Below are 53,876 nucleotides of genomic sequence, written 5' to 3'. Positions count from 1 at the left end.
GCCGGCATTATTCGCATGTCCCTTCGACCGCTCAGGAACTTTTGACCGTAATGGGCCGTTGTTGTGGCGAGAGGACATGTCGCCATGGAACACATCGCCGCATTGTTGCTTGTCATCGGCTGCAGCAACTCGATGACCGATTGTCGCGAGTTGCAGGTACCGGTGAGCATTTTCGAAACCGCCGACGAATGCACCGCCGAACGCCCCTTTGCCATGGGCGACGTGCAGGGACAGGCGCAGCATATCGTCGCCAGATGCCTTGCTGTCGATCCCGCGCTTGAGGATGACTACGATCAGGTCGTCTGGAATGTGCGTCCCGACGGCAGCCTCGACGCCTCTCTTGCCATTTCCAGCCTCGTCATGGCATCGAATGCAACACGCCCAGAAAAAGACTACCTTAGCCAACAATAAATTGGAGCAGCAAAGGCCGTTATTTCGTGCTAAATGGCTGCTGGAGCATACCAAAGTGTGGACACAAAGTGAGGAGTGACTCTATGCGGAAGATGATTATTGCCATGGTTGCGGTCGCCGCTCTCAGCGGCTGCACCTCGACCGAACAGGACGTGGTTGGCGGCGGCTTGATTGGCGCCGGTATCGGCGGTCTGGTCGGCGGCGGCAAGGGCGCGCTGATCGGTGCGGCCGTCGGTGCCGGTTCCGGCCTGCTGGTGCGCAACCTGCGCAATGGCTATTGCCAGTATCGCGATCATCGCGGCCGGATCTACACGGCACGCTGCAACTGATTCGGCGATAGTCGAAACTTCGATCCGGAGGCCGGTCCGCCGGCCTCCGGATTTTGCACGTATGGGCGTGCCATTGCTGTCAGCCTGACTGTTCGCCGTCAGCCTGTCAGCGGAATTCTGATTTCCACCTTCAGACCATCGGCCTGAAAATCGCGCTTGATCGTGCCGCGCAGTTCGCGCGTGACGTTGAGGTCGATCAGCTTGGTGCCGAATCCGGTCTCGGCCGGCGCCTCGACTTTTTTCTTCCCGGCCTCCAGCCAGTGCAGCGCCAGCGTCCGTTCCCGCCCGCGCCCTTCCACCAACCATTCGACCTTGAGCGCCCAGTCGCTCCTGAGCGAATTGGCGGAATTGCCGGCTTCGCCATATTTCAGCGCATTGGTCGCCAGCTCGTGGAAGGTCAGGCCGAGCGCCTGCGTCGTGGTCTCGTCGAGCAGCACCTCCGGTCCCGACAGCAATCCCTCGGGCAGATCCTTGCCGAACACCTGGCCAAGCTCGATGCGCAGCAGGTCGGCGAGATCGGCTTTCTGCCAGCGCGAGCGCGTCAGCATGTCCTGGGACGCCGCCATCGCCTGCAGCCTGGCCGAAAAAGACGCCGAAAACTCGTTGACGTCCGTCGCCCGCGACGCCGTCTGCCGCGCTATCGCCAGCACTCTTGTGATCGAATTCTTGATGCGATGCTTCATCTCCTGCAGCATCAGGTCTTTTTCGAGCAGGCTTTTTTCGGTCGTCTCGTGCAGGCGTGACGCCGCCTCATAGGCTCGCTCCTGGTAACGCGCCACCAGTGCGATGGCGCCCGCCGCGAGCAGGCCAAACAGCCCCAGCATCATCGGGATGGCGCGCGACGACGGCTGCGAGAAGGCGCTGGTCGGCCGGAACAGCACCGTCCATGGGCGGCCGGCCACCGTGATCTTGCGGGTGACGAGCAGCCGATCGCCAAAGGCCGAGGCAGGCGGCGTCTCCGACCGGAACAAGAGATTGCCGCTGTCCGCCGCGCCGTCATAGATCTCGGTGTTGACCGGCAGCAACGGCGCGCGGCTGAGTGCGATCTGGAACAGGTCGCGGGCCCGGAAGGCGGCGTAGAGAAAGCCCGCGGTCGAGGATCGCGATGCGTTGATGACCTCCGGCGCAGTCTCGACGTTGAGCCGCACGAAGACGAGGAAGCCGGGGAAGGTCTGCGTGGCACCTGTGCCCTGGCCCAGCTGCACCAGCCCGCTCGCGTGCTGCTGGTCATCGGCCATCGCCTGCTCGATCGCCGCGCGCCGCGCCGGTTCGCTGAACATGTCATAACCGATGCTGGCCTGGTTGGACGGATCCAGCGGCTCGAAGAGCACGATGGGCGCGCGCCAGGGCTGCGTGGTTCCAGGATAGATCGGATGGCTGACGCCAAAATCGTGGAGGATGTCGCGTTCGAGCGCCGCCTCGTCACCCGTCTTGACCAGCCCGAGGAACCCGATGCCGCGCAGGCCGGCGAAATTGTTGTCGACATCCAGCGCGTTGAAGAACGCCTTGAACTCTGTCTGCGAGATATCGCCATTGCGGGCGTCGAACAGGGCCTGAGTCGACCGCAGCAGCGACAGATGCAGGTCGATGCGGCTCTCGATCCGGTTGAGGGCATCGTCGGCGGCCGCTTCGAACTTGATGCGGGAGGCCTCCTGCGTCGCGAAATAGGCGAATCCCGCCATGGTCATGCTGATCAGCGCAACAGCGATGAACGCGACGATTGGAAAAAGCTTCTTCAACGGATGATGCGGCCCATGAGCAATACCGGACCTTTATGGGCAAGTCGTCAGGCCAATACAATGGCAAGGCCAAGCCATCGCGATCACTGGCATATCACGTGGGCGGCAACCGGCCATGCCGGTCAAGCCGATACCGGGCCGCCGGCGCGGGGCCTCAGGCGGCGATTTTCAGCGCGCCAGGCCCCGGAATGGCGCCCGGAGGACATTTGCCCAGGATGATCATGCCGAGCACCTCGTCCTGGGTGACATCGGTGGTGCGCGCAGTGCCGACGACCTGGCCGTTCTTCATCACGCAGACCCGATCGGCCAGTTCGAACACATCGTGGATGTCGTGGCTGATCAGGAAGATGCCGATGCCATCGGATTTGAGCTGCTTGACCAGTTCTCCCACCTGCGCCGTCTCCTGCGGACCAAGGGCAGCCGTCGGCTCGTCCATGATCAGGATGCGGGCGTTGAACAGGATCGCGCGCGCGATCGCCACCGACTGCCGCTGGCCGCCCGACAGCTTGATCACCGGCTCCTTGAAGCGCTGGAAGCGCGGATTGAGCCGCCCCATTACCTTGCGCGCCTCGGCCTCCATGGCAACGTCGTCGAGCGTGCCCCAGCCGGTCATCAACTCGCGGCCGAGGAACAGATTGGCGGCGGCGTCGACATTGTCGGCCAAAGCGAGCGTCTGGTAGATAGTCTCGATGCCGTATTTCTTGGCGTCGCGCGGGTTGGAGATCGAAGCCTCCTCGCCATTGACGAAGATCTGGCCGGCATCGCGCTTGTAGGCGCCGGACAGGATCTTGATCAGCGTCGATTTGCCGGCGCCGTTGTGGCCGAGCAGCGCCACGACCTCACCGGGGAAAAGATCGATCGAGGCATCGTCAACGGCGCGGATGCCGCCGAAGGCGATCGAGATGTTGCGCATGTCGATCAGCGGCGTGCCCGCGGCGGCATTTGTTGGGGCAGTTGCGGGAGCGATTTTGTCGGTCATGATCGTTTCTCCCCCTAAACCCGCTTGCGATAGACGGTGTCGAGCCACACGGCGATGACCAGCACGGCGCCGACGACGATGCTCTGCAGCGGCGAGTCGATGCCGAGCAGCACCATGCCCGACTGCAATGACTGCATCAGAAGCGCGCCCAGCATGGCGCCCATCACCGTGCCGGCGCCGCCGGCGAGCGACGTGCCGCCGATGACGGYGGCGGCGATGACCAGGAGCTCGTCCAGCGTGCCCAGCGCATTGGTCGACGCGTTAAGGCGTGCCGACGAGATCGCGGCGCTGATCGCGGCCAGCACGCCCATGATCATGAACACCTTCATGGTCACCCAGCGCGTGTTGATGCCGGCAAGTTCAGCCGCCTCCGGATTGCCGCCAATGGCAAAGACATAGCGGCCGAAACGCGTGCGCTTGGTGATGAAGGTCATGATGATGCCCACGGCCACCGCCATCAGCACCGGTATGGCAATGCCATGCGCGATGTACAGCCCGCCTTCGGGAACGGTGATGCCGTTCTGCTGGGCGTACTGGCGCACGATGCCGATCGGCCATGGATAGGAATTTGCGATCCAGACCGCGCCAAGGATAGCGGCGCAGGCAACCACGCCAAGCAAGGTCTCGGCCCAGACGGGGCGCAGCGGAAAGTGGAACCGCTTGCGCTGCGACCTGCCGTTGAGCAGCATGAAGGCGACCGCCACGCAGGCGACGACACCGACGATCCAGCTGGCGGTGGCGCCGATCGAGCCGCGTGGTCCGCCGCCCATCAGCTGGAAGGTTGTGTCGAGCGGCGCGACCGTGCGCCCGCTGGTGATCAGCCATGCCATGCCGCGCCAGACGAGCAGGCCGCCCAGCGTCACGATGAAGGCCGGAACCTCCATATAGGCGATGATGAAGCCCTGGAATGCGCCGATCAGGAGACCGAGCGCCACGCCGGCGGCCAGCGCGATGATCCAGAGCCAGGGATTTCCAAGCTGGAAACCGACGACGCGGATGAGGAATTCGGCCTGCGCCACGCCCATGATCATGCCGATCACGCCTTCGACGGATCCGACCGAGAGGTCGATGTTGCGCATGACGATGACCAGCACCATACCGGTCGCCATGATCGCGACCGACGAGGTCTGCACCGACAGGTTCCACAGATTGCGCGGCGTCAGGAAAAGCCCGCCCGACAGGATATGGATGCCGACCCAGATGATCAGCAGCGCGCCGACCATGCCGAGCATGCGCGTGTCGAGTTCGGTCGCCTTGAGGAACCGCCCAACGGCGCTGAGTTCGGATGCACGCGCCCTGTCCGCTGCAGTGCTGCCGACCGGTTGATTAGAGGTCGTGTCGGTCATGCTATCCTCCCACCGGTTTACCGTCTGGCGCGGGTGCCGGAACATGGATGCTATTTGCTTTCCGCGGTCATTTGAAGCGGGAAGCCCTTGGGAAAACGCCGCGGCTTTTGGGCCGCGGCGTCGATGTCGAACAATCTTGCGCCGTTTAGTTGCAGGCGGCGACGCTGCCGGCGGCGACGCCCGCGCAGACTTCGTCCTTCTTGATCCAGCCGGCGTCGATGACGACGTTGAGATTGTCCTTGGTGATGGCGACCGGGGTCAGGAACAGCGACTTGACGGTGTTGCCGCCAGGCGTCGTGAAGTCCTTCACACCGGCGATGTCGGTCATCTTCTTGCCGTCGGCCAGCTGCGAGGCGATCTCGGCGGCATTCTTGCCGAGTTCGCGCGCGTCCTTCCACACCGACACGGTCTGGGTGCCGAGCGCGATGCGGTTCAGCGCGGCATGGTCGCCGTCCTGGCCCGAAACCGGCACGGTGCCGGCAAGACCCTGCGCCGTCAGCGCCGCGACGACGCCGCCGGCGGTGCCGTCATTGGCCGCGACCACCGCGTCGACCTTGTTGTCGTTGGCGGTCAGGAACTGCTCCATGTTCTTCTGGGCGTTGGCGGGCAGCCAGCCGTCGGTATAGGCCTCGCCGACATTCTTGATCTTGCCGCTGTCGATGGCAGCCTTCAGCACTTCCATCGAGCCCGCGAACAGGAAGTCGGCATTCGGATCGGCGCCCGAGCCCTTGATGAAGACATAGTTGCCTTCCGGCTTGGCCTTGAACACCGCGCTCGCCTGCATGCGACCGACTTCCTTGTTGTCGAAGGTCAGGTAGAAGACGTCCTTGTTCTCGATCAGGCGGTCATAGCCGACGACCGGAATGCCTTCGTCCAGCGCCTTCTGCACGGCCGGGCCGATGGCCGAGGCATCCTGCGCCAGGATGATCAGCGAATTGGCGCCCTGCGAGATCAGGCTTTCGACATCGGTGAGCTGCTTTCCGGGATTGGACTGCGCGTCAGCGGAAATGTACTTGTCGCCGGCGGCCTCGATGGCCTTCTTCATGGCGGCCTCGTCGGTCTTCCAGCGCTCTTCCTGGAAGTTGGACCACGAAACGCCGATGACCTTGTCCTTCGCCTGCGCGACCGACGCAAGCGTCAGCGACATGGCGACACCCGCCAGGATGGCGGTTGTGAATCTCTTCATAATATTCCTCCCTGCGCCGCGTATGGCGCGACCAAACTGGCCCTAAGGCCGGCACAGAGGCTCTATTTTTTCGAGCCTCGAAAAAACACTGGTCTAACACCGGAACGCTGTCAACAACGATTCTGATGGATTTTGATGCCCTTCCGAATTTTTTTCGAGCCTCGGAATAAATAAATGACAGGACGGGCCGCTTCTGCCAGTATTTGACCGTGTCGCGCGGCATTCGAGGGACCGGAGGAGCCGCGGCGACCGGGAGGATATGGAAAAACATGTCGGTCGGAATCCGTCACGACGATCTGCGCCGGCGCAACCGCGCCATGGTGATCGCGGCCGTGCGCCGGGCCGGCCGGCCTTCGCGCACCGAGATCGCGGCGACCACCGGCCTCAGCCATTCGACCATATCGGCGATTTCCTCCGACCTGATCGGTGAAGGCATCCTGGCCGAGGGCAAGCCGAGCGAGGCCGGCGCGCTCAAACGCGGCAGGCCGCAGGTCGGCCTTGGCCTCAACCCGGAGGCCGCGGCTGTCATGACCGTGGTGCTGTCGCTGAATTTCCTCTCCGTCGCCGTCATCGACTATGCCGGCCAGGTGATATCGGAGGAACAGCGCCGGCTGGACACGCTGACCATGTCGCGCGAAGCGCTGATCGGCGAATGCACGGCAATCGTGCGACGGCGGCTCGAGGATCCCGACATCGATGTGCGCAGCGTCGCCCGCATCGCGCTGGCGATCCAGGGCATCACCGACACCGAAGCCCGGGCGATGCTCTGGTCGCCGATCACGCCGCAGACCGACATCGCCTTCGCCGACATACTCGAAGCCGAGTTCGGCATCCCCGCCACCATGGAAAACGACTGCAACATGATGGCCGTGGCGCTGCGCTGGCGCGATCCCGAGCGCTACCGCGACGACTTCATTGCCATCCTTTTGTCGCACGGCATCGGCATGGGCCTGGTGCTGAAGGGCGAGCTCTTCACCGGCACCCATTCCTCGGGCGGCGAATTCGGCCACATGATCCATCGGCCGGGCGGCGCGCTCTGCCGCTGCGGCCGCCGTGGCTGCGTCGAGGCTTATGCCGGCAACTATGCCATCTGGCGCAACGCCAGGCAGCTCAGCGAGGACACCGAGCCGGTGGCCGATGTCAGCGACGCGCAGATGCGGGCATTGGCCGCCACGGCACGCGAACGGGACGGGCCCGAGCGCGAAGCCTACCGCAAGGCCGGCGAGGCACTTGGCTACGGCCTCGGCAGCCTGTTCGCGCTGATCGATCCCGCGCCCGTCGCCATGGTCGGCGTCAGCGCCGCCGCCTTCGACCTGATCGAGCCGGCACTGCGCGAGGCGATCGCCCAGACCGCTGGCGGCCAGCACTCGAAATCGATCTCCTTCGACACCGAGCCGAACGAGCTGCCGCTGATCCGCGAAGGCTGTGCCATGCGCGCGCTGACCTTCGTCGACCAGGAGATTTTCGCGCCGGGCGTGCAAACGAAAGCGGGCCTTGCCGCCAAGAAAAACGTCGCCTGAATCAGGTCGCTTTCAATCTTCCCTGATCGCGTAGCCAGCGCCGCGAATGGTGCGGATGACATCCGGCATGCGGCCATTGTTGACCGCCTTGCGCAGCCGGCCGACATGCACGTCGACAGTGCGTTCGTCGATGTAGATCGTCTCGCCCCAGACATTGTCGAGCAGTTGGCTGCGCGAGAACACGCGGCCGGGGTGGCGCATCATGAATTCGAGCAGGCGGAATTCGGTCGGTCCGAGCCGGATCTCGCTCTTCTTGCGATAGACCCGGTGCGATTCGCGGTCGAGCACGATGTCGCCGACCTTGAGCACGCTGGACAGCACTTCCGGCTTGGCGCGGCGCAGCAGCGCCTTGACGCGAGCCATGAATTCCGGCGTCGAGAACGGCTTGACCAGATAGTCGTCGGCGCCGGTGGACAGCCCACGCACACGGTCGCTTTCTTCGCCCCGTGCGGTCAGCATGATGATCGGCAGCCGCTCGGTCTCGGGCCGCATCCGCAGGCGCCGGCAGAGTTCGATGCCGGACACCGCCGGCACCATCCAGTCGAGCACCAGGAGGTCGGGCACGTTCTCCTGCAGGCGGATTTCGGCTTCATCGCCGCGTGTCACCACCTCGACCTGATAACCCTCCGATTCCAGATTGTAGCGGAGGAGCACGCCGAGCGGCTCCTCGTCCTCCACCACCATGATGCGTGGTGCGATCATCGCTTGGTTACCCCTGCGCTCAGGCCGCCGGCGCCGACATCGCCGTCTCGTCCTGCTTTGGACGGTTGGCGGGCAGTTGCGTGCCGGTCAGGACATAGTACGCGTTCTCGGCGATGTTGGTCACATGGTCGCCGATGCGTTCGAGATTCTTGGCGCAGAACAACAGATGCGTGCAGGCCGTGATGTTGCGCGGATCCTCCATCATGTAGGTCAGCAGTTCGCGGAAGACGGAGGTGTATTTGACGTCGATGCGTTCGTCGTCGGCGCGCAGCTTCGCCAGTGCGGCGGCATCGCGCGCCGCATATTCCTCGATCACGCCCTGCACCTGGATCAGCACCAGCTGCGCCATGGCGTCGATGGAATGCGACAGGTCGCGCGGCGTGGAGCTGAGGCCGACGGTGCCGACGCGCTTGGCAATGTTCTTGGCAAGGTCGCCGATGCGTTCGAGATCACCGGCCATGCGGATCGAGCCGACGACATGACGCAGATCGTCGGCCATAGGCTGGCGCTTGGCGATCAGCGTGATGGCGCGGTCGTCGAGCTCGCGCTGGCGCGCATCCATGATGGCGTCGTCGGAGACCACGCGCTGGGCGAGCGCATTGTCGGAATTCAGCAGCGCCTTGGTGGCGCCGCCGACCATCGAGCCGGCGAGGTCGCCCATGTCGCTGATCAGCCTGCTGATCTGTCCGAGATCCTCGTCGAAGGCTGCGACTGTGTGTTCGGCCATGATCCTGGTCCTCGTATGCGTGCGATCAGCCGAAGCGGCCGGTGATGTAGTCTTGCGTGCGCTTCTCGCGAGGCGACGTGAAGATCTTCTCGGTTTTGTCGAATTCGACCAGTTCGCCCAGATACATGAAGGCCGTCTGCTTCGACACGCGCGCGGCCTGCTGCATGTTGTGGGTGACGATGACGATCGTGTAGTCGGCCTGCAGCTCGTCGATCAGTTCCTCGATCTTGGCGGTCGACAGCGGGTCGAGCGCCGAGGCCGGCTCGTCGAGCAGGATGACTTCCGGCTTCACCGCCACGGTGCGAGCGATGCACAGCCGCTGCTGCTGGCCGCCCGACAGGCTGAGGCCGCTGGCGTTGAGCTTGTCCTTGACCTCGGTCCACAGCGCCGCGCGCTTCAGCGCCTGCTCGACACGGCCGTCCATTTCGGCCTTGCTGATCTTCTCATAGAGCCTGACGCCGAAAGCGATGTTCTCGTAGATCGACATCGGGAACGGTGTCGGCTTCTGGAACACCATGCCGATCTTGGTGCGCAGCAGGTTGAGATCCTGCGAGCGGTCGAGAATGTTCTGGCCGTCGAGCAGCACCTGGCCCTCGGCGGTCTGCTTGGGATAGAGCTCGTAGATGCGGTTGAAGACGCGCAGCAGCGTCGACTTTCCGCAACCCGAAGGGCCGATGAAGGCGGTGACGCTGCGCTCGGGCAGCGACAGCGTGATGTCCTTCAGCGCCTTCGACTGGCCGTAGTAGAAGTTGAGGTTCTTGACCTCGATCTTGGCCTTGGTCACCGCCTCGGCGGCGATCGTCATGTCTGGAGACAACATCTGGCTCATTTGTCCTCTCTGCGTCCGGTCAGGCTGCGCGCAAAGATGCTGAGCGCGAGAACCGTCAATGTGATGATGAGTGCGCCGGTCCAGGCCAGCTGCTGCCATTCCTCATAGGGACTGAGAGCGAACTGGAAGATGGTGACAGGCAGGCTGGCCATCGGCGCGTTTAGATTGCTCGACCAGAACTGGTTGTTCAGCGCCGTGAAAAGAAGCGGTGCGGTCTCGCCGGAGATGCGCGCGATCGCCAGCAATATGCCGGTGACGATGCCCGAAAGCGCGGCGCGATAGGCAACCGAGCGGATGACCACCCAGCGCGGCGCGCCGATCGCGGTGCCGGCTTCGCGCAAGGCGTTCGGCACCAGGTTGAGCATGTCCTCGGTGGTGCGCACGACGACGGGGATGACCAGGATGGCAAGTGCCACGGCACCGGCGATCGCCGAGAAATGCCCCATCGGCCGCACCATCAGCTCATAGACGAACAGTCCGATGATGATCGACGGCGCCGACAGAAGAATGTCGTTGATGAAGCGCACCACCGTGGTGAGCTTCGAGAAGCGGCCGTATTCGGCCATGTAGGTGCCGGCCAGCACGCCGATCGGCGTGCCGACGATGATGCCGATGATGGTCATCACGATGCTGCCGTAGATCGCGTTGAGCAGGCCGCCGGCATCGCCGGGCGGCGGCGTCATTTCCGTGAAGACCGAGAGCGAGACGCCGGCCAGGCCCTTGTAGAGCAAGGCGCCAAGGATCAGCGCCAGCCAGGCAAGGCCGATGCCGGCCGCGACGACGCACAGCGTCATCATCACGCCATTCTTGCGCTTGCGGCTTTGGTGAAGCGATGCGGCTGTCGACATCGGTCAGGCTCCCGTGCGGGCATCGATGCGCATCAGCATGTAGCGTGCGATGGCAAGGATCAGGAAGGTGATAACGAACAGGATCAGGCCGAGCGCGACCAGCGAGGAGGTGTAGAGATCGCCGACGGCTTCGGTGAATTCGTTGGCGATCGTCGCCGAGATGGTCGTTGCCGGCGCGAACAGCGACGTCGAGATGCGGTGCGCGTTGCCGATGACGAAGGTCACCGCCATGGTCTCGCCGAGCGCGCGGCCCAGAGCCAGCATGACGCCGCCCATGATGCCGATGCGGGTATAGGGAATGACGACCCGGCGCGTGACCTCCCAGGTCGTGCAGCCGATGCCATAGGCCGATTCCTTCAGCACCGACGGCACCGTATCGAAGACGTCCTTGGTGATCGAGGTGATGAACGGCAGGATCATGATGGCCAGAATCATCGCCGAGGTCAGCAGGCCGATACCATAGGGGGGACCGGCGAACAGGCCGTTGAGGCCCGGAACGCCGTGGAACACGCTGATGATGAAGGGCTGCACCGTCGTCTGCAGGAACGGCGCCAGCACGAACAGGCCCCAGATGCCGTAGATGATCGACGGGATGCCGGCCAGCAATTCCACCGCCATGCCGATCGGGCGCCGCAGCGGGCGCGGGCAAAGCTCGGTGAGAAAGATGGCGATGCCGATGCCGAGCGGCACGGCGATCAGGATGGCGATGGCCGAGGTGATGATGGTGCCGTAGATCGGCGCCAGCGCACCGAACTTCTCCGTCACCGGGTTCCAGCTTTCGCTGGTCAGGAAGGAGAAGCCGAAGGTCGACAGGGCTTGCCAGGAACCGGCTACCAGCGAGATCGCTACGCCGCCGAGCAGGACCAGCACCAATATGGCAGCGGCGCGGGTCATTCCGTGGAAGATCGAATCGGTCAGCGCGAACCGTCGAACGGTGGCGTCGCGCGAACTTCTAACGGCTGGCAAGGCTTCCTGGACAGCGCTCATGTCAAGCTCGGCTCTTTCAGTTGAAGGAAAAGGAGCGCCGCGGGCGCGGCGCTCCTTTGGAGGATATCACTCGCCGGCGTAGACGGGCTTGCCGCCGGCCTGGATGTCGGCCTTCCAAGAAGCCTTGATCAGGTCGACGACGCTGTCGGGGATCGAGACATAGTCGAGCGCCTTGGCGGTTTCCTTGCCGTCCTTGTAGGCCCAGGCAAAGAACTTCAGGGCTTCGCCGGTGGCAGCGGCATCATCCGGAGCTTTGTGGATCAGGACCCAGGTCGAGGCAGCGATCGGCCAGGTGGTGTCGCCGGGCTCGTTGGTGATGATGACGTTGAAGTTCTTGGCAGTCTTGAAGTCGGCATTCGAAGCGGCAGCGCCGAAGGACTCCAGCGACGGCTCGACGACCTTGCCGGCTGCATTCAGCATCTTGGAGTAGGACAGGTTGTTCTGCTTGGCATAGGCGTATTCGACGTAGCCGATGCCGCCATCCGTCTGCTTGACGGTGTTGGCAACGCCTTCGCTGCCCTTGGCGCCGACGCCCGTCGGCCATTCGACGGCGGTGTCCGAACCAACCTTGTCCTTCCAGTCGGGCGAGAGCTTCACCAGATAGTTGGTGAAGTTGAAGGTGGTGCCCGAGCCGTCCGAACGATGCACGACGGCGATCGCGGTCGACGGCAGGGTGAGGCTGGGGTTCAGCGCCTTGATAGCGGCATCGTCCCAGGTGGTGATGGCGCCGAGGTAGATCTGGGCGAGCGTCTTGCCGTCGAGGACCAGTTCGCCCGGCTTCACGCCCTGGAGGTTGACGATCGGCACGATGCCGCCCATCACCATCGGGAACTGCACGAGGCCGTTCTTTTCCAGATCGGCATCGGACATCGGCTTGTCGGTGGCGCCGAAGGTCACGGTCTTGGCGATGACCTGCTTGATGCCGCCGCCGGAGCCGATCGACTGGTAGTTGAGGCCGATGCCGGTGTCCTTCTTGTAGGTGTCGGCCCACTTGGCGAACACCGGATAGATGAAGGTCGAGCCCGCGCCGGAAAGGTCAGCTGCGATGGCTGCGGAAAGGGTGAAGGTAGACGCTGTAGCCATTGCGATCGCAACGGCCGCCGAGCGGATGAAATGTCTCATGTGGCCTGCTCCTGTTCGGAAGATGGTCTCTCGGCGCCATTCCTAAGCAGCGCCCGCTGAGGCCAATAGCGATGGATTATAACAGTCGCATGACAGTTTCGTGTCAGCCCGGTAACGCGTCGCCGGCACTGGAAAAGGTGGTGGCGTCGGATGGCCGTGACCTGATCCGAGTTTGCGCCCGAAATCAGGGGCTTGAGCCATCCACCGGCCGGAGCCGCCGCCGGATTCGACGGGGCTTTCTCGGATGAAGAAAATCCGGGCGGGAGCGCGTTGCTCAAGGCCAGAGCGTGTCATGGCCGGGCCATCGCCAAAAACAGGTCCGTTGGGGTAGGTTGACGCTGTTTGTTGCCGGCGGTCGCTGCTCCCGCCCGTAACTGCAAGGGCGGAATTCGATTTAGCTATTGTCCCGGCTCGGCGCCGCCTTTGGTATGGTGCGATCGCACCATAGGCATTGCACGCAGGGGTAGCAGCATTATTCGCGATTGATTCTCCCGGTCTGGTCCCTTCGGGCCTTGGAGCCGGACGACGCCCTGCTATCCCGCGTTACGCTGGACCTGGCGGCCGGAGCCGATCCAGCGCTCGACCTTCTCCAGGAGGGCCCTGGGACTGATCGGCTTGGGCAGATAATCGTCCATGCCCGCCTCCAGGCAGCGTTCGCGATCGCCCTTGAGCGCATGCGCGGTCACGCCGACGATCGGCACATGCGTGCCGGTTTCATGCTCCAGCTGGCGGATCGCGGCGGTCGCCTCGAGCCCGCTCATTTCCGGCATCGAGACATCCATGAGGATCATGCCCGGATTGAGCTTGCTGAAAGCCTCGAGCGCCTTGCGGCCATTGCCGACGATCTCGAAACCGTAGCCGGTCTCGCCAAGGATCTGGGTGAAGACCATCTGGTTCACCTCATTGTCCTCGGCCACCAGGATGTCCAGCTTGTGTCCGTCGCCGCCAGTGGCGGGCAACCTGGGCCGAATCGGCGGCGGCTGCAGTTGAGCGCGCTGTTCGGCCGGCGCCAGCGGCGGCTGGGGAGCATCGGGCCTTCCGGTTGCAAGCGGCTGCACGGCGTCGCTGTCCGTGGCGTGGCGATGGCGCTGGATGGTCGCCACCAGCGTCTCCAGGAGCACCGAGGAGCGCGCCGGCTTGATCAGCTGGGCGTCGATGCCGAGATCGCGGTAGCTGGTGTTGGCGAGCGACTGGTCGACCGAGGTCAGCATGATGATAGGCGTGTCGGCGAGGCCTTCGGTGGTGCGCACGATGCGCGCCATTTCGGCACCGCTCATCTCGGGCATCTGGTAGTCGAGCACGACGCAATCCACGGGCACGCCGTAGGCGGCGGCCGCGATCAGCACCTTGAGGCCCTCCGCGCCGCTTTCGGCCGCGCAGGAATCGAACGTCCACGAGGTCATCTGCTCGGTCAGGATGGCACGGTTGACGGCATTGTCGTCGACGATCAGCACGCGCGCGCCCGTCACGTCCACCGGCATGATGCGCTGCCCGTTCTGCTGTCCGGCCCTGGGCAGCGTCACGGTGAACCAGAAGGTCGAGCCCTTGCCCTCGGCGCTCTCGACACCGATGGTGCCGCCCATCAGCTCCACCAGCCGTGAGGTGATGGCGAGGCCAAGCCCGGTGCCCTCGTGCCGCCGTGTCGAGGAGGTGTCGACCTGGCTGAACTTTTCGAACACCAGTTTCAGTTTTTCCTCGGGGATGCCGATCCCGGTGTCGGTGACCGAGATCGTCAGCCTGGTTCCGGTCGGCACCCTCTCGCCGGTCACGTCGACCAGCACATGGCCTTCGTCGGTGAACTTGACCGCATTGCCGACGAGGTTGGTGACGATCTGCCGGATGCGGCCGACATCGCCGATGAACAGGCTTTCGAGCCTCGGCTCGACGCGCACGATGAGCTCGAGGTCCTTTTCCTTGGCGCGGGTCGACACCAGCGTCGCCACGTCCTCGATCGCCTCGGCAAGGTTGAAGGGCGCCGGGTCGAGCACCATCTGGCCGGCATCGATCTTGGAGAAATCCAGGATGTCGTTGATGATGGTCAGCAGCGCATTGCCCGACTTGACGATGATGTCGGTGAACGTCTTCTGCTTGGGATCGAGATTGGATTTGGCCAGCAGTTCCSCCATGCCCAGCACACCGTTCATCGGCGTGCGGATCTCATGGCTCATATTGGCGAGGAATTCGGACTTGGCGCGGTCGGCGAGCACGGCGCGCTGGCGCGCCTCGCTGAGCTCCGCCTCGCGCAGCTTCAGCTCCGTTATGTCAGTGGTCGATCCGATCAGGTAGAGCGAACCGTCCGACGCGATCATCGCGCCCTTGCGCGCGAACTGATGCCTGACGCTGCCGTCGGCAAGCCRCACCGTCTCCTCGACCTCCTGGGTGTCGCCGGTGCGCAGCACGGCCAGATCGCCGGCCACGAACGCCTCGCCGTCCTCCCCGAAAATCTCTATGTCAGTCTTGCCGATCGCGTCTTCCCTGCTGAGGCCGGTCAGATCGCACCAGCCCTTGTTGACATAGAACTGCCTGAGATCGGAGCGCTTGGCATAGATCGACACCGGTACATTGTCGATCAGGCTGCGGAACACTTCGTTCTCGCGCATGCTCTCTTCCAGAGCCTTCTCGCGCGCCTTTACGTCGGTGATGTCGGTGCTGGAACCGACCAGATGCACCGAACCGTCTATCGCCACCAGCCGGCTCTTGCGCGTCATCAACTGCCGCACCGTGCCGTCGCGATGGGTGACGGGCTCCTCGACCTCAAGGCCCTTGCCGGTTACGACGACCTGGGTGTCGTCATTGCTGTAGCTTTCCGCGTCCTGCGTGCCAAACAGCTCACGGTCGGTCCGGCCGATGACGTCTTCCTTGGCGATGCCGGTCAGCGCGCACCAGGCCTTGTTGACGAATTCGATGCTGAGGTCCTGCGCCTTGATGAAGGCGGCTACCGGCAACTCGTCCATGACGTGACGGAAGAGATCGATCTGTCGCATCGAGTCGCGCAGCGCCGCCTCGCGGCTCTTGATGTCGGAGATGTCGACGCGCACACCGATGAACGTCCCGTCATCGGTGCGCATGTCGTAGACCTGGTACCAGCGTCCATCGGCATTGAGGCGCTCATAGGAGGAATTCGGCAAGCGATAACGCGCCAGCATGGAGTCGAGCCAGCGTTCGGGTTCGACCTCGTACAGCCTGTCGATCCCGGCATCGCCGCTCGAGCGGAAATAGCCGACCGACCGACCGAATTCCAACGCCTCGCGGAAGCTGCACCCGGGCTGCCAGAAGGGCTTCAGCGCCGGCAGCGTGTCCTGCAGCTTGCGGTTGGCGAAGACGAACTTGTCGTCGCGGTCGTAGATGATGACCCCGGCCGGCAGCGATTCCAGCACGCTGGCGAGATGCTTGCGCGCGTCCTGGGCCTCGGTCTCACGCCCCTTCATGTCGGTGACGTCGACATAGGAGATGAGCCGCTTGCCACCGGGCAGCGGCGCCAGCGATGCGACAAGCGTGCGCCCGTCATTGTGCGGCAATTGTCTGGAGCCGGCGACGCCCGCCCGGATTTCGGCTTCGCGCTCGGCGGTATGACGTTGCCAGGCGACGTCATCGGCGCCGTAAGGGTCAATGGCGCGGCTCGCTTCCATCAGCTCGCGAAAGGCCGAGCCGATCCCGGCGCGGCCTGGATCGATCCTCCAGAAATCATAGAAGGCGCGATTGATGACTTCGGCGCGCATATCGGCATCGAGGACGAGAACCCCGATCGGCATCTCGTCGACCATGGTGCGCAGATTGACGAAGGTCTCGGCGATCTTGGCGTTGGCGTTTTCGATCTCGGCATCACGATGCTTGAGTTCGGTGACCTCATAATAGGTCAAGAGCCGCTTGCCGCCGGACAGCGCCGTCACGGAGAACATCATCGTCCTGCCGCTGGCATGGACAAATTCGCGAGGCGCGACCGAGCCGGCGCGAATCTCATCGATACGGCTGGCGAAGTAGCGCTGCCACTGTTGTTCGTCGATGTCGCCATAGATGCCGTTGCGGCGGTTGAGTTCCATCAACCGGCTGAACGGGGCGCCGACGGTCACGGCCCCGTCTGGAATGCTGGACAGCTCGCGATAGGCCTTGTTGACGATCAGCGTGTCGAGCTTGGCATCGAGAAGCACGACGCCCATGTGCATGGCGTCCATCGTCCGTTCGAGATCGGCAAGATGCCGGTCGGGTTCGTTGACCGACAACGGGTTTTGCTCGATGGTTTCGAAGGCGCTGGCCATTGCGGTGACGTTGCGGCCTATGCCGCGGTAGCCGGCGAATTTTCCTTCATTGTCGAACCGTGGGAAGCCTGAGGTCAGCACCCAGCGGCAGTCGGGGCGGCCTCCCTTCAGTTCGTAGACGAAGTCGCGGAACGGCCGTCGCGCCTGCAAATCTTCAAGATGCGCCGCCGCGCTGTGATTGCCCTTCAAGACCTGGTTGAGGAAATCGAAGCGGAACCGGCCCAGCACATCGGCCGGATCGCTACCGGTGGCCGCCTGGTAGGAGGATGAAAGCCAGGAGAACCGCAGTTCGGCGTCGGTCTCCCAGACCCAGTCCGAGCCTGCCTCGAGCAGTTGGCGAAGCGCGTCGGGCGAGCCCATGTCCGCGCTTGGCGGCGCGTCGCCGCGATACACCGGCTCTCCGGGCCCGCGCTTGCCGCGCGCGCCGATTGCTTCGTCCGCTTCCGCCATCCTGTCCCCACCCCGAAAATCAAGGCCGAACCCTCCCTCCGCGGTTCGTCGGCGGAATGTGCCCGAGAAGCATTAACGATCCGCTAACCTTAACGGCGCAACCAGCACGCTCCTCCTGCGTTATTCAGTCCGGTTGTCGGGCGGGCCAAGGCCGCGCTATAAGCCCGCGCAGGGGTGTTGCTAATGTATCGACGGATAGGGCCTTTCTTGCTGGGCGTGGCGCTGCTTTTCGGCAGCGGCTGTTCGCGCAGCTATGACGGCACGGTGATCATCCCGCGGCCGCTCGACGCCAGGCGCTTCTGGGACCGGCCGCCACCCAATGTCGACTACGCACCGCAGGCCGATAATGGCGCCTTTCCGGTGTCGCCGCAGCCGCCTACAAGATTTTCCGAAAGCAGGGTTTCGAAGCCTGCCAGGCACAGACGCCATCAGACTCGGTTTTCAGCGCCGCCTCCCTCGCCCTCGGAGCCGGAAAAGCAATTGGCATGCAAGAACGTGAGCGCGCCAGGCCAACGCGTTCGCATGGTTTGCGAATAGGCGCGATCCAGGGAAAGTCCCGCGATCGCCTTACAGCGATGCCGCGCCCTTCTTCGGTTCCTTCGCGCCGAGCTTGTCGAGCGCAAGGCGAACCTGGCGCAGATCGTCCTGCCAGCCGTCATCGTCGCCCATGGAACTCTCCGATGCGGCCCGCTGCAGGCCGCGCGCCTCGGATTCGATCTTGCGCAGTTCGGCGACCTTCTCGTCATTGGTCAGGGAGCCGTCTTCGACGATCTCCAGAACCCGCATTTCCCTGAACGTGGCCATGGCGTTTCTCCCGGCTGTGTCGGTCACAACGCCGTCAGCGCCCCTCCGTTCCAGACGGGTCCTATAGCCGGCCGCACCATGACGGCTCGCCGCAGCCTGTTATCCCGGGAATGCGCAAAGAGGAGAGGTCATTCCGCCGGGAAGAAGGCTGGGCCGACCACAACCACCGGCCGCGTACCGGCTTCGATCGACCGCAGCTGAGCGGCCCCCGAGGCCCCGGTGCCGGATTGCGGGATCGCCGCGACACTGCCGAAATCCGGCTTTGGCTGCGGCAGGGGAATGATGGCGTTGGTCATGTTCGTGGGCGTGACTGTCCTTGCCCTCAATTCGGCGACCCGCTGGTAGTAGCGCTTGGCATCGCAGGCCTTGAAATTGGCATCGTCACGGTAGCGGAAAGCCGACGGCAGTTCGGTGTAGGGCTTGCGGGTATCGAGCGCGACCATCTTCTCGGTCTCCAGACTGGCGTCGCTCAGCGTGTAGAGATCGACGGCCGGATCATCGCAGATGTAACGGCACTGATCGGCCATATCCTTGACGTCGTCGCTGCCGGCGAATTGCGATTTTGGCGCGGGGAAGAAATAGCCGTCCGACAGGCGCACGCAGAACAGCATCGTATTGCCGGCATAAATTGTTCCGCTCTGGCTCTTCGGCGCCGGGCGCTGCTCGTTTGTCCCGGACGTGCAGCCGAGCGCCGCGAACCGTGCCTGCAAGCCTGAAATATCCCGACCGGAATTGGATGCAGCCGCCATCCGGCGCTGCACTTCCGTCCGGTTTCTGGCAAGATCGGCGCAAGCGTTGAAGAAGCCGCCCGCGGCACTTTGGGCCGTGCACCTGCGCTGCCTCTCCAGGCCCTGGATCGCCGCAAGCTGGCGGCGTAGCTGCGCCAGTTCGGGGCTCACGCCGCCACTGCGGCCGCCAAAAAGCAACTGACTTCTGATCGCGCCGCAGCTATCCGCGTAGGAAGACGTCGTGCCGAGCGCAGAGGCGGCCACCGTCACCAGTGCGATCATCATGAGAAACCAGAAACGGATCATCATGACGACATGGTCCTTGTTGCTTATGGCCTGGAATCACATTCTTTCGGCCTGGATAATCTTCAACTAAATGAGCTATACCTAATAATTGAAGCTTTCCGAACCGAACAGACTTTCGTTTAGTGTAATAGAATGACCGCTGTAAATTCGATATTACATTTTTATTTCAAGATTGAGACGAACCCCAAAACAAAGTGACGAGGCAGCCGGCTATCGAAGGTGCCGGGCCGTGCTCCGAGGGGCGAACGATCAATCCGGCGTTACCGAAGCTTGACGCTGAAACCTTTGCCTGACTGCCGCGTTTAAGGCACAGGGAGAACGCAGATGTCGATCCACTTCACGGTATCGGAACTGACAAGGAATCTTTTTCATTCTCTCGGGCTGGATCACGAGCGCGCGCCACGACCGCTCAATCCCGAGGAAAACCTGTTGCTTGAGTGCTATCTGGCCGGACAGATCCCGGAATCGGCCTGGAGTGACTATGTTTTCGAGACACCGGACCTGGCACGGCATGCCGCGGTCCGGCGCCTGAGCCATTGAGCGATTGGGTCTGAGGGGCCGGCGGGGACAGCTATTGCTTCGGGGAAGCCAGTTGCAGCGTGAAAACGTTGCCGCCAATGCCTTGCGCCAAAGCCGGCGAGAAACTCAGAGGCGTGCAATTCTGGACGGCGGCGATGGCCGCGGCGATGAACGCCTTTCGCGCCTTGTCATCGCCGGCCACGTTCGCGGCGGTCGGCCGTGGAGGACCGATCAGCGAGCCGTCGCGCGTGAGACTGAAACCCAGGGTTACGGTCGAATTCCCGGCGTCCGTCGGCGGCGTCCAGCAAACCTGGATCGCGTCCCCGACTTCGTCATTGTCTTGAGCACTGCCGCCTGAGACGGGACAAGCGTCCCGACGAGCATTCCACCGGCGATCATCAGCTTTGCCGCCATGCATTTCATCGCAAGCCCTCATCTCACTCCAGGCCGGCATTCCGTGCCGAACCCGCTCAAGACGTTAGAGGCGACGTCCGTGATGACAATATCCGGACGCGAAAGGTTGATGCTCCGGCACTGCCTTGTCACCGTCGCGCGATGTCGCGGCGTGGGGTCTGAAAAGCAAAAAGGCCGGCACGGAGCCGACCTTTCCTTCCACCGATAATGCGCCAGTACATCCGTGGTCGCGCGGTGAATTCCCGCCAGTAGACAGGGCTTTGGTTAACGAACCCTTAAGCTGGAGCCTTCGCCTGCGACCGCACATAGGCGATGTAGCCACGCACGTCGCCGGCCGGCTCGGCATAGGCCTTGCCGAGCTTCTTCTCGATCGCCGCCATGTACTCCTGCGCCCATTTGGGCAGCGTGTAGTCGACGACAGCCAGGAACTCGAGCGTCGCCGCCAGCCTTATGTCGGCGATCGACGGGTTCTTGCCGCCGATGAACGGCTTGCCGTCCCTGAAGAAACTGTGGAAGACCTCCAGCGGCTCGGCGATCGCCGCCATGGCGGCCTTCTGCGCCTCCGACTTCTTGTCGGGATTGGCATCGCTGTGCCCGACCTCGCCGGCATATTGCGGGAAGCCCAGCGCCGGATAGGTCGCGCGCGCCACATAGGGGTAGAGCGTACCGATCAGGTAGAACATCGCGCTGTCGATCATCGCCCGCTTGGCCGGCGCCTTGGGATAGAATTTCTCCAGCCCATGCTTGTTGGCGAGATACTGCATGATGGCGCAGCTTTCCCAAAGCACGCCCCTGGGAAGCCCCTTGTCCTCGATCATCGGTGTCAGATGCGCCGGATTGCGCGCCAGATATTCGGGCGAACGCGTGTGGCCCCAGGCGTCGGTCTCGGCGGCGTCGAACCCGGCCGCGCGGGCAAACACCCGCACAGTCATGTTGTTGACGCTCGGCTTCAGCATGCTGAGCTTCAACCCCGGCTTCTTCGCCTTGGCGGTCTTCGGCGGCGACTTCTTGTCCGCCGATTTTGCCGCGGCTTTCGCGGCTGCCTTGGGCGCAGCCTTCGCGGCTGCCTTTGCCGCCGGCTTGGCGGCCACCTTTGCCTTGGCAGCTGATTTCCCGGTGTTCTTGGTCACTGTCTTTGCCATTGTTGTCCTCCCTCTGTTTTGTTGGCCGTCAGTATGGATTCTTCGGCGCCCGGTCGTCCGACAGGGTCGCACGGGAGCTCTCGACGAGCGCCTGGATCGCATCCGCAAGATGCACCTCGGCGATGTTGTAGTCGCCGCGCCCGACGCGCAGCTTGTGCGCCTGCATCAGCACGTCGGCATGAGTGAAGCCCGCCGGCGGCTCGAAACGGTACGAGGCGAGTTCGATCAGCAAGCCGAGCGGATCCTCGAAATAGATCGAATCCATGAAGCCGCGATCCTTGACGCCGCTGTGCTTGATGCCGCGCTCGTCGAGCCGGGCGACCGCCTGCAGGAAGGTGACACGCGACACCGCGAAGGCGATGTGGTGGACGCAGCCCGGATCGGTCGGCGTGCGGCGCTTCTGCGGCGTGCGGCTCTCATCGGTGAAGATGGTGATCAGCCGGCCGTCACCCGGATCGAAATAGAGATGGCTCTCGCTGGCCTTGTCGAGGTTGGGCTGCTCGAAGATGAAAGGCATGCCGAGCACGCCTTCCCAGAAATCGATCGAGGTCTGGCGGCCGGCGCCGACCAGCGTGATGTGGTGGACGCCTTGTGCTTGCAGCTTCTGCATTGGCCTTCTCCCCGCGGCATCGATTGCTCGTCAGGATCTGCCTGGCACCGCATCCTCTGTGCCGCCTGAGCCGTGCCTCGAAATCCATGAGGTGATGCTAAAGCAATCGGCCTCGCCGCGCCAGAAGCGGCAAGCCCCATCTTTGCGCGACGGTGAAACCGCTTCTGCCGCAAAGCTGCGGGATCTTTCAGGAAATGGCGGCACCAGCCAAAACCGCCCGCACCGCGCCCCGGTCGAAGCCGCGACTAAGCGACGGCCCTGAGTTCGGCTTCCGCAATCATCCCCGCACCGCCACATTCGGTGCAAATGAGGCTCTTCCCCGGGCAACTGATCTGATGCGTCCCTTGCGGGCAGCAATGCCCTTTCGACGCACTCCATCTCGAGCAGTCAAACACCTTGCCGCCGCCATGGCAGCGCGCGCAAATCTTTCCGGACGCCATTCCAACTCTACCCCACAACCGCGCTGCGGCGGATGCCAACCCAACACACCGCAAGTAACAGAGATCGTTACGCTTTCAAGCGTTGCGGCCTGACTTAAATTGGGGAGATCGGGCACGCGGGCCGCCGGGTTATCGCGGGCTTCGCCAACTCTCCCGGCCAAGCGAGATGGCCTTGAAAGGTGGATAAGGCCGTTTCCTTCATCCATTCGGCCGATGCGGCACCTCATCCCGAGGATGCACATTGAAGATGATCCTACGGATCAATGAGTAGTCCGAAGCCAGTCCCCTTTGCGGCTACTCCAACGGCCCCGCCTGACTCCCGGTCGGCGGGGCTTTCCGTGCGGCCCACAGGTACGGCGTAGAGGCCGATGGTCGAGCGGCCCCGACTAAAGGTTGAAGACGTGCGAAGCGGTCAGTCCGGCCAGCAGCACCCCCGCAACCAAAGAGATGATCGAAGCGAGGAACCAGCGCAGCGTGACCTGATAGACCGGCTCGTCGTCGTCGCGCGGCAGCAGCGAACGCCACAGTGCGACGAGTTGGAGGACGATGGCCAGCGCGAGCAGGAGCGTCGCCAGGATCGAGGCGGCCGTCCATCCGCCATCAGCTTCGAAATTCCAGTATCGCAGGAAAAGAAGCGAAAACCCCAGCAATACGGTGATCGCCGAGATCACACCCTGTCGGTAGCCGACGGGCAAGGGAACTCTGCGCGCCTCGATCGCCTGAAAAACCGGCTCGATGGCCTCATCGGGATCCTGACGCTTGGGGGAGTCGATCATGAAGGCAACATTTGGTTTGGGAGACCCTTGGAGGTCGAGGCGAGTCTTGTTCAATCGATACCATCGAGGAAGTCATGTCGCGCCGTCATCATCATCCCTGAGCCTTCCCCGCGCAAGGTGAACGACTTGAAATGATGGACAGCAGGGAGTTCGACCAGACCACTCGGTTGACGCGCCTGTTCAAACTGATTTTCTCGGGGATCGGCCTTTACAGGCCTGTCGTCCGCACCCAACTGTGCGCCGGCTTCATCACAACGAAGGACGACATTCCCACGCAGCCATGGAATCGATTCAGGGATATTCGCGGGGAATTTCTAGGATGGACGCAGTAGGCCTTTACCGTTGCCCAGGAAATCCGCCCTTTGCCTGCATCCTGGAGAAGGCCAAATGCAATTACATCGCCCAGGAAGCCTACCGCGCTGGCGGGTTCAAGCCGGACTTTGACGCACTGCCGTGGGAAGCTGACTATAGGGCAGCAAAACAAAAGGCCTAGGAGCGAAGGCCTGCCCCAACGTGCTCATTTTCCCAAAAATCGCTCCGGCCAGCAAATCGCAATGAATTAGCGCGCACTTAATTAGACGCAAGGAATTTTAACTAATCGTTGACCGCGCTGTCCTATTTTGGAACAGCGCGGTCAAACCCCAACCGGACCGCGCGGGCGGCTCCGGCAATCCAGCCCCCGCCGCACTGTCGGAGCCGCTACCACCCTTATGTAAAATACCAGCAATGGTTGAATCAACAGTTACCGCACGTACTTTCCAGTGCGCTGTCCCGATTGTTAGACTTTGATGGAAAAAGGGGGGCATGTGCTGGCCGGTTAGCCTGCCCCATGCCTGGCCCAGATCAGGATCCTTGCCGACAGTTTAGGGCTGTCTTCTTAGACGCAGCCATTTTCGGCATCCTGTCTCAATAGATCTGCACACCAAGCCGCTCGTTTTTCCTCCACCGCACGACCGCACGGTATCTGGCGTCATCCGCAGGGATGTGAAGAACGAACCGCTCAGGAATAACCACGCCCGGATCCACTCGCAGCTCGGCACCGTGAGCGTGCTGATTTCTGACGGAGCACCGGATGGCCGCATCCTCAGTGATGATGGTCCCGTCCTTCAGGACAGCGCTCCGAAGATGCGAGCGTCGCTCAATAGGCGGATCGTCGGAGCCGCTGCTCATGGTCTCATTCCTCGAAACACCGCGATTCATTTAGCTTGCGCTGAAATGGTTCCCAAATCGAAAAGCCCGCCGAGCAGAGCCAGCGGGCGAATGGGGCGTATGCGGGCTCAACGGGAGGCGAGAATGGCCTCCACGGAAGGGCATGCTTGATGACTATTCGACGGTTTTTGCAGGTCCAAGGCTAAGTGCTTGAATTCCTGGTACGCCCAAGGGGAATCGAACCCCTGTTCCCGCCGTGAGAGGGCGGTGTCCTGACCGCTAGACGATGGGCGCGCTCAAGAACCGGCGATATAGGCTGACGGCCGGGAAAAAGCAACTGGGGTTCGGCGGCTTTGCCGTATCGAATGAAAAGCTGGCTGCAAGCCTAGCGTTTCGGCTCTATCAGATCCCAGAGATTGCCGTGCAGATCGGCGAAAACCGCGACCGTGCCATAGGGTTCGAAACGCGGCGCCTCGCGGAATTCGACGCCCTTCTCCAGCATCGCCGCATGGTCGCGGGCAAAGTCGTCGGTTTCGAGGAAAAGGAAGACCCGGCCGCCTGTCTGGTTACCGATGCTTTGCCTTTGCGCCTCGTCGGACGCCTCGGCCAGCAGCAGCCGGGCGCCCTCCCCGTTGGCCGGCCCGACCGTGACCCAGCGCTTGCCGCCGCCGAGATCGACATCCTCGAGGAGCAGGAAACCCAGCCGCCCGACATACCAGGCGATCGCCTCGTCATAATTGGCGACGACCAGCGCCACGGTCGCGACACGACGATGTCCGGCGAAGCCTGTCATGCCTGAGGCCTGCTCATTTCTACGACAAACGTGTTTGTTGCATTGCCGCCGACCTATTTGTTGCGAATTGCGAACTGCCCGACCAAGCGGCGCTCGGCGATATCATAGACGAAGATCGCACGGCCGCCGTCGGCAAGCTCGGCATCGATCGAGATGCGATTGCCGGACAGCGATTGGCTGACCACCTTGGCGCCGACCGGCAGCACGATGTCGCCGATCAGCGGCTCGCCGGCCGGCGCCTGGATGTCGCCGGCCAGCGGCGGGGACACCGATGGCGCCTTGCGGGCTTTGTAGACAATCGCCGCAATCACCACCATAAGGGCCAGCAACAGCAGGCCGAGATTGATGGCCATGAAGCGGACGAGCTTGCCACGCATCTTTTCGACCTCGGGGTCGAGCGGCTTTTCCTGATCTTCGTCGGCATCGGGCCGGGCCATGGCAAACATTCCGGAACGGTTTTCGATGAGCGCTCATAACGAAGAGGCCCCCGAATTGATAGAGGACCGATTCATGGCAGCCGGGCCGACCGTGCTGGTGGTGGGCGCGGATGCGGCGGGCCAGCGCCTCGACCAATGGCTGGCAGCCAGCCTCGGCCCTGATATGTCGCGCAGCCGCGTGCAGATGCTGATCAGGCAAGGCGCCGTGAGCATCAATGGCAAGCCGGTCGACGAAACCAAGCGCAAGATGACCGCGGGCGAAAGCGTGTCGGTCGCCATGCCGGAACCCGAGCCGGCCGCTCCGCATGGCGAGGCCATCGCGCTCGATGTGCTCTATGAGGACGACGCGCTGATCGTTATCAACAAGCCGGCGGGGCTTGTCGTGCATCCCGGCGCCGGCAACTGGACCGGCACGCTGGTCAACGCGTTGATCCACCACTGCGGCGACAGCCTGTCGGGCATTGGCGGGGTGCGCCGGCCGGGCATTGTCCACCGCCTCGACAAGGAAACCAGCGGCGTCATGGTGGTGGCCAAGACCGACCGCGCCCACAAGGCGCTGTCGGAGGCCTTCGCCGACCATGGCCGGACCGGCGATCTCGAACGCGCCTATCTGGCGTTGGTCTGGGGCATACCACAGAGGCCGACAGGAACGGTCGATGCACCGCTTGGCCGCGCCGCCGACCGGGTGCGCCGCGCCGTGGTGCCGGAAGGCCGCGACGATGCCCGCCACGCCGTAACCCACTTTGCCGTCCAGGAGCGTTTTGGCGAAAGACAGCAGGAATTCGCCACGGCGAGCCTCGTCGAATGCCGGCTGGAAACCGGCCGTACCCATCAGATCCGTGTCCATATGGCCCATATCGGCCACCCGGTCATCGGCGACCCCGACTACGGCCAGGCGTTCCGCACCAAGGCCAACCGGCTGCCGGAGCCCCTGAAAAGTCAGGTCAAGGCATTTTCCCGGCAAGCTTTGCACGCCTGGCTCCTTGCATTTCGCCATCCCCATACCCATCTAACGATGAGGTTCGAGGCGCCGATACCGAGGGACATGGAGGAACTCGTCGGCGGTTTTCGCAATCTCTGAACCTGCCATCAACAAGCTCGAAACCGACCATCAAAAAACCTGACTGGCGTTGTTCACTTCAGCGTGATTCGTGTTGAACAAATGCCTGTCTTTTCTGGTTTTGTTCCTGTATAAGACCTTATGTCGCGAGCGAGCCTTTTGGTGTTCGCGTCACGTGCCCGCCGCGTTTCGGGGGCATCACTCCAATAGAGAGGGGGCGCTATCATGGCCCAGTCACTACCCAGTATTGTTTCCGGCGAAGGCGGCCTCAGCCGCTACCTGGAAGAAATCCGCCGCTTTCCGATGCTTCAGCCGCAGGAAGAGTACATGCTCGCCAAGCGTTATGCCGAGCATGAAGACACGTCCGCCGCGCACAAGCTCGTCACCAGCCATTTGCGGCTCGTCGCCAAGATCGCCATGGGCTATCGCGGCTACGGCCTGCCGATCGGCGAGGTGATCTCGGAAGGCAATGTCGGCCTGATGCAGGCCGTCAAGAAATTCGAACCCGAGCGCGGCTTCCGCCTCGCGACTTACGCCATGTGGTGGATCAAGGCCTCGATCCAGGAATACATCCTGCGCTCGTGGAGCCTGGTCAAGATGGGAACGACCGCCAACCAGAAGCGTCTGTTCTTCAATCTGCGCAAGGTGAAGGGCAAGATCCAGGCGCTGGACGATGGCGATCTCAAGCCCGACCAGATCGCCGAGATCGCCACGCGGCTGAACGTTTCCGAGGCCGAGGTGGTGTCGATGAACCGCCGCCTGTCCGGCGACGCTTCGCTCAACGCGCCGATCCGGGCGACGGAAGGCGAATCCGGCGAATGGCAGGACTGGCTGGTCGACGACCACGAAAGCCAGGAAGAGATGCTGATCGAGCAGGACGAGCTGGAAAACCGGCGCGGCATGCTGTCGGGCGCTCTTGCCGTGCTCAATGAGCGCGAGCGGCGCATCTTCGAGGCCCGTCGCCTCGCCGAGGAGCCGCTGACTCTGGAAGAGCTTTCGGCCGAGTTCGACATCAGCCGCGAGCGCGTGCGCCAGATCGAGGTGCGCGCCTTCGAGAAGGTGCAGGATGCGGTCAAGGCCGCCGCCAAGCGCCAGACCCAGGCGCTGCGCACCATCGAGGCCCAGCCGGCGGCTTAAGCCAGCTTCGGCGACAAAACATCAAGGCGGCGTCAGGAAACTGGCGCCGCCTTTTTCGTGCGCGCGGCCGGGCGTCGCGGTCCGCTCAAAGCCCATCCAGCGGAAATTTCAGATACCGCCTTCCATTGGCTTCCGGTTCCGGCAGCCGGCCACCATTCATATTGACCTGCAGCGCGTGCAGGATCAGCCGCGGCATCGGCAATGTCTTGTCGCGCGCCTCGCGCAGCGCCACGAATTCGGCTTCGCTGTGCGCGGCGACAAGATGGATGTTGCTGGCCTTCTGCGCCGCCACCGTGCTTTCCCACAAGGGCTCGCGGCCGCCGGCTTGATAGTCGTGGCCGACGAAGATTCGCGTCTCATCGGGCAGCGCCAATATGTCCTGGATCGAGCGCCACAGCCGCGCGGCACTGCCGCCGGGAAAATCCGCCCGCGCCGTGCCGCTGTCGGGCATGAAAAGCGTGTCATGCACGAAGGCGGCGTCGCCGACCACATAGGTGATCGAGGCCAGCGTATGCCCGGGTGAGAACAGCACCTTGACCGGGAGGCTGCCGATCGCAAACGTCTCGCCTTCCCCGAACAGCCTGTCCCATTGCGAGCCGTCGGCGGGAAAATCCGGCCAGTTGTAGATCGCCTTCCACAGCTTCTGGACGTCCACGACCCTGGCGCCGATCGCCGTCGGCGCCCCGGTCTTCTGTTTCAAATAGTGCGCGGCCGAGAAATGGTCGGCATGCGGGTGGGTGTCGAGGATCCACTCGAGCTCCAGCCCTTTTTCTCCGACGAAATCGAGCAGAACATCCGCGCTTTTCGTTCCCGTTGCGCCGGATTTCTCATCGAAGTCGAGGATTGGATCGATGATGGCGCAGCGCTTTGTCGCCGGATCGGTGACGACATACTGAATGGCTCCGGTCGGCTTGTCGTAAAAGCCCTTGACCTCCGGTCTTGCCAAAGCCAATTCCAAACCGAACTCCCCACCCCAGCCGACAGGAACGATTTTCTCCGCCAGGCTCCAACGGGAGTATGCTTGTCCACCCCGGCGGGCCAGTCAAGCATGACTTGGCCCGCGAGGCCGCAAAAGGCAAAAACCGTTCCGCCGCCTGTTTCAGGCGGACGGCTGCTTGGTCTTCCTGAGATAAGGCAGGATGGTCTCAAAGGCGCCGAAGCGCTTGATCGCATCTTCGTTGGAAACGGCCGCGGTGATGATGACGTCCTCGCCCTGCTTCCAGTTCGCCGGCGTCGCCACCTGATGCTTGGCGGTGAGCTGCATGGAATCGACCGCGCGCAGGATCTCGTCGAAGTTGCGGCCGGTGGTCATCGGATAGGTCAGCACCAGCTTGATCTTCTTGTCCGGCCCGATGACATAGACCGAGCGCACGGTGGCATTGTCGGCGGGCGTGCGGCCTTCCGAAGTCTCGCCGGCGCCGGCGGGCAGCATGTCGTAGAGCTTGGCGACCTTGAGATCCTTGTCGCCGATCAGCGGATAGTGCACCGTCTGGCCGGTCGCCGTCTTGATGTCGGCCTGCCATTTGTCGTGGCTCGCGACCGGATCGACGGAGATGCCGATGATCTTGACGTTGCGCTTCTTGAACTCGCTCTCCAGCCCGGCCATCGTGCCAAGCTCGGTCGTGCAGACCGGTGTGAAATTCTTCGGGTGGCTGAACAGGATCGCCCAGCCGTCACCGATCCAGTCGTGAAAGTTGATCGTCCCTTGCGTGGTCTCGGCCGTGAAATCCGGCGCGATGTCGTTGATACGAAGGCTCATGGTTCCTACCCCTGTGAATGCCGCCCGTTGGCGGTCTGCCACCCTTTTACCACTCCATCGGCGACGTTCAAAACGGTGAGGTCGCCGGCAGTGATGCAGGCCGCGAAAATTTTTCGCCTTTTCCGGGCGAATGTAGAAATTTCGCTGTCGGCGTTGGGAAAGTCTATGATTTCACGGCCAGCGATGTCGCGAGATCTTCCATGCGTTGAGCCAGCGCGCCAAGCGCGTTGGTCAGCACGCTGTCGCTCTTGTCGGCCTTGGTCAGCGCCTCGTCGCGCGTCTTGCGCAAGGTCAGCACTTCGCTTTCCATACCCTTGACGCGCTTCTGCAGTTCCGAAAGTTCGTCCATCACCATGATGCCGGCCATCACGGTCAGCCGCTGGTCGCCGATCTCGCCGAAGGAATCTTTCAGATGCGAGACATAACGGTCGAAGCGTTCGGCGAGGTCGATCAGATGCTCTTCCTGGCCTTCGTCGCAGGCCATCCGATACTGTTTGCCGTCGATTGAAACCGTGACCTGTGCCATGGGCCAGCTCCTATCTGTCCAACACGGCGCGAATGGTTTCCATGGCGGTCACCAGCCGTCGCGATACTTCCTTGTTGGCGTCCTCCAGCCGTTCGGCGCGCGCTTCGGAATTGTCGAGTTCCTGCGCCAGCCGCGAGCGGTCGGCATTCATCCGCTGCACCTCGGCTTCGGCTTCCGAGTAATCGCGTTCATGCTCCAGCTTGGCCGCGACGGCGTTTTCCAGCCCCTCGATGGCCTTGCCCAGCCTGGCGATGACTTCCTTGAGCGTGGTTTCCCCGGTCATGGCCTTCGTCCTGTGCCCTGCCCATCACCGAATCGTTCGCGTTCAGAACGCGTTATCCGTGAAACATTAGGCACCGGGTGAAGGCGACGTCAACAAACCTCTCGCGACTGTCCCCTGCTAACGCTAATGTAGGGTCGCCGCCGCCATCACAAGACCGGCAAATCTGCGCCCGATTTGTTGACTAAAAGCCCGCGCCTGCTATGTGTCGCGCACCTTTTCAAGGGCGCTCCCGAGCCCCCAAACCCCCACCTTTGGAGGAACCATGACGTCGCGTGAACAACATGACCGGATGGCCAATGCGATCCGCTTTCTCTCCATGGATGCCGTCGAGAAGGCCAATTCCGGCCACCCCGGCCTGCCCATGGGCTGCGCCGACATCGCCACGGTGCTGTTCACCCGCTTCCTGAAATACGATCCCAAGGCCCCGCACTGGCCCGATCGCGACCGCTTCATCCTGTCGGCGGGCCATGGCTCGATGCTGCTTTATTCGCTGCTGCATCTGACCGGCTACGAGGACATGACCCTCGACCAGATCAAGCACTTCCGCCAGTTGGGCTCGAAGACGGCAGGCCATCCCGAATACGGCCACGCCACCGGCATCGAGACGACGACCGGCCCGCTCGGCCAGGGCCTCGCCAATTCGGTCGGCTTCGCGCTGGGAGAGCGCATCATGAACGCCGCTTTCGGCAACGACCTCGTCAGCCACTATACCTACGTGCTGGCCGGCGACGGCTGCCTGATGGAAGGCGTTTCCCAGGAAGCCATCGCGCTGGCCGGGCACCTCAAGCTCAACAAGCTGATCGTCTTCTGGGACAACAACAACATCTCGATCGACGGCCCGGTTTCGCTCGCCGACAACACCGACCAGGTCGCCCGCTTCCAGGCCTCCGGCTGGAACGCCAGCCATATTGACGGCACAGATCCCGAAGCAATCGCCTACGCCATCGAGGCAGCCCGCCATTCCGACAAGCCGACGATGATCGCCTGCAAGACGACCATCGGCTTCGGCGCGCCGACCAAGGCCGGCACCAACAAGGCACACGGTTCGCCGCTCGGCGCCGAGGAAATCGCCGGTGCGCGCAAGTTCTTCAACTGGGAGTCGCCGCCCTTCGAAATCCCGGCCGACATCCTCGACGCCTGGCGCACCGCCGGCAAGGCCGGCGCCAAGCCGCGCGCCGACTGGGAAGCCCGCCTCGCCAAGGCCGAGCCGAAGCTTAAGGCCGAGTTCGAGCGCCGCCTCGCCGGCAAGCTGCCGTCCAATTTCGACGCCGTCATCGCCGACTACAAGAAGAAGCTCTCGGCCGACAAGCCAAAGGTCGCGACCCGCAAATCTTCGGAAATGGCGCTGGAAGTCATCAACGGCGCCGTGCCGGAAACCATAGGCGGCTCCGCCGATCTCACTGGCTCCAACAACACCAAGACCAGCCAGACCAAGAACATCACGCCCGACGATTACGGCCAGCGCTATGTCCACTACGGCATCCGCGAGCACGGCATGGCGGCGGCCATCAACGGCCTGACGCTGCATGGCGGCCTCATCGCCTATGGCGGCACCTTCATGTGCTTCTCCGACTATGCCCGCCCGTCGATGCGGCTTGCCTCGCTGATGGGCATCCGTTCGATCTTCGTCATGACCCATGATTCCATCGGCCTGGGTGAAGACGGCCCGACCCACCAGCCGGTCGAGCATCTGGCGGCCCTGCGCGCCATCCCGAACCACAATGTCTTCCGTCCGGCCGACGCGGTGGAAACCGCCGAATGCTGGCAGATCGCGCTCGAAACCGAGAAGACCCCGTCGACCCTGGCGCTGACCCGCCAGAACCTGCCGACGGTGCGCACCGAGCACTCGGCCAACAACCTGAGCAGCCTGGGCGCCTACGAGTTGGCCGCGGCCAGCGGCGAGGCGGCGGTGACGATCTTCGCCACCGGCTCCGAGGTCGAGATCGCGCTCGGCGCCCGTGACCTCTTGGAAAAGCACGGTCATCCGACCCGCGTCGTGTCGGTGCCTTGCTTCGAACTGTTCGACAAGCAGAGCGACGGCTATCGCAAGAAGACGATCGGCAACGCGCCGATCAAGATGGCGATCGAGGCCGGCATCCGCCAGGGCTGGGATCATCTCATCGGCTCGGACGGCATCTTCATCGGCATGACCGGCTTCGGCGCCTCGGGCACGATCGAGCAGCTCTACCCGCATTTCGGCATCACCGCCGAAGCCGCGGCCAAGGCGGCGGAAGCCCGCCTGCACGGCAAGTAAGGTTGTGCATGCCGCCCAAAACCGTGTGACGGTTTTGGGATGACGGCAGGCACAGAACAAAAATGCTCCGGCGAAACCGCGCAAAGCGATTTCGCCGGACTGGCCCAACCTAATCGATTTAAATCTGTGTCGCTTTGGCTGGATTCTTTGGCCGTCCGCCGCTATGAAGCTGCGGACCCATCGTCAGCCTTCCAGCTCCCAGGGAGAGAAAAATGACCGTCAGAGTTGCCATCAACGGATTCGGCCGCATCGGCCGCAACATCCTGCGCGCCATCCATGAATCCGGCCGCAAGGACATCGACGTCGTCGCCGTCAACGATCTCGGCCCGGTCGAGACCAATGCGCACCTGCTGCGCTACGACAGCGTGCATGGCCGCTTCCCGCATGAGGTGAGTGTCGATGGCGACCAGATCACCGTCGGCAAGGAAAAGTTCAAGGTCACCGCCATCAAGGACCCGACGCAGCTGCCGTGGAAGGAGCTCGGCGTCGACATCGCGCTCGAATGCACCGGCATCTTCACCGCCCGTGACAAGGCCGCCGCGCACCTGACCGCTGGCGCCAAGCGCGTGCTGGTCTCGGCACCCGCCGACGGCGCCGACCTGACCGTCGTCTACGGCATCAACCACGACAAACTGACCAAGGACCACATCGTCATCTCGAACGCGTCCTGCACCACCAACTGCCTGGCGCCGCTGGCCGCCGTGCTGCACGAGACGGTCGGCATCGAAAAGGGCATGATGACGACGATCCACTCCTACACCGGCGACCAGCCGACGCTGGACACCATGCACAAGGATCTCTACCGCGCCCGTGCCGCGGCCCTGTCGCAGATCCCGACCTCGACCGGTGCAGCCAAGGCCATCGGCCTCGTGCTTCCCGACCTCAAGGGCAAGCTCGACGGCATCTCGATCCGCGTGCCGACCCCGAACGTCTCGGTCGTCGACTTCAAGTTCATCGCCAAGCGCGCCACCACGGTGCAGGAAATCAACGAAGCGGTCATCGCCGCTTCCAACGGCAAGCTGAAGGGCATTCTCGGCGTCACCCATCACCCGAACGTCTCGATCGACTTCAACCATGATCCGCGCTCCTCGATCATGGCGCTCGACCAGACCAAGGTCATGGACGGCAACTTCGTTTCGGTGCTGTCCTGGTACGACAATGAGTGGGGTTTCTCCAACCGCATGGGCGACACCGCGGTCGCCTTCGGCAAGACCATCGCCTGATCGCGGACCCGTCTTCTCGACACTTGAAACGCCCGGCTTCGTCCGGGCGTTTTCTTTTGCCGGAGCAGCGACGCCGAACCGCCGGAAAATCAATGGCCCGCGCCAAAAAACCACCCTCCCGCCTTGCACTGGCCATGCCTTCGCCCCACTCTCCCGTAAAGCGAGAAGACATTACAGCGCCGCGCGTCCTCGGACGCGCAAAGGACGCTGTAACACTTTTGATTTGGCGCATGATCCTTTCCGAAATCGATCTCGATTTCGGGGTCATGCGGCAGGAATTCGAGGGGCAAATCACGGATGGAGCATGCGATCTATCTCGTCACGCTGGTCGGCACGGCGCTCGTTGTCGCCGCCGCGTTTTCGAGCCTGATCGCCTTCCGCTTCGGCGCCCCCCTCCTGCTGCTCTTTCTCTGCATCGGCCTTGCCACGGGAACCGACGGCCTCGGCATCGAATTCGACAATGCCCGCATCGCCTATTTTGCCGGCTCACTTGCTCTCGCCGTCATCCTGTTCGATTCCGGCTTCGGCACGCCGCTCAACGCCTTGCGGCAGGCGGCTGGGCCGGCGCTGTCGCTGGCGACCTTCGGCGTGCTTCTCACCACCGGCCTGTTCGGCGCCGCCGCCTATTATCTGCTTGACCTGAGCTGGCTGGAATCCTTCCTGCTCGGCGCCGCCGTCGCGTCGACCGACGCCGCGGCGGTGTTCTTCCTGCTGCGCGCCGGCGAGATCAATCTGCGCGAACGCGTGCGCTCCACGCTCGAAGTGGAATCCGGCACCAACGACCCGATCGCCATCTTCCTGACCATCACACTGGTCGAGGTCATCGCCGCCCACGCCAATCCCGAAACCAACGTCCTGGTCACCAGCCTGATCCTCGGCTTCCTCGTCAATATGGGCCTCGGCGCCATTGTCGGCGTGCTGGGAGGCCTCGCCATCGTGCGCCTCGTCGACCGGCTCAATCTCGACCACGGCCTGCTGCCGATCTTCGTGCTGACCTTGTCGCTGATGGTCTTCGCCGCCGCCGGCGCCATTGGCGGCTCGGGCTTCCTGGCGGTCTATATCGCCGGCCTGATCGCCGGCAATTCCGACATCCGCGCCGTCACCATCCTCAAGCGCTTCCAGGACGGCATGTCGTGGCTGGCGCAGATCATCATGTTCCTGATCCTCGGTCTGTTCGCCACCCCCTCGCAATTTCCCGCGATCATGGTGCCGGCGATCGCGCTTGGCCTGTTCCTGATGTTCGTCGCGCGGCCCATCGCGGTCTGGCTCTGCCTGATCCCGTTCCGCCTGCCGCGCCCCGAGGTCGCCTTCGTCTCCTGGGTCGGGCTGCGCGGCGCCGTCTCGATCCTGCTCGCCATCACGCCGCTGCTCGGCGGGCTGGAAAACGGCCGCACCATCTTCAACGCCGCCTTCATCATCGTGCTGGTGTCGCTGGTCATCCAGGGCTGGACGGTCGGGCCGCTGGCGCGTCGCCTCGGCCTCATCGTACCGGCGCGCCTCGGACCGCTGGACAAGGTCGAGCTTGAACTCCCCGGCTCCGCCCATCACGAGCTTCTCGCCTATCGCGTGGCGCATGGCAGCCCGGTGGCGCGCGGCGAGCGCATTCCGCGCTGGGCACGGCCCTCGCTGGTGCTGCGTGACGGGCGCTCGATGCGCTTCCAGGACATGGGGCGGCTCGCCGCCGGCGACCAGGTCTATATCTTCGTGCCGGACCGCTATCCGCGCCTGCTCGACAAGCTGTTCGCCAGTCGCGCGGTGGTCGACCCGGAAGACGCCGATTTCTTCGGCGCCTTCGCCGTCGACCCGGCGCGCTCCGCCGCCGAGCTGGAAGCCGCCTATACGCCGGGCCTGACAGAGGCGGAGCAGAAGCTCACCGTCGGCGCGCTGGTCACGGCGCGGCTTGGCGGCCATGCCGAATATGCCGACCGTGTGCTGATCGGCTCGATCGAACTGATCGTCAGGGATGTCGACGACAAGGGCAGGATCACGGGTCTCGGCCTTTCCTTCGAGCCGACCGCGCCGGTTGCGCGGGTGCCGGTCTTCCTCAGCGCCGGCGAGATGGGCGACCGTCTCAGCGCCTTCATCCGCAACTGGCGCAAACCGACCGAGACGCAGGAAGCGGCAGCACAGGCCGAAGACACCCCCGAGCCGCCGGTTGAGAAGGCAACGACCGGAAGCTGACAAGGGCAATCCTTGGCCCTGCCCCATCATCACCGGGCGATCTTCACGGACTATGTTCCCGCCCGCCTCAAAATTTCGCGCCGCAGCGCGGCCAAAGCCTTGCATCGGCACCGATGCGGGGTATGGTCCCGGCGATTTTCCCGAGGAAAGGAACCCGCATGGCCGCCTTCAAGACCCTGGACGATATCGGCAACATCAGCGGCAAGCGCGTGCTGGTGCGCGTCGACCTCAACGTTCCCGTCGCCGACGGCAAGGTCACCGACGCCACCCGCATCGAACGCATCGCGCCGACCATCGCCGAATTGTCCGGCAAGGGCGCCAAGGTCATCCTGCTCGCCCATTTCGGCCGGCCCAAGGATGGCCCCTCGCCGGAATTCTCGCTGGAGCCGATCGCCAGGGCGACGGCGCAGGTGCTCGGCCGTCCCGTCGGCTTTGCCTCGGATTGCGTCGGCGACACGGCGGGAAGTGCCGTCGCGGCCATGAACAAGGGCGACGTGCTGCTCTTGGAAAACACCCGTTTCTACAAGGCCGAGGAGAAGAACGACCCTGCCTTCACCGAAAGGCTGGCCGCCAATGGCGACATCTTCGTCAACGACGCCTTTTCCGCCGCGCACCGCGCCCATTCTTCGACCGAAGGGCTGGCGCATCTGTTGCCCGCCTTTGCCGGCCGCACCATGCAGGCCGAGCTCGAGGCGCTGGAGAAGGGCCTCGGCAATCCGGTCCGCCCGGTCGTCGCCATTGTCGGCGGCGCCAAGGTCTCGACCAAGATCGACCTGTTGATGAACCTGGTGAAGAAGGTCGACGCGCTGGTCATCGGCGGCGGAATGGCCAATACCTTCCTTGCCGCGCGCGGCACCAATGTCGGCAAGTCGCTGTGCGAGCATGACCTCGCTCCCACCGCCAAGCAGATCATGATCGAGGCGGCCGAGGCCGGCTGCGCCATCATCCTGCCGGTCGACGGCGTCGTTGCCAGGGAGTTCAAGGCGGGCGCCGCCTGCGAGACCGTCGCCATCTCCGATGTGCCGGCCGACGGCATGATCCTGGATGTCGGCGAAAAGACCGTGAAGACGATTGGCGAATGGATCGACCGTGCCGCGACGCTGGTGTGGAACGGCCCGCTCGGCGCTTTCGAGATCGAGCCGTTCGATCACGCCACGGTGGCGGCGGCAAAACATGCGGCCGCGCGCACCAAGGCCGGCAAGCTGGTCTCCGTCGCCGGTGGCGGCGATACGGTGGCGGCACTCAACCATGCCGGCGTCGCCGACGACTTCACCTATGTCTCGACCGCCGGCGGCGCCTTCCTGGAATGGATGGAAGGCAAGCCGCTGCCCGGCGTCGACGTGCTGAAGAAGTAAGGCCCCACGGGATCGACGACGCGGCGGACGGCGCCCGAGACTTTCAATCGATTCGAGCTTTCCGATGCCATTCCTTTGGCGGTAGACTTCCGTTAAGCGCGGAACGAACCCCTTTCAGGAGAAGCATGATGAGCGAACGTCTCGAAGACATTGCCGCCGCGATCGTGGCCAACGGCAAGGGCCTGCTGGCCGCCGATGAGAGCTCCGGCACCATCAAGAAGCGCTTCGACGTGATCGGCGTCGAATCGACCGCAGACAGCCGCCGCGACTATCGCGAGATGATGTTCCGCGCCAAGGACGCGATGACCAAGTATATTTCCGGCGTCATCCTCTATGACGAGACCATCCGCCAGAAGGCCGCCGACGGCACGCCGCTGGTCGACATCATCAAGGCATCGGGCGCCATCCCGGGCATCAAGGTCGATGCCGGCGCCAAGCCTCTGGCCGGCTTTCCCGGCGACACCATCACCGAGGGCCTCGACGGCCTGCGCGAGCGCCTCGCCGACTACTACAAGCTCGGCGCCCGCTTCGCCAAATGGCGCGCCGTGATCGACATCGATAAATCCAAGGGCGTGCCCTCGGTCAATTCGATCAGCGCGAACACCCATGCGCTCGCCCGCTATGCCGCCCTTTGCCAGGAGGCAGGCATCGTGCCGATCGTCGAGCCGGAAGTGCTGATGGACGGCGCCCACGACATCGACACCTGCTACGACGTCTCGAAAGCGACGCTGATCAAGCTTTATGATGAACTTCATGCGGCGGGCGTCGTGCTCGAAGGCACGATCCTGAAGCCCAACATGGTGCTGTCGGGCAAGAAGTCGGGCACGCTGGACACCCCCGAAAAGGTCGCCGAGATGACCATAAAACTGTTCCGCGAGACGGTGCCGGCGGCGGTGCCGGGGATCGCCTTCCTCTCCGGCGGCCAGGAGGACGAGGAAGCGACCGCCAACCTCAACGCCATCAACGCCATCGGCCCGCACCCGTGGAAGCTGACCTTCTCCTATGGCCGCGCGCTGCAGGCCGCCCCGCAAAAGGCATGGAGCGGCAAGGCGTCGAATGTCGCCGCCGGCCAGGCCGCCTTCACCCATCGCGCGCACATGAATTACCTGGCCGCGCTCGGAAAATGGAAGGCGAGCCTCGAACAGGCCGCCTGATCCCAGCTCGTCTCCCTTCAAACCCGGGCCAATGCGCCCGGGTTTTTGTTGCCTGCGATTTGGGGAAGACCTTCCTCATTCCTATTTTCCTCTGGGTGTTGCCGGCAGCGATGTCGGTTTGCGCTCATCCCGAACGTCCTTGGGGGTGAGAGACACGGAGAGGTTCATGCATCGCAACAAGGTCGTTTCACGCGAAGACTGGTTCCAGGCGCACAAGGCGCATCTGGCCCGCGAGAAGGAACTGACGCGGCTTCGTGAGCGCGTTGCGGCTGAGCGGCGTGAGCTTCCATGGCTGAAGATCAGGAAGGATTATGTCTTCGAGACCGAACAAGGGCCGCAGCGGCTGGCCGACCTGTTTGGCGTCAACAGCCAGTTGATCGTCTATCACTTCGTCTTCGCGCCAGGTTCCAATCATCACTGCGAAAGCTGTGCCTTCGTCGCCGACCACATGGACGGCGCCAACCAGCATCTGAGGCATCATGATGTGTCGCTTGTCGCCGTATCGCGGGCACCGCTCGCCGAGCTGCTGCCCTACAAGCAGCGCATGGGCTGGAAGTTCGACTGGGTCTCTTCCTATGCCTCGGACTTCAACTTCGACATGCAGGTCTCATTCACCGACAGGCAGATCGCATCCGGCGAAGCCGTCTACAATTTCGAAACGCCTGTGCTGACGTCGAAAGACCTGCCGGGCACCACCGTCTTCCACAAGAACGAAACCGGCGACATCTTCCTGACCTTCATGTCACGCGCCCGCGGCAGCGAGCAGTTCATCGGCGCCTATCAATATCTCGACATTGCCCCGAAAGGCCGAGACGAAACCGGCCCTTACAGGACCTCCATGGACTGGGTGCGGCTACACGATGAATATGGAAACAGGTCGCGGCAGGAAGACGTATACCCTTAGGGCACTGGCCTGCAATCCAGGGATCCGTTCACGGCGGCCGAAACTTGCGCTAAGCCTGCCACCGATCGTCAAACGGTGTCGCCATGCGTTTTCCCACCCCTCTCACCTGGCTCGCCTTCCCCGTCTATGTCTGGCAGGGGCTCGGCGTGCGCCGCCGCACCACGCGCATGCTGCCGGCGCAGGGGCCGGTCATGCACGAAATATCGGGCAAGGCGCCTGACATCTCACTTCTGGTGCTGGGCGATTCCTCGGCTGCCTCGGTCGGCATCGGCAATTCCGAGGACGGGCTTGCCGCGCAACTCGCCATGCTGATTGCGCAGCGTACCGGCCGTGCCGTGCGCTGGCGCGCCGCCGGCTTCAATTCGGCGACATCGGGCCAGATCCGCGATCATGTCCTGCCCAATCTGTCGGCCGATCCGTGGACGCATATCGTGCTTGCCATCGGCACCAACGACACCAAGAATTTTCATTCCGTGCCACGCTTCAAGAAGGAGTTCGGCGGCCTGCTCTATGGCCTGCGCGCCAAATGGCCGGAGGCCCGCGTGGTGTGGTCGCCGGTGCTGGAGTTCACGCGGGCGCCGGCCATGCCGCCACTGCTCGGCAAGATCCTCGAGATCCGCGCCACCGCGATGAACCGGATGGGCGAACGGCTCTGCCTGGAGCGCGGCGCCGTGCCGGCGCCACGCCTGCCGATCACCAATCCCGAACAGGGTTTCGCCTCGGACGGTTTCCACGCCTCAGAGGCGGGCTACCGCGCCTGGGCGGAACATCTCGTCGGCATGGTTCTGGCCAGCTGAGAACCGACGGCCGGTGCGGCCTGCTGGCTATGTCAAATGCCCGAGCACGGCGGCCAGCGAGATTGCCGCCATCGCCAGCAGCGCCAGCTTCCAGAAGTCGCCGCGGCGCTTGAGCCCCGGCCAGCCGATCGGTTTGATCAGCTGGATGACCATGAACCCGATGATGACAAGGGCGAGGAGTTTCGTCATGCCGCCTTTGATCAGCAACGTCGCCGGCTGTCAAAATGAGTTTGAGGCCCTACGACCCGTTTGCGAGGACGCAGGATCTTGCATTGCGCAGATCATAGATCCTCACCGTTGGGGCGACATAGCCATAGTCGCCGTAAGGCTTTGAAAATTGCGCCGCGACATGGCTGTCGAGGCAACGAAACATGCCGGCAAGCTCGTATACTCTCGGGTCTTGCGCGCTCAGCCCTCCGCCGCGCAGATATCGCTGAAATTTCGACGATACGAGGAAATCGGCTGACGACAGATCGCGGTAGTCCCTGGTTTCCGGTGCCGGCTCTCCCATTGGAAAGTCCACCCGGAAATGCGTGACGCCTTGCGTCTCGAGGAAGCGCATCGCCGCAAAKCGTGTATCCGTTTGCCGGTCCAGATTAGCGACATAGGCCATGCCGGCATGCGCGCTCGCGACCATGGCGACAAGCCCAACTCCGATCGTCAGCGGCCTGGTCCGCGGCCCGATCGACCTGGAACAGGCGATGCCCGCGGCCAGCAGCAGATAGACAACGACCGGCAGGACGTAACGCATGAAGCCGACGAGTTTCAGCGGCGAGAGTTCGAGCAGGAAAAGCCAGATGAAGGCCACGCCCGCATAGGCGGCGACATATCTGTCGCGGTCGGCGACGACGGCCACAGCGATCGCCCCAAGGGCGATCGCCACGGTCGGGCCGGTGAGGCTGGGGATCAGATGGTAGCGGAAATGCGTAAGCCCATAGCCTTCCCAGAACCATTCCTTGAGGTCGTGGCCCGTTTTCGCGTGCATCAGTTCCGAGCCAAGGCCCTGGATCACCGTCGAGAGCCCGCTTGCGGTCTCGGTCAGCAGCGATACGCCGAATATGGCGACCACCGTGAGCAGGCTCGTGGCGGCAATGACGATGCCTTGTCTGAGGCTGAGCCTGCAGTGGACAATCGCCACGATGAAAAGAACGAGGCTGTTGCCGACGCCCACATATTTCGCCGTTGCGGCGAGGCCGAGCGCAAATCCGAAATAGACCAGATTGGCTGTGCTGACCTGCTCCTTCAGCCGCACCAGCGCATGCAGCCCGGCACACAGGGCGAAGACCAGGACGGCATCTTCCTTGAAGTAATGCGCGTGAACCGCGATGGCTGGCGAGACCGCAAAAATGCAGGCCCACAGGAAGGCATTGATGCCGTCCGCGTATTGCCGCAAGACGATGTAGAAGAGGATGCTTGCCGCGACGCAGGCCACGGCGCTGACACTGCGGCCGGCCAGCAAATAGTCATGTTCGTTCGACGCGTCGGAAAGCCATCCCGCGAAGCGGGCCAATACGATCAACAAGGGAGGGTGTGCGTAATTGTGCTGCTGACCTGCGGCAAACGCCACCTTGATCGGTTCGTCCGGCTGTATCCCGTATGGGAAGTCGATGTTGTGGAAAGCGAGCAGAGCCGAGATCGCCGCCAGCGCCAGAATGGCCAACGCCTGGGAATCGCCCCGCTGCGCCAAACCGACCCAACCGATCTGCTTGATCGACGGGGTGAGGATCATGGCCTGGCAACGGGCGCGCGGAGTTTCGACATGCCGCCCTTTTTGACCAGCATCAGGGTCGGCTGTCAAAGTTCATGCGAACCGCCACGATGCCAGGCCGTGGCGGCTCGCCCTTGCGCGGTGATCTACCTCAGCGGCTTGAGGCCGGCTTCGATCGAGGCACGCTTCGGCTCGAGGAACGGCGGCAGGGCCAGGCTTTCGCCCAGTGTCTCCAGCGGCTCGTCGGCGGTGAAGCCCGGACCGTCGGTGGCGATCTCGAACAGGATGCCGTTCGGCTCACGGAAATAGAGCGAGCGGAAATAATAGCGCTCGACCTCGCCGCTCGACGGCAGGCGGAATTCGGCCAGACGGGCGGTCCATTGATGAAGCGTCTCCTGGTCCGGCGCCCTGAAGGCGACGTGGTGAACCGCACCGGCGCCCTGCCTTGCGGGAGCGAGCCTCGGCTGCACGGCGACATGAAGCTCCGCTGCCGGTCCACCGGCGCCCATTTCGAAGACATGGACCTGGCCCTCGCCATCCGGCGAAGCATAGTCGCGACCCTTGCGCATGTTCATCACCCTGGTCAGCACCGCCTCGGTGTTGGTGATGTCCGGAACGCTAATGACGATCGGCCCGAGCCCGCGAATCTGATGCTCGGCCGGCACCGGGCTTTGCGCCCAGGGATGGCTGCCGCCCTTGCCGCCATCGCTGACGAGCCGCAGACGCTGGCCTTCAGGATCCTCGAAATCCAGCGACGGATAGCCGCCGATGTCCGCGATGTCTCCTGTCGGGATATTTTCGCCGGCCAGGTGCTGCTTCCACCAGGCAAGGCTCTCCGGACTGCCGACCCTGAGGCTGGTCCGCGCGATGCTATGGGTGCCGCGCCGCTCGGGGCCAACAGGCCAGTCGAAGAAGGTCAGGTCGGTGCCTGGCGTCGCCTCGCCGTCGGCATAGAAAAGATGATAGGCCGACGTGTCGTCCTGGTTCACCGTCTTCTTGACCAGTCGCAAGCCTAGCACCTTCGTGTAGAAATGAAGATTGCCCGGCGCATTGGCCGTGATGGCGGTCAGATGGTGGATTCCTGTCAGTTGCAGGCTCATGGTCGTCTCCCTGGTTTTGGGGAAGAATTTTCTCCTTCCATATCAGAACTGCGGTCGCTTCGCTGAAGGCCGGCTATCCGGACAGTCCGTCGCCGTGGATTGAACAATTCCGTCTCCGACGACATACAGAAAGTGAACAATCCGCCGCTCCCGAATTGGTCGGAGGTCACGGTCCGAGGACAATTTCCGCCGGCCGGAACGATCGTCACGCGCCCTGCCATCCTCCTGACAGACTGCTGTCAGGAGGGGTGTGCGATACTGCCTCCAGTTAGAGAGAGGAGAATAGCCATGAACGGTTTCACCATCCTGCGCGGCATGCAGCATTATGTCGGCAAGGTTCGCACCATGCGCAACGAAATTCGCACGCAGCGTTTCATGAACGCGCTGCCCGCCGACATCCGCAAGGACATCGGCTGGCCCGATATGTACGCGGAACGTCGCTCCCGAGGCAATTGAGGCGAATTTTTCGACATTGATATTGGACATGGGCGCGCCAATGCCCAGATATAGCTGCGGCGCGCTGGGGGACGGAGCGAGCTTATGCCCGATCAGAAGACAATCGGCTTCCTTTTCATCGAGGGTTTTGCCGACTGGGAATATGGCTTGCTGGCCGCCTCGGCGGTTGAATGGTTCGGCGCCCGTGCCGTGTCTTTGACGCCAGAAGGCAAGCCGGTGACCGGAATCAGCGGCTTTCGGCTGACGCCCGACCGTACGGCCGGCGTCGACGAGAATGCCGATCTGGACGGAGTCGCCGTCATCGGTTCCGACCACTGGGCGGGCAAGGCGCCGCCGGATGTCGCCGAATTGCTCAATGCCGTCGCAACGCGCGGCGGTGTCGTCGGCGGCATCTGCGCCGGTACGCTGGCGCTGGCCCGGGCCGGCATATTCGAACAAGCCAAACATACCAGCAATGGCCGCGACTGGATCAACGGACACGAAGCCGGCTATGCGGGCGACGGCAACTATCAGGACGTGCCGCATGCGGTCGCCGACGGCAGGATCGTGTCCGCGCCGGGTTCGGCGCCAGGCACCTTTGCCCTTGCCTTTCTGAAGACGCTCTATCCCGAAAGAAGCGGCGATCTCGCGCAGATGCGGACGCTGTTTGCCAGGGAATATGCTGAAGCCTCCTGACAGTATGCTGTCAGGAGGGACGTGCGATGGTGAGATAGTGCGCATGGCCGGCCCGAGAGAACGACCGATGAAAAGTTGGAACGACAGGCTGAACACGCCCGGCATCAACGGCGTGAAACCAACGCCGCGCACGGTGGGTGACGTGGTCGAGGGCCAGCCTATGCTGGTGCCGACCGCCCGCCAGGTCGACGATTTCATCCGCTCGATTCCCAAAGGCGTCGAGATGGATGTCCGCGCGCTGCGCACCGCTCTTGCCATCGAACACGGCGCCGAAGTGACATGTCCGGTGACCATCGGCTATCATCTGCGCACGGTTGCCGAAGCCGCCAGGGAAGACCTCGAGCGCGGCATGACGCTGAACGACGTCACGCCCTTCTGGCGCGTACTTGATGCGAAGACACCGACAACGAAGAAACTGTCCTTTGGCGCGGAATTTGTCGCCGCGCAGCGCAAGCGCGAAGGACTGAAACCGTAATTGCATGTCGTCTGGGAGTGGCTCCGGTCCAGGAGCCGCTCCAGCAACAATACTGGGGAAGCAAACGATGCGCCGCGCCGACAGGCTCTTTCAGATCGTGCAGCATCTGCGGGGTGGCCGTCTGGTCACCGCCCAGAAGCTCGGCACGTGGCTCGAGGTTTCCGAGCGAACCATCTATCGCGACATAGCCGACCTGCAATCGACCGGAGTGCCGATCGATGGCGAGGCTGGTGTCGGCTACATGATGAGGGAAGGTTTCGACCTTCCGCCGCTGATGTTCACCCGTGACGAGATCGTGGCGCTGGTTGCCGGCGCGCGCATGGTGCGTGCCTTTGGCGGCGCCGCCATGGCGCGGGCCGCCGACGAGGCGCTGGTCAAGATTGGCGCCGTGCTGCCTGACGCCGAAAAGGACCGCATCGCCCGCACCGAGATCCACACGCCGATGTGGGTGGTCAGCGACGCCGCCCGTGAGGCGATCGACCTGATCGAGCGCGCCGTCGAGAAGCGCCAGGTGCTGACCATCGATTATTGCGACGAGGCCGGCCGCGGCACCGCGCGCGACATCAGGCCGCTCGGCCTGTGGTTCTGGGGCAAGGTATGGACACTGGTCGCCTGGTGCGAGATGCGCGACGACTTCCGCGCCTTCCGCATCGACCGCATCGCCTCGGTGGTGATCGCCGGCCGCATCTTCAAGCCGGAGCGTGGCAAGCAGCTCGCCGACTTCTACCGCGCCGTGGAGCGCAGCGAGGACTACGGCATGGCGCCGGACCGCGTGGCGCGAAGCTGAGACTGTGTCTGGAACAAAAAAGCCCGCTCGAAGCGGGCTTTTTTGTCGGTCTGTCTTGGACCTTATTCGTCGTCGGCGTCTTCGTTCTTCGACTTCAGCGCCGAGAGCTTGGCGAACACGGCGTTGGCGTCGAGTTCGGCATCCTCGTCCTTCGGCTTTTCCGGAGCCGGCACAAGCCGCTCGGTCAGGGCCGCCGGCAGCAGCGTGTCGCCGACCGGCTGCGCCTGTTCGCGGCCGCGCGAGGCGCGGTTGACTTCCATGTCGAGGTCGATCTGCGAGGCGAGACCCAGCGTCACCGGATCCATCGGCTGCAGATTGGCCGAGTTCCAGTGCTTGCGTTCGCGGATCTGCTCGATCGTCGACTTGGTGGTGCCGACGAGACGCGAAATCTGCGCGTCCTTGAGTTCGGGATGGTTGCGCACCAGCCAAAGAATGGCGTTCGGCCGGTCCTGGCGCTTCGACAGCGGCGTGTAGCGCGGACCCTTTCGCTTGGATTCCGGCACCCGCACCTTGGGGTCGGAAAGCTTCAGGCGCTGGTTCGGGTCCTTCTCGGCGCGCGCGATCTCGTCGCGGGTCAGCTGGCCGGTCATGATCGGGTCCATGCCCTTGATGCCTTGCGCCGATTCGCCATCGGCGATCGCCTTGACCTCGAGCGGATGCAGCCCGCAGAACTGCGCGATCTGCTCGAAGGAGAGCGCGGTGTTGTCGACCAGCCAGACGGCGGTCGCCTTGGGCATCAGCAGCGTATTGGCCATTTTAGAAAAATCCTTCTCGTTCGCCCGCGTTCCCGCGCGGGCGGTGGTTTAGAGCCACCAAAATGGGAAATTCGCGGCCTGTATAACCGTTCCCTTGCTGTTTCGCAATGTTTTTGGAGGCGCGGCCGTCCCCGATACTTTCGAGAACCGGCAAGCGCATTCGAATGGCCGGGCCGCCGGCGACCGCAGCCAATGGACGGGCACTTTGGGCAGGACGCAGGAGCGCGGCGCGCGCTCCCAGAATCAGCAGGGCAGTTACCTGGATTCCAAAAAGACAAAACCCGCTGGACGGGGTCCAGCGGGCTCGGAACCGGAAACGGGAAACGTCTGCGACGGCTCTACTTCTCAGCATGAGCCCGGCCCTGCGGCCGGGTCGTGCTTGATGTCAGATCGCCTGGCGGGCGATCCGTTCGATGTCGGCGCGGTTGATGCCGAGATCGTGGAGCTGACGTGCGTTGAGACGGTTCAGTTCGCGCACGGTCTCGTTGTACATGCGCCAGTTACGGAAAGCGCGGATCGGGTTCATGGTGGTCCTCCTGATGGGGTGTTCGTTTCGATGCTGCACAGATAGTGATCATCGATGAGGACTTGAACGGCCGATTTTGCATAGCAATGATGCAAATGCTGCATTGCACCATTAAGCTTCTGTTCATCTTGTAGGCAGGGGGCGGAAGCGCCGAGATTCAGGTGATGCCGTCCTAGCCGACGTCGAGCACGATCTTGCCGATATGCTCGCCTTCCTCCATGCGCTCATGCGCGCGCCAGGCATCGGTGAGCGGGTAGATCATGTCCATGACGGGAGCCACCTTGCGCGTGCCGAGCAGCGGCCAGACCTGCGCTTCCAGCGCGGCCGCGATCGCCGCCTTGAACTCGACGGTGCGCGGCCGCAGCGTCGAACCGGTGTGGGTCAGCCGCTTGACCATGATCTTGGAGAAATCGGCGCTGGCGACAGCGCCGGCCTGCACGGCGATCTGCACGATGCGGCCTTCGACCGCGGCGGCCTCATAGTTTCGCTGGACATAGTCACCGCCGACCATGTCGAGGATGACATTGGCGCCCTTGCCGTCCGTCGCCTCCTTGACCGCCTTGACGAAATCCTCCTCGCGATAGTTGATCGCGCGGTCGGCACCGAGCTTCAGGCAGGCGTCGCATTTTTCCTTGCTGCCGGCAGTGGTGATGACATAGGCGCCGAAGGCCGAGGCGAGCTGGATCGCTGTCGTGCCGATGCCCGACGAGCCGCCATGCACCAGCAGCGTCTCGCCTTTCTTCAGACCCCCGCGTTCGAACACATTGTGCCAGACGGTGAAATAGTTTTCCGGCACGGCCGCTGCTTCCGTGTGGGTGAAGCCGGCGGGCAGCGGCAGCACGCTGCCGGTGTGAACCTTGACATATTCGGCATAGCCGCCGCCGGGGGTCAGCGCGCAGACCCGGTCGCCGATGCGCCAACGCGAAATATCGTCGCCAAGCGCGGCCACTTCGCCCGAGACTTCTAGGCCCGGCAGGTCCGATGCGCCGGGCGGCGGCGGATAGGCGCCCTTGCGCTGCTGCACGTCGGGCCGGTTGACGCCGGCGGCATGCACCTTGATCAGGATCTCGCCGGGGCCGGGCAAAGGGACATCGCGCGTCTCCGGTTTCAGCACCCGTGGACCACCCGGCTCCGAGATTGCAATTGCCGTCATCCTTGCCGGAATTTTCTGTCCGCTCGCCATGAAGTTTCCCGTCTTTCCTCGCCGCATTCTTACCGGCTGTTTGCATCCACACCCTTGCCCTATGTATGCTCATTGCCAAATCAGGCAAATGGCCAATCTGGTGTGGCGGAGGAGGAGCAACGATGGCGATCTTCGACGACGAACCCAAGAAGAAGGCGCGTCCGCACGAGATCGGGCAGGATCTGTCGCTGCTTTCCGTCGGCGAGCTGTCGGAGCGCATCGGCATATTGCGCGAAGAAATCGCCAGGCTGGAAGCGGAACTCAAGGCCAAGGACAACACCAAATCGGCCGCCGAAGCACTGTTCCGCCGCGGATAGAGGACCGGGGCGGGACGGCTCGCCGCTGAAAAGCCGGAATGCGACTGTCTTCAGACCCTGCCATCCCTTTCAGAGTCCAGCCGGATCAAAAAATGCTCGCATCCTACCGACCGATCCTCTCCCTGCTTCGCGGCACTGCCTTCCTGTTGGCGGCATCTGGCCTGCATGGGCTGCTGTTGCCCCTGCGCGGCCAGGTGGAAGGGTTCTCCACCGCGTCGCTCGGCCTGATGGGCACGGCCTGGGCCGGCGGCTTCGTCACCGGCTGCTTCTTTGCCCCGCGCATCGTGCGCCGCGCGGGACATGTGCGCGCCTTCGGCGCCTTTGCCGCGTCCGGGGCCATCGTGGCCCTGCTCACCGGCCTGATCATCGGTGAATATGTCTGGATCCTGCTGCGCGCCTTCACCGGCTTCACCATGGCCGGCGCCTTCATGGTCATCGAAAGCTGGCTGAACGAGAAAGCCACCAACGAGAACCGCGGCACTGTCTTCGGCCTCTATATGATGGTCACCTACGCCTCGATCATGGGCGGACAGATGATCGTGGCCGGCGGTGACGTGAAATCCGCGTCGCTGTTCATGATCACCGGCATCCTGTTCTGCCTCTCGCTGATCCCGACCGCGGTTTCGACGGCGTCGCACCCCAAGCCGCTGCAGGACGTCAAGCTCGACGTCAGGGGGCTCTACGCCAACTCCCCTGTGTCGGCGATTGCCTGCCTTTTGATCGGCATCGCCAACGGCGCCTGGGGCACGCTGGGTGCGGTCTACGGCGCTCGCATCGGCATTTCCACCGCCGAAATCGCCTTGATGATGAGCCTTGTCGTCGTAGCGGGCGCCGCCATGCAGTTGCCGGCCGGGCGTCTCTCCGACAAGACCGACCGGCGTTTCGTGCTGGCCGGCGCTGCCTTCGGCGCGGCGCTGTTCGCGCTTCTGATCTTCCTCTTCGAGCCGCGCTCCGGCGTCTTCGTCATCGTCTTCACCGCCGCCTACGGCGCCTTCGCCTACACGCTCTATTCGATCGCCGTGGCGCATGCCAACGACCACGCCCGTGCCGAGGACTTCGTCAAAGTGTCAGGCGGACTGCTGCTGCTTTACGGCTTCGGCACTATGATCGGGCCTTTGCTGGCGGCGGCGCTGATGGGCTGGATGCGCCCGGAGGGCCTGTTCCTGGCGACCGCCTTCGCGCATCTGTCGCTGGCCGGCTACACGCTGCTGCGCATCAGCCGCCGTGCTCCGGTTCCGATCGGCGATCGCGACGCCTTCAAGACGCAGCCGGCCGACCGCTCCGTGACGCCGGAAGCATTGCGGCTTGATCCAAGAAGAAAAGCAGAAGCAGACAGTTGAGATTTGAAAAACTTTGCCTCACAAATGAGGCATGATGTTTTCCGACGCCTTCATGGCGATCGCCGACCCCAATCGGCGCCACCTTCTGGAAGAACTTCGACGCGGTCCGAAGACCGTCAACGAGTTGGCGGCCGGGTTGCCAGTCTCACGCCCGGCCGTATCACAGCATCTGAAAGTGTTGCTCGACGCCGGACTGGTCAACGCCAAGGCCGAAGGCACGCGGCGCGTCTATACGGTAAGCAATGCCGGCTTCCTGAGACTGAACATCTGGCTCGATCAATTCTGGGAAGCTTAGCAGCCCAAGTCGCGCAGCGCTCTGCGAGGCAACGCGGATTGATTTCATGCCGGGAGGAACAATCGATGCGACGTGACGCGATTCTTGCCGCTTTGACCGCGACCAATCTGGTTTTACTGGCGGGGATCGGGCTGATGCAGATCCTGCCGGCGAGAGCGCAAGACGGCGCGGGCATGCTGCGCGTCAGCGGACTTGAGATCGCCGACGGCGAAGGCCGGGTGCGTTCCAGCATTTCCGTTTTGCCGGCCAAAGCCGGCGAGGCCGAAACCGTGCTGTTTCGTCTGATCACCGAAAGTGGCCAGCCATCCGTCAAGATCAGTGCGTCGACCGCCAGCGCAGGGTTGAGTTTCGTTGGCGGTGACGACAAGAGCTACATCATCCTCGATGCGGCCGGACCGGAAACCCGGCTCAAAATGGTCGAACCGGACGGGCGCGAGAAGGTGATCACGCCCTAGGCCGCGTGCCCCCGGGAAAGCTATCAGGCCTCCGCTGCGAGCGCCGCGCCGAGCGCATCGAGCAGTTCGCCCGTTCCATGCTCACGCGTGGCCGAGGTGTCATGGCCGTCGAAGAATGCACCCTGCTCCGTCATCACGAGCCGCGTGCCTCCGTTTTCCGCCAGGAACTCGATCGTCGCCAGGGACACAGAGACGCGGGTTTCGCCGAACAGCAGCTCATAGCTGTAGACGATGCGCTGGTCCGGCACGATGTCCTGATAGACCGCATTGAAAAAATGCATCTGCCCATCGCTCGGGCAGCCGGCATTGACCTCCTTGCCACCGACGCGGAAGTCCATTTCATGCCGGCTGGGCATGGGGTCATGGGGATCGACGAACCAGCGCCGCTTGGCATCAGGATTGCTGAATGCCGAGAAGACTTTCGCCGGCGTCGCCGGATAGCTCCGCTCGACGACAAAGGTGGAATGGACGACGGATCGTTGGCTCACTGCGGTCTCCTTCATGTTTCGTCTTTGGTTTCAGCCAGAAAATCGCCCAGCCGATCCAGCCGGCGCTCCCAGGAGAGACGTCGCTCGTTGATCCAGTGCTCCGCCGCCCTCAGCGCCTTGGGCTCGATCTGGCAGGTACGCACACGCCCCACCTTCTGCGTACGCACCAGGCCGCTCGCCTCCAGGAGGTTCAGATGCTGGACGACAGCCGACAGCGACATCGCCAGCGGCTCGGCCAGCTGGCTGACCGAGGCCGGGCCGCGCGACAGCCGGTCGACCATCTGCCGCCGCGCCGGATCGGCAAGCGCCTGGAACATCAGGTCGAGCTGGGCGGGATCGTGCAGCATCGCGGTCAGCCGTTATTGTAGGGGAAGAACTTGAAGTATGGCTGCGCCTCCTCGATCACCCTGGCGAAGGCGGGGCGCTGCAGCAGGCGGTCGTGGTAGCGCTTCACAGCGGGATATTTGTCGCCGAACGGCTCGACCTTGTTGGCATAGAAAAGCGCCGGGGATGCCGCGCAATCGGCCAGGCTGAAGGCTTCGCCCACCGCCCAGGTCCTCGACTGCATCTCCTCTTCGACGATGGCGTAGGAATTGCGCAGCTGGCCCCGCGCCTGCTCGACGCCGAACGGATCGGTCTTGTCCTGCGGCCGCAACCGGTCGCCGACGATCTTCTGCATCGGTTCCTGCACATAGAAATCATAGAAGCGGTCGGCCTGGCGGACCGCGAGCGCCAGGTCGATGTCGGCGGGAACGAGCTCGACCGGCCCCGGATAGTGCGCGGCCAGATATTCGACGACGATGGTCGATTCCAGCACCGTGCGGTCGCGCGCATCGTCGCGCAGCGCCGGCATCTTGCCGCTCGGCGATATCTTCAGGAAGGCCGCGCGCGAGTGCTCGTCACCGAGATCGACGATGACCGGGTTGAAGGCGGTGGCGTTCTCATAGAGCGCGATCAGCGGCTTCCAGCAGAAAGAGGCCAGCGGGTGGAAATGCAGCGTCAGGGACATTCTTTGCTCTTCTGTTCGTGGTTCGTCGACGGGCGGGACCTAGGCGCCTGCCCGTCCAACACTGAAGCATTTACTTAACTATTGCGGCATGCCTTGTTCGTCAAGACCGTTAGTCAGGTCTCAATTCGACCTGACATGCGCGACGATGGCGGCCTCTATGCCGGGCCAGTCCTGCGGATGCAGTTCATGGCCGCCGACCTCGATGCGAAGAAGTTTTGCGCCGGCGACCGTTTCGGCCAGCGCCTCGCCATGCTCGACCGGAAAGATCGGATCTGATGTGCCGTGGATGACCAGCAGAGGCGCCGTCATCTCCGGCAAGCGGCCCTTCCATTCATCGCCACCCTTGAGCGAAAAATGATTGGTCGCGCTGAGGAACCCGTCGGAGCGGTCGTAATCCTGCTCGATGAAGGCTCTGATCGCGACCTCGTCGGACGCATGTGCGGTACTGGCGATCGCCCTGGCATCCTTGACCATGAAATCGATCACCTGGCGGCGGTCCGACCAGTCGACATCGGCGCCGGCGGCCGAATGCTCGATATAGGCATCGGTCGTCTGCGGCAGATGCGAAGTGTCCATCCCGACCGGCGAACTGCTGATCACCGTCAGCGACGCGACGCGGGAGGGGTGCCTGAGCGCCACGCGTTGCGCGATCATGCCGCCCATCGACATGCCAATCACATGGGCCTTGCCGATGCCATGGCTGTCGAGCACACCGATCGCATCATCCGCCATGTCGTCGAATGTGTAAGGCGGCTTGCCCGGCGGATATTTGGTCGAACGGCCGGTATCGCGATTGTCGTAGCGGATGACATACAGGCCGGTATCCGCCAGCTCCCGGCAAAACGCCTCCGGCCACCACAGCATCGAGGCCATCGCGCCCATGATCAAAAGCAGCGGGGGATTTTCAGGATCGCCAAAGGCTTCGGATTTGATCTCGGGGCGATTGATCGTCGTCATCACGCAGTCTCCTAATCTGATTGCATTTTGCAATCGGTTGCACCATAATAAAACTGATACGATAATGCAACTGGTTTTGCGTGGAGAGAATCGAATGAGCCTCGATCGCCGGTCCGGCTGCCCGATCAACCTGTCGCTGGAAGTGTTCGGCGACCGCTGGAGCCTGATCATCCTTCGCGACATGATTTTTGGCGGCAAGCGGCATTTCCGCGAACTGCTCAACGGGTCGATAGAAGGCATTGCCTCCAACATCCTCGCCGACCGGTTGAAGCGGCTGATGGAATTGGGGATGCTGACCAAGGCCGACGATCCCAGTCACAAGCAGAAGGCGATCTACAGCCTGACCGAGATGGCCATCACGCTGGTGCCGATTCTCGCCCATCTCGGCGCCTGGGGCCGCGTCTGGCTGCCGACCAGCGAGGAACTCTCGATCCGCGCCGAGTTGCTGGAAAAGGGCGGACCGCCAATGTGGGAGAAATTCATGGATGAGTTGCGCCATGAGCATCTGGGTATGCCGCTCGACCCGGCATCCGGTCCTTCTGTCCGCGCGACCCTGCAGGCCGCCTTTCAAGCCGTGGTCGCCAGCAAGGCTCCCGGCGCCAGCCCGGCTGCCTGACCAACTATTTTCCCCGTTAAGAGGCCGGCTCTGCTAGAAGAAGCGGAAACCACAATTCACGGGATTGGATAAGGTCTTGGTTGAGAACTCTCGGGATGCCGCCCGCGCGCGCGCCGATCTGCGCTTCAAGAAGCAGGAAGAGGCGGCCACGGTCCGCCAAAAAGCAATGGCCGAATATGCCGCGGAGAGCGACGCCCGCAAGGTAAAGACCGACAAGTTGCGGGCTCTGCGGCTGGCCAAGGAAGCCGAAGACCTCGCCAACGCGCCGGCGGCGCCCGCCAAGAAGCCTGCCCGCGCCAAGAAGAAATAGCGCACTGCGTCCAGGCAACCCGGCTGACCCTGCCGGCAATGCTTGCTCGTCAAGCCAGCCGCTCGACGGCGCCTTCCTGGCGACAGAGGCTCTTCATCCCAACGCTTCACAAGAAGCAATTTCAACTGAAACCGGGATTGTTTCGGCCGGCCGACCGCCGATGATTGTCCCCTTCCAACAGGAGATTGCCATGACCGCGCTGCCGCTCGAAAAAGCCAGGCAAATCATCGACACCGCCTTCG

At 63.3% G+C, this 53,876-nt stretch carries 59 protein-coding genes and 1 tRNA gene (1 of these 60 running past the window's edge); 24 read left to right on the top strand and 36 right to left on the bottom strand.

What is annotated here, in order from left to right:
- Positions 1–84: 84 nt before the first annotated feature.
- A complete protein-coding gene (locus AC1DPX_RS07890; RefSeq protein WP_202357566.1) occupies positions 85–411 on the top strand; it encodes a hypothetical protein in 327 nt (108 codons plus the stop codon).
- Between the two features lie 83 nt (positions 412–494).
- Positions 495–740, top strand: a complete 246-nt coding sequence (locus tag AC1DPX_RS07885) for a YMGG-like glycine zipper-containing protein (RefSeq protein WP_019861598.1) — start codon at positions 495–497, stop codon at positions 738–740.
- Positions 741–838: 98 nt separating this feature from the next.
- Here AC1DPX_RS07885 and AC1DPX_RS07880 read toward each other — a convergent pair whose 3' ends face one another.
- The 4 genes from AC1DPX_RS07880 to xylF form a co-directional block, all read right to left on the bottom strand.
- Positions 839–2,479 carry a CHASE domain-containing protein gene (locus AC1DPX_RS07880; protein ID WP_477235626.1) on the bottom strand — a complete coding sequence of 547 codons (1,641 nt, stop codon included), beginning with the start codon at positions 2,477–2,479 and terminating at the stop codon, positions 839–841.
- Positions 2,480–2,633: 154 nt separating this feature from the next.
- Positions 2,634–3,458: an ATP-binding cassette domain-containing protein gene (locus tag AC1DPX_RS07875; RefSeq protein WP_202357564.1), complete on the bottom strand. Its 825-nt coding sequence runs from the start codon at positions 3,456–3,458 to the stop codon at positions 2,634–2,636.
- Between the two features lie 14 nt (positions 3,459–3,472).
- Positions 3,473–4,804: a sugar ABC transporter permease gene (locus AC1DPX_RS07870; protein WP_477235624.1), complete on the bottom strand. Its 1,332-nt coding sequence runs from the start codon at positions 4,802–4,804 to the stop codon at positions 3,473–3,475.
- A gap of 145 nt (positions 4,805–4,949) precedes the next feature.
- Positions 4,950–5,990: a D-xylose ABC transporter substrate-binding protein gene (gene xylF / locus AC1DPX_RS07865; protein WP_477235622.1), complete on the bottom strand. Its 1,041-nt coding sequence runs from the start codon at positions 5,988–5,990 to the stop codon at positions 4,950–4,952.
- A gap of 269 nt (positions 5,991–6,259) precedes the next feature.
- On the opposite strand from xylF, the gene AC1DPX_RS07860 reads away from it, so the two are divergent.
- Positions 6,260–7,510: an ROK family protein gene (locus tag AC1DPX_RS07860; protein ID WP_477235620.1), complete on the top strand. Its 1,251-nt coding sequence runs from the start codon at positions 6,260–6,262 to the stop codon at positions 7,508–7,510.
- A 12-nt stretch (positions 7,511–7,522) separates the two neighbouring features.
- Here the strand turns inward: AC1DPX_RS07860 and phoB are convergent, their stop codons facing one another.
- The 9 genes from phoB to AC1DPX_RS07815 form a co-directional block, all read right to left on the bottom strand.
- On the bottom strand, positions 7,523–8,212 hold the full coding sequence (phoB, locus tag AC1DPX_RS07855; protein WP_010911896.1) for a phosphate regulon transcriptional regulator PhoB: 690 nt from the start codon (positions 8,210–8,212) through the stop codon (positions 7,523–7,525).
- Between the two features lie 19 nt (positions 8,213–8,231).
- Positions 8,232–8,939: a phosphate signaling complex protein PhoU gene (phoU, locus tag AC1DPX_RS07850; protein ID WP_202357560.1), complete on the bottom strand. Its 708-nt coding sequence runs from the start codon at positions 8,937–8,939 to the stop codon at positions 8,232–8,234.
- Positions 8,940–8,964: 25 nt separating this feature from the next.
- Positions 8,965–9,768, bottom strand: a complete 804-nt coding sequence (pstB, locus tag AC1DPX_RS07845; RefSeq protein ID WP_202357559.1) for a phosphate ABC transporter ATP-binding protein PstB — start codon at positions 9,766–9,768, stop codon at positions 8,965–8,967.
- The gene (pstA, locus tag AC1DPX_RS07840; protein ID WP_095201300.1) at positions 9,765–10,616 is read right to left on the bottom strand and encodes a phosphate ABC transporter permease PstA; all 852 of its coding nucleotides are present in this window, start codon (positions 10,614–10,616) and stop codon (positions 9,765–9,767) included. Before pstA ends, pstB begins: the two co-directional genes overlap by 4 nt.
- A gap of 3 nt (positions 10,617–10,619) precedes the next feature.
- Positions 10,620–11,603: a phosphate ABC transporter permease subunit PstC gene (pstC, locus tag AC1DPX_RS07835; protein WP_202357558.1), complete on the bottom strand. Its 984-nt coding sequence runs from the start codon at positions 11,601–11,603 to the stop codon at positions 10,620–10,622.
- A gap of 66 nt (positions 11,604–11,669) precedes the next feature.
- Positions 11,670–12,725, bottom strand: coding sequence for a phosphate ABC transporter substrate-binding protein PstS (pstS, locus tag AC1DPX_RS07830; protein ID WP_202357557.1), 1,056 nt, complete (start codon positions 12,723–12,725; stop codon positions 11,670–11,672).
- Between the two features lie 533 nt (positions 12,726–13,258).
- Positions 13,259–17,431, bottom strand: coding sequence for a response regulator (locus AC1DPX_RS07825; RefSeq protein ID WP_477235618.1), 4,173 nt, complete (start codon positions 17,429–17,431; stop codon positions 13,259–13,261).
- 567 nt (positions 17,432–17,998) lie between these two features.
- Positions 17,999–18,235, bottom strand: coding sequence for a hypothetical protein (locus AC1DPX_RS07820; RefSeq protein WP_202357555.1), 237 nt, complete (start codon positions 18,233–18,235; stop codon positions 17,999–18,001).
- A gap of 128 nt (positions 18,236–18,363) precedes the next feature.
- Positions 18,364–19,272: a DUF2865 domain-containing protein gene (locus AC1DPX_RS07815; RefSeq protein WP_477235616.1), complete on the bottom strand. Its 909-nt coding sequence runs from the start codon at positions 19,270–19,272 to the stop codon at positions 18,364–18,366.
- Positions 19,273–19,593: 321 nt separating this feature from the next.
- Here AC1DPX_RS07815 and AC1DPX_RS07810 point away from each other — a divergent pair, with 321 nt between their 5' ends.
- The gene (locus tag AC1DPX_RS07810; RefSeq protein WP_202357554.1) at positions 19,594–19,809 is read left to right on the top strand and encodes a hypothetical protein; all 216 of its coding nucleotides are present in this window, start codon (positions 19,594–19,596) and stop codon (positions 19,807–19,809) included.
- A gap of 31 nt (positions 19,810–19,840) precedes the next feature.
- On the opposite strand, the gene AC1DPX_RS07805 is transcribed toward AC1DPX_RS07810, so the two are convergent.
- The 9 genes from AC1DPX_RS07805 to AC1DPX_RS07765 all read right to left on the bottom strand — a co-directional run bounded on the left by AC1DPX_RS07805 (position 19,841) and on the right by AC1DPX_RS07765 (position 25,549).
- Entirely contained in the window at positions 19,841–20,206 is a 366-nt protein-coding gene (locus tag AC1DPX_RS07805; RefSeq protein ID WP_477235614.1) for a hypothetical protein, read from the bottom strand.
- Between the two features lie 271 nt (positions 20,207–20,477).
- Positions 20,478–21,344, bottom strand: coding sequence for a glutathione S-transferase family protein (locus AC1DPX_RS07800; RefSeq protein WP_477235612.1), 867 nt, complete (start codon positions 21,342–21,344; stop codon positions 20,478–20,480).
- Positions 21,345–21,372: 28 nt separating this feature from the next.
- Positions 21,373–21,954: a VOC family protein gene (locus AC1DPX_RS07795; protein ID WP_202357552.1), complete on the bottom strand. Its 582-nt coding sequence runs from the start codon at positions 21,952–21,954 to the stop codon at positions 21,373–21,375.
- Between the two features lie 826 nt (positions 21,955–22,780).
- Positions 22,781–23,224 (bottom strand): hypothetical protein, encoded by a 444-nt coding sequence (locus tag AC1DPX_RS07790; protein ID WP_477235610.1) that lies wholly within the window; start codon positions 23,222–23,224, stop codon positions 22,781–22,783.
- A complete protein-coding gene (locus AC1DPX_RS07785; RefSeq protein WP_477235608.1) occupies positions 23,221–23,403 on the bottom strand; it encodes a hypothetical protein in 183 nt (60 codons plus the stop codon). Before AC1DPX_RS07785 ends, AC1DPX_RS07790 begins: the two co-directional genes overlap by 4 nt.
- A 673-nt stretch (positions 23,404–24,076) precedes the next feature.
- Positions 24,077–24,340 carry a PilZ domain-containing protein gene (locus AC1DPX_RS07780; protein WP_477235606.1) on the bottom strand — a complete coding sequence of 88 codons (264 nt, stop codon included), beginning with the start codon at positions 24,338–24,340 and terminating at the stop codon, positions 24,077–24,079.
- A 198-nt stretch (positions 24,341–24,538) separates the two neighbouring features.
- A tRNA-Glu gene (locus tag AC1DPX_RS07775) sits at positions 24,539–24,613 on the bottom strand.
- Between the two features lie 91 nt (positions 24,614–24,704).
- Positions 24,705–25,112, bottom strand: a complete 408-nt coding sequence (locus AC1DPX_RS07770; protein ID WP_477235604.1) for a VOC family protein — start codon at positions 25,110–25,112, stop codon at positions 24,705–24,707.
- 53 nt (positions 25,113–25,165) lie between these two features.
- Entirely contained in the window at positions 25,166–25,549 is a 384-nt protein-coding gene (locus tag AC1DPX_RS07765; RefSeq protein ID WP_477235603.1) for a fimbrial protein, read from the bottom strand.
- A gap of 25 nt (positions 25,550–25,574) precedes the next feature.
- Between AC1DPX_RS07765 and AC1DPX_RS07760 the strand changes: the two genes are divergently transcribed.
- Complete coding sequence (locus AC1DPX_RS07760) at positions 25,575–26,630, top strand: RluA family pseudouridine synthase (protein ID WP_477235601.1); 1,056 nt, start codon at positions 25,575–25,577, stop codon at positions 26,628–26,630.
- A 204-nt stretch (positions 26,631–26,834) separates the two neighbouring features.
- Entirely contained in the window at positions 26,835–27,746 is a 912-nt protein-coding gene (rpoH, locus tag AC1DPX_RS07755; protein ID WP_019861619.1) for an RNA polymerase sigma factor RpoH, read from the top strand.
- An 85-nt stretch (positions 27,747–27,831) separates the two neighbouring features.
- Here rpoH and AC1DPX_RS07750 read toward each other — a convergent pair whose 3' ends face one another.
- From AC1DPX_RS07750 to AC1DPX_RS07735, 4 genes are all read right to left on the bottom strand, one after another.
- The gene (locus AC1DPX_RS07750; RefSeq protein WP_446721190.1) at positions 27,832–28,692 is read right to left on the bottom strand and encodes an MBL fold metallo-hydrolase; all 861 of its coding nucleotides are present in this window, start codon (positions 28,690–28,692) and stop codon (positions 27,832–27,834) included.
- 153 nt (positions 28,693–28,845) lie between these two features.
- Positions 28,846–29,505, bottom strand: a complete 660-nt coding sequence (locus AC1DPX_RS07745; protein WP_477235599.1) for a peroxiredoxin — start codon at positions 29,503–29,505, stop codon at positions 28,846–28,848.
- Positions 29,506–29,668: 163 nt separating this feature from the next.
- The gene (locus AC1DPX_RS07740) at positions 29,669–30,031 is read right to left on the bottom strand and encodes a cell division protein ZapA (protein ID WP_010911917.1); all 363 of its coding nucleotides are present in this window, start codon (positions 30,029–30,031) and stop codon (positions 29,669–29,671) included.
- A 10-nt stretch (positions 30,032–30,041) separates the two neighbouring features.
- Positions 30,042–30,314, bottom strand: coding sequence for a DUF4164 domain-containing protein (locus AC1DPX_RS07735; protein WP_006200774.1), 273 nt, complete (start codon positions 30,312–30,314; stop codon positions 30,042–30,044).
- A 262-nt stretch (positions 30,315–30,576) separates the two neighbouring features.
- Between AC1DPX_RS07735 and tkt the strand changes: the two genes are divergently transcribed.
- The 7 genes from tkt (at position 30,577) to AC1DPX_RS07700 (ending at position 40,182) form a co-directional block, all read left to right on the top strand.
- Complete coding sequence (tkt, locus tag AC1DPX_RS07730) at positions 30,577–32,568, top strand: transketolase (RefSeq protein WP_202357543.1); 1,992 nt, start codon at positions 30,577–30,579, stop codon at positions 32,566–32,568.
- 212 nt (positions 32,569–32,780) lie between these two features.
- Positions 32,781–33,791: a type I glyceraldehyde-3-phosphate dehydrogenase gene (gene gap / locus AC1DPX_RS07725; protein ID WP_013892632.1), complete on the top strand. Its 1,011-nt coding sequence runs from the start codon at positions 32,781–32,783 to the stop codon at positions 33,789–33,791.
- Positions 33,792–34,088: 297 nt separating this feature from the next.
- Complete coding sequence (locus AC1DPX_RS07720) at positions 34,089–35,972, top strand: potassium/proton antiporter (protein WP_202357541.1); 1,884 nt, start codon at positions 34,089–34,091, stop codon at positions 35,970–35,972.
- A gap of 158 nt (positions 35,973–36,130) precedes the next feature.
- Entirely contained in the window at positions 36,131–37,327 is a 1,197-nt protein-coding gene (locus AC1DPX_RS07715) for a phosphoglycerate kinase (RefSeq protein WP_477235597.1), read from the top strand.
- A 128-nt stretch (positions 37,328–37,455) separates the two neighbouring features.
- On the top strand, positions 37,456–38,481 hold the full coding sequence (locus AC1DPX_RS07710; protein ID WP_477235595.1) for a class I fructose-bisphosphate aldolase: 1,026 nt from the start codon (positions 37,456–37,458) through the stop codon (positions 38,479–38,481).
- Between the two features lie 166 nt (positions 38,482–38,647).
- A complete protein-coding gene (locus AC1DPX_RS07705) occupies positions 38,648–39,385 on the top strand; it encodes a DUF899 domain-containing protein (RefSeq protein WP_477235592.1) in 738 nt (245 codons plus the stop codon).
- Between the two features lie 83 nt (positions 39,386–39,468).
- A complete protein-coding gene (locus AC1DPX_RS07700; protein WP_477235590.1) occupies positions 39,469–40,182 on the top strand; it encodes an SGNH/GDSL hydrolase family protein in 714 nt (237 codons plus the stop codon).
- Positions 40,183–40,209: 27 nt separating this feature from the next.
- On the opposite strand, the gene AC1DPX_RS07695 is transcribed toward AC1DPX_RS07700, so the two are convergent.
- From AC1DPX_RS07695 to AC1DPX_RS07685, 3 genes are all read right to left on the bottom strand, one after another.
- Positions 40,210–40,371: a hypothetical protein gene (locus tag AC1DPX_RS07695; protein WP_080643995.1), complete on the bottom strand. Its 162-nt coding sequence runs from the start codon at positions 40,369–40,371 to the stop codon at positions 40,210–40,212.
- Between the two features lie 49 nt (positions 40,372–40,420).
- The gene (locus tag AC1DPX_RS07690) at positions 40,421–41,911 is read right to left on the bottom strand and encodes an ArnT family glycosyltransferase (RefSeq protein ID WP_477235588.1); all 1,491 of its coding nucleotides are present in this window, start codon (positions 41,909–41,911) and stop codon (positions 40,421–40,423) included.
- 125 nt (positions 41,912–42,036) lie between these two features.
- Positions 42,037–42,990, bottom strand: a complete 954-nt coding sequence (locus AC1DPX_RS07685; protein WP_477235586.1) for a ring-cleaving dioxygenase — start codon at positions 42,988–42,990, stop codon at positions 42,037–42,039.
- Positions 42,991–43,278: 288 nt separating this feature from the next.
- On the opposite strand from AC1DPX_RS07685, the gene AC1DPX_RS07680 reads away from it, so the two are divergent.
- From AC1DPX_RS07680 to AC1DPX_RS07665, 4 genes are all read left to right on the top strand, one after another.
- Positions 43,279–43,446 (top strand): hypothetical protein, encoded by a 168-nt coding sequence (locus AC1DPX_RS07680; protein WP_019861634.1) that lies wholly within the window; start codon positions 43,279–43,281, stop codon positions 43,444–43,446.
- Positions 43,447–43,530: 84 nt separating this feature from the next.
- On the top strand, positions 43,531–44,121 hold the full coding sequence (locus AC1DPX_RS07675; protein ID WP_477235584.1) for a DJ-1/PfpI family protein: 591 nt from the start codon (positions 43,531–43,533) through the stop codon (positions 44,119–44,121).
- 67 nt (positions 44,122–44,188) lie between these two features.
- Positions 44,189–44,596 (top strand): hypothetical protein, encoded by a 408-nt coding sequence (locus AC1DPX_RS07670; protein WP_477235582.1) that lies wholly within the window; start codon positions 44,189–44,191, stop codon positions 44,594–44,596.
- Positions 44,597–44,663: 67 nt separating this feature from the next.
- Positions 44,664–45,383, top strand: coding sequence for a helix-turn-helix transcriptional regulator (locus AC1DPX_RS07665; protein WP_095201249.1), 720 nt, complete (start codon positions 44,664–44,666; stop codon positions 45,381–45,383).
- Between the two features lie 62 nt (positions 45,384–45,445).
- Here the strand turns inward: AC1DPX_RS07665 and AC1DPX_RS07660 are convergent, their stop codons facing one another.
- The 3 genes from AC1DPX_RS07660 to AC1DPX_RS07650 form a co-directional block, all read right to left on the bottom strand.
- Complete coding sequence (locus tag AC1DPX_RS07660; RefSeq protein WP_044548374.1) at positions 45,446–46,138, bottom strand: DUF1013 domain-containing protein; 693 nt, start codon at positions 46,136–46,138, stop codon at positions 45,446–45,448.
- A 385-nt stretch (positions 46,139–46,523) separates the two neighbouring features.
- Positions 46,524–46,664 carry a DUF1127 domain-containing protein gene (locus tag AC1DPX_RS07655; protein ID WP_202357532.1) on the bottom strand — a complete coding sequence of 47 codons (141 nt, stop codon included), beginning with the start codon at positions 46,662–46,664 and terminating at the stop codon, positions 46,524–46,526.
- A 172-nt stretch (positions 46,665–46,836) separates the two neighbouring features.
- Positions 46,837–47,847 carry an NAD(P)H-quinone oxidoreductase gene (locus tag AC1DPX_RS07650; RefSeq protein ID WP_202357531.1) on the bottom strand — a complete coding sequence of 337 codons (1,011 nt, stop codon included), beginning with the start codon at positions 47,845–47,847 and terminating at the stop codon, positions 46,837–46,839.
- Between the two features lie 122 nt (positions 47,848–47,969).
- Between AC1DPX_RS07650 and AC1DPX_RS07645 the strand changes: the two genes are divergently transcribed.
- The 4 genes from AC1DPX_RS07645 (at position 47,970) to AC1DPX_RS07630 (ending at position 50,254) form a co-directional block, all read left to right on the top strand.
- Positions 47,970–48,164: a DUF1192 domain-containing protein gene (locus AC1DPX_RS07645; protein ID WP_096451036.1), complete on the top strand. Its 195-nt coding sequence runs from the start codon at positions 47,970–47,972 to the stop codon at positions 48,162–48,164.
- A 92-nt stretch (positions 48,165–48,256) separates the two neighbouring features.
- Entirely contained in the window at positions 48,257–49,504 is a 1,248-nt protein-coding gene (locus AC1DPX_RS07640; protein WP_477235581.1) for an MFS transporter, read from the top strand.
- Positions 49,505–49,535: 31 nt separating this feature from the next.
- Complete coding sequence (locus tag AC1DPX_RS07635; protein WP_010911936.1) at positions 49,536–49,799, top strand: ArsR/SmtB family transcription factor; 264 nt, start codon at positions 49,536–49,538, stop codon at positions 49,797–49,799.
- Positions 49,800–49,864: 65 nt separating this feature from the next.
- Positions 49,865–50,254 carry a hypothetical protein gene (locus AC1DPX_RS07630; RefSeq protein ID WP_477235579.1) on the top strand — a complete coding sequence of 130 codons (390 nt, stop codon included), beginning with the start codon at positions 49,865–49,867 and terminating at the stop codon, positions 50,252–50,254.
- Between the two features lie 23 nt (positions 50,255–50,277).
- On the opposite strand, the gene AC1DPX_RS07625 is transcribed toward AC1DPX_RS07630, so the two are convergent.
- From AC1DPX_RS07625 to AC1DPX_RS07610, 4 genes are all read right to left on the bottom strand, one after another.
- A complete protein-coding gene (locus tag AC1DPX_RS07625; protein ID WP_477235577.1) occupies positions 50,278–50,757 on the bottom strand; it encodes an SRPBCC family protein in 480 nt (159 codons plus the stop codon).
- Positions 50,754–51,089: an ArsR/SmtB family transcription factor gene (locus tag AC1DPX_RS07620; RefSeq protein ID WP_137930819.1), complete on the bottom strand. Its 336-nt coding sequence runs from the start codon at positions 51,087–51,089 to the stop codon at positions 50,754–50,756. The genes AC1DPX_RS07625 and AC1DPX_RS07620 overlap by 4 nt, the downstream gene beginning before the upstream one ends.
- 5 nt (positions 51,090–51,094) lie before the next feature.
- On the bottom strand, positions 51,095–51,751 hold the full coding sequence (locus tag AC1DPX_RS07615) for a glutathione S-transferase family protein (RefSeq protein ID WP_477235575.1): 657 nt from the start codon (positions 51,749–51,751) through the stop codon (positions 51,095–51,097).
- A 120-nt stretch (positions 51,752–51,871) separates the two neighbouring features.
- The gene (locus AC1DPX_RS07610) at positions 51,872–52,708 is read right to left on the bottom strand and encodes an alpha/beta fold hydrolase (protein ID WP_477235574.1); all 837 of its coding nucleotides are present in this window, start codon (positions 52,706–52,708) and stop codon (positions 51,872–51,874) included.
- A 94-nt stretch (positions 52,709–52,802) separates the two neighbouring features.
- Here AC1DPX_RS07610 and AC1DPX_RS07605 point away from each other — a divergent pair, with 94 nt between their 5' ends.
- The 3 genes from AC1DPX_RS07605 to AC1DPX_RS07595 all read left to right on the top strand — a co-directional run.
- Positions 52,803–53,324 (top strand): winged helix-turn-helix transcriptional regulator, encoded by a 522-nt coding sequence (locus tag AC1DPX_RS07605; protein ID WP_202357525.1) that lies wholly within the window; start codon positions 52,803–52,805, stop codon positions 53,322–53,324.
- A 76-nt stretch (positions 53,325–53,400) separates the two neighbouring features.
- Complete coding sequence (locus AC1DPX_RS07600; protein ID WP_477235572.1) at positions 53,401–53,634, top strand: hypothetical protein; 234 nt, start codon at positions 53,401–53,403, stop codon at positions 53,632–53,634.
- Positions 53,635–53,824: 190 nt separating this feature from the next.
- Positions 53,825–53,876: the 5' portion of a GlcG/HbpS family heme-binding protein gene (locus AC1DPX_RS07595; RefSeq protein ID WP_477235570.1), read on the top strand. Its footprint extends 380 nt past the window's final position; the window shows 52 of its 432 coding nt (coding positions 1–52); its start codon is at positions 53,825–53,827; its stop codon lies off the right edge, out of view.

This window comes from Mesorhizobium sp. 01N446 (assembly GCF_056399285.1).
Note: the sequence above shows the minus strand (reverse complement) of the source record. Positions and strands in the feature narration are given on the sequence as shown.

What these genes read in the sequence shown, in the direction of transcription:
- AC1DPX_RS07890 (WP_202357566.1), top strand. Translation starts at nt 85, where the DNA reads ATGGAACACATCGCCGCATTGTTGCTTGTCATCGGCTGCAGCAACTCG.
- AC1DPX_RS07885 (WP_019861598.1), top strand. Translation starts at nt 495, where the DNA reads ATGCGGAAGATGATTATTGCCATGGTTGCGGTCGCCGCTCTCAGCGGC.
- AC1DPX_RS07875 (WP_202357564.1), bottom strand. Translation starts at nt 3,458, where the DNA reads ATGACCGACAAAATCGCTCCCGCAACTGCCCCAACAAATGCCGCCGCG.
- xylF (WP_477235622.1), bottom strand. Translation starts at nt 5,990, where the DNA reads ATGAAGAGATTCACAACCGCCATCCTGGCGGGTGTCGCCATGTCGCTG.
- AC1DPX_RS07860 (WP_477235620.1), top strand. Translation starts at nt 6,260, where the DNA reads ATGTCGGTCGGAATCCGTCACGACGATCTGCGCCGGCGCAACCGCGCC.
- phoB (WP_010911896.1), bottom strand. Translation starts at nt 8,212, where the DNA reads ATGATCGCACCACGCATCATGGTGGTGGAGGACGAGGAGCCGCTCGGC.
- phoU (WP_202357560.1), bottom strand. Translation starts at nt 8,939, where the DNA reads ATGGCCGAACACACAGTCGCAGCCTTCGACGAGGATCTCGGACAGATC.
- pstB (WP_202357559.1), bottom strand. Translation starts at nt 9,768, where the DNA reads ATGAGCCAGATGTTGTCTCCAGACATGACGATCGCCGCCGAGGCGGTG.
- pstA (WP_095201300.1), bottom strand. Translation starts at nt 10,616, where the DNA reads ATGTCGACAGCCGCATCGCTTCACCAAAGCCGCAAGCGCAAGAATGGC.
- pstC (WP_202357558.1), bottom strand. Translation starts at nt 11,603, where the DNA reads ATGAGCGCTGTCCAGGAAGCCTTGCCAGCCGTTAGAAGTTCGCGCGAC.
- pstS (WP_202357557.1), bottom strand. Translation starts at nt 12,725, where the DNA reads ATGAGACATTTCATCCGCTCGGCGGCCGTTGCGATCGCAATGGCTACA.
- AC1DPX_RS07820 (WP_202357555.1), bottom strand. Translation starts at nt 18,235, where the DNA reads ATGGCCACGTTCAGGGAAATGCGGGTTCTGGAGATCGTCGAAGACGGC.
- AC1DPX_RS07815 (WP_477235616.1), bottom strand. Translation starts at nt 19,272, where the DNA reads ATGATGATCCGTTTCTGGTTTCTCATGATGATCGCACTGGTGACGGTG.
- AC1DPX_RS07810 (WP_202357554.1), top strand. Translation starts at nt 19,594, where the DNA reads ATGTCGATCCACTTCACGGTATCGGAACTGACAAGGAATCTTTTTCAT.
- AC1DPX_RS07805 (WP_477235614.1), bottom strand. Translation starts at nt 20,206, where the DNA reads ATGCATGGCGGCAAAGCTGATGATCGCCGGTGGAATGCTCGTCGGGAC.
- AC1DPX_RS07800 (WP_477235612.1), bottom strand. Translation starts at nt 21,344, where the DNA reads ATGGCAAAGACAGTGACCAAGAACACCGGGAAATCAGCTGCCAAGGCA.
- AC1DPX_RS07795 (WP_202357552.1), bottom strand. Translation starts at nt 21,954, where the DNA reads ATGCAGAAGCTGCAAGCACAAGGCGTCCACCACATCACGCTGGTCGGC.
- AC1DPX_RS07780 (WP_477235606.1), bottom strand. Translation starts at nt 24,340, where the DNA reads ATGAGCAGCGGCTCCGACGATCCGCCTATTGAGCGACGCTCGCATCTT.
- AC1DPX_RS07770 (WP_477235604.1), bottom strand. Translation starts at nt 25,112, where the DNA reads ATGACAGGCTTCGCCGGACATCGTCGTGTCGCGACCGTGGCGCTGGTC.
- AC1DPX_RS07765 (WP_477235603.1), bottom strand. Translation starts at nt 25,549, where the DNA reads ATGGCCCGGCCCGATGCCGACGAAGATCAGGAAAAGCCGCTCGACCCC.
- AC1DPX_RS07760 (WP_477235601.1), top strand. Translation starts at nt 25,575, where the DNA reads ATGAGCGCTCATAACGAAGAGGCCCCCGAATTGATAGAGGACCGATTC.
- rpoH (WP_019861619.1), top strand. Translation starts at nt 26,835, where the DNA reads ATGGCCCAGTCACTACCCAGTATTGTTTCCGGCGAAGGCGGCCTCAGC.
- AC1DPX_RS07745 (WP_477235599.1), bottom strand. Translation starts at nt 29,505, where the DNA reads ATGAGCCTTCGTATCAACGACATCGCGCCGGATTTCACGGCCGAGACC.
- AC1DPX_RS07740 (WP_010911917.1), bottom strand. Translation starts at nt 30,031, where the DNA reads ATGGCACAGGTCACGGTTTCAATCGACGGCAAACAGTATCGGATGGCC.
- AC1DPX_RS07735 (WP_006200774.1), bottom strand. Translation starts at nt 30,314, where the DNA reads ATGACCGGGGAAACCACGCTCAAGGAAGTCATCGCCAGGCTGGGCAAG.
- tkt (WP_202357543.1), top strand. Translation starts at nt 30,577, where the DNA reads ATGACGTCGCGTGAACAACATGACCGGATGGCCAATGCGATCCGCTTT.
- gap (WP_013892632.1), top strand. Translation starts at nt 32,781, where the DNA reads ATGACCGTCAGAGTTGCCATCAACGGATTCGGCCGCATCGGCCGCAAC.
- AC1DPX_RS07720 (WP_202357541.1), top strand. Translation starts at nt 34,089, where the DNA reads ATGGAGCATGCGATCTATCTCGTCACGCTGGTCGGCACGGCGCTCGTT.
- AC1DPX_RS07715 (WP_477235597.1), top strand. Translation starts at nt 36,131, where the DNA reads ATGGCCGCCTTCAAGACCCTGGACGATATCGGCAACATCAGCGGCAAG.
- AC1DPX_RS07710 (WP_477235595.1), top strand. Translation starts at nt 37,456, where the DNA reads ATGAGCGAACGTCTCGAAGACATTGCCGCCGCGATCGTGGCCAACGGC.
- AC1DPX_RS07705 (WP_477235592.1), top strand. Translation starts at nt 38,648, where the DNA reads ATGCATCGCAACAAGGTCGTTTCACGCGAAGACTGGTTCCAGGCGCAC.
- AC1DPX_RS07700 (WP_477235590.1), top strand. Translation starts at nt 39,469, where the DNA reads ATGCGTTTTCCCACCCCTCTCACCTGGCTCGCCTTCCCCGTCTATGTC.
- AC1DPX_RS07695 (WP_080643995.1), bottom strand. Translation starts at nt 40,371, where the DNA reads ATGACGAAACTCCTCGCCCTTGTCATCATCGGGTTCATGGTCATCCAG.
- AC1DPX_RS07685 (WP_477235586.1), bottom strand. Translation starts at nt 42,990, where the DNA reads ATGAGCCTGCAACTGACAGGAATCCACCATCTGACCGCCATCACGGCC.
- AC1DPX_RS07680 (WP_019861634.1), top strand. Translation starts at nt 43,279, where the DNA reads ATGAACGGTTTCACCATCCTGCGCGGCATGCAGCATTATGTCGGCAAG.
- AC1DPX_RS07675 (WP_477235584.1), top strand. Translation starts at nt 43,531, where the DNA reads ATGCCCGATCAGAAGACAATCGGCTTCCTTTTCATCGAGGGTTTTGCC.
- AC1DPX_RS07670 (WP_477235582.1), top strand. Translation starts at nt 44,189, where the DNA reads ATGAAAAGTTGGAACGACAGGCTGAACACGCCCGGCATCAACGGCGTG.
- AC1DPX_RS07665 (WP_095201249.1), top strand. Translation starts at nt 44,664, where the DNA reads ATGCGCCGCGCCGACAGGCTCTTTCAGATCGTGCAGCATCTGCGGGGT.
- AC1DPX_RS07660 (WP_044548374.1), bottom strand. Translation starts at nt 46,138, where the DNA reads ATGGCCAATACGCTGCTGATGCCCAAGGCGACCGCCGTCTGGCTGGTC.
- AC1DPX_RS07655 (WP_202357532.1), bottom strand. Translation starts at nt 46,664, where the DNA reads ATGAACCCGATCCGCGCTTTCCGTAACTGGCGCATGTACAACGAGACC.
- AC1DPX_RS07650 (WP_202357531.1), bottom strand. Translation starts at nt 47,847, where the DNA reads ATGGCGAGCGGACAGAAAATTCCGGCAAGGATGACGGCAATTGCAATC.
- AC1DPX_RS07645 (WP_096451036.1), top strand. Translation starts at nt 47,970, where the DNA reads ATGGCGATCTTCGACGACGAACCCAAGAAGAAGGCGCGTCCGCACGAG.
- AC1DPX_RS07640 (WP_477235581.1), top strand. Translation starts at nt 48,257, where the DNA reads ATGCTCGCATCCTACCGACCGATCCTCTCCCTGCTTCGCGGCACTGCC.
- AC1DPX_RS07635 (WP_010911936.1), top strand. Translation starts at nt 49,536, where the DNA reads ATGATGTTTTCCGACGCCTTCATGGCGATCGCCGACCCCAATCGGCGC.
- AC1DPX_RS07630 (WP_477235579.1), top strand. Translation starts at nt 49,865, where the DNA reads ATGCGACGTGACGCGATTCTTGCCGCTTTGACCGCGACCAATCTGGTT.
- AC1DPX_RS07625 (WP_477235577.1), bottom strand. Translation starts at nt 50,757, where the DNA reads ATGAAGGAGACCGCAGTGAGCCAACGATCCGTCGTCCATTCCACCTTT.
- AC1DPX_RS07620 (WP_137930819.1), bottom strand. Translation starts at nt 51,089, where the DNA reads ATGCTGCACGATCCCGCCCAGCTCGACCTGATGTTCCAGGCGCTTGCC.
- AC1DPX_RS07615 (WP_477235575.1), bottom strand. Translation starts at nt 51,751, where the DNA reads ATGTCCCTGACGCTGCATTTCCACCCGCTGGCCTCTTTCTGCTGGAAG.
- AC1DPX_RS07610 (WP_477235574.1), bottom strand. Translation starts at nt 52,708, where the DNA reads ATGACGACGATCAATCGCCCCGAGATCAAATCCGAAGCCTTTGGCGAT.
- AC1DPX_RS07605 (WP_202357525.1), top strand. Translation starts at nt 52,803, where the DNA reads ATGAGCCTCGATCGCCGGTCCGGCTGCCCGATCAACCTGTCGCTGGAA.